Below are 57,671 nucleotides of genomic sequence, written 5' to 3'. Positions count from 1 at the left end.
CTGGCCGTGCAGCCGATTGGCCATATCGACGAACACCGCCGCACCCACGGCCACCAGCGTGTTGGTGCGCAGGCCCGCGGTGCGCTGTCGTATCTGCCGCTCGAGGCCGATCAGCGAGCCGAGGACGAACGCGGCCGCGACGCTGATGAAAGTGTCGAGCAGCGAGAGCAGGTTGATGTTCTGGATGGCTTGCATCGAAAGGTTCTTTCTTGTCGGTAGGCCCCGCATCGGGAGCCAGGGCATATTTGACGTCGCCAGGATGAAACCTTGTTGGCGAGTTGCTCGGGGCACTAGTTGATCGGCGAGCATTCATCTCACTGCCACCCATACCGCCGCGCATACCACCCCTTCACCGCCTGCGTCAGCACTGCATAGCCGACCAGCATGGCGACAAGCCAGGGGAAGTACATCAACGGCAGCGCCTGCAGCTTGAAGTAGTGCGCCAGCGGCCCCATCGGCAGCCAGATGCCCACCGCCGCAATCGCCGCACCCATGATCAGCAGCGGCCATGCCGCGCGGCTTTGCAGGAAAGGAATCTTGCGCGTGCGGATCAGATGCACGATCAGCGTCTGCGACAGCAGGCCCTCGACGAACCATCCCGACTGGAACAGCGTCTGGTGGCCCACCGTGTTGGCCGCGAAGACGAACCACATCACTGCGAACGTGAGGATGTCGAACACCGAGCTCAGCGGGCCGAAGAACACCATGAAGCGCCCCAGGTCCGCCGGGTTCCAGCGCTGCGGGCTCTTGAGGAACTCTTCGTCCACGTTGTCGAACGGAATCGCGATCTGCGACACGTCGTACAGCAGGTTCTGCACCAGCAGGTGCAGCGGCAGCATCGGCAGGAACGGAAGGAACGCGCTCGCCACCAGCACCGAGAACACATTGCCGAAGTTCGAACTGGCAGTGAGCTTGATGTACTTGAGCATGTTCGCAAAAGTGCGGCGCCCCTGGATCACGCCTTGCTCCAGCACCATCAGGCTCTTCTCCAGCAGGATGATGTCGGCCGACTCCTTGGCCACGTCCACCGCGCCGTCCACCGAGATGCCGATGTCCGCGGCGCGCAGCGCGGGCGCGTCGTTGATGCCGTCGCCCATGAAGCCCACCACATGGCCATTGGCATGCAGCGCGTGCACGATGCGCTCCTTGTGGGCAGGCGTGAGCTTGGCGAACACCTGGTGCGCTTCGACCACCAGGCGCAGGTCCGCATCGGCCATGTCCTCGATCTCTCGGCCGAGCACGATGCGGCCGACTTCCAGTCCCACGTCGGCGCAGACCTTGCGCGTGACCAGTTCGTTGTCGCCCGTCAGCACCTTCACGGCCACGCCGTGCTCGGCCAGCGCGCGCAATGCGGGCGCGGTCGATTCCTTCGGCGGATCGAGGAAGGCGACGTAGCCCAAGAGCGTGAGCCCCGATTCGTCGGCCACGCCATAGGCCGCCTTCTGCGCCTCGGCCTTCAGCGAACGGCTGGCCACGGCCACCACACGCAGGCCCTGGGCATTGAGCTCCGACGCCACGCGATGGATGCGCGCCAGCACCTCCGCATCGAGCGCCAGCACTTCAGCGCCACGCTCGACCGAGGTGCATACCGACAGAATCTCTTCCAGCGCACCCTTGCAGATCAGCAGGTGCTCGCTGCCGCCATTGGCCACTACCACCGACATGCGCCGGCGCGAGAAATCGAAGGGCACTTCGTCGATCTTGCGATAGGCCGTCTGCAGACGCGTTTCGAGTTGCAGCTCGGCATGGCTCAGCACGGCTTTGTCGAGCAGGTTCTTCAGACCCGTCTGGTGAAAGCTGTTGAGGTAGGCCAGCTGCAACACGTGGTCCGAGCCTTCGCCCCAGGCGTTGGTGTGGCGCTCGAGCACGATGCGATCCTGCGTCAGGGTGCCGGTCTTGTCGGTGCACAGCACGTCCATGGCGCCGAAGTTGTGAATGGCCTCGAGCCGCTTCACGATCACCTTCTGGCGCGACATCACGACCGCGCCTTTCGCCAGCGTGGCCGTCACGATCATCGGCAGCATCTCGGGCGTGAGGCCGACCGCGATAGACAGCGCGAACAGCGCCGCCTCCCACCAGTCGCCCTTGGCAACGCCATTGATCACCAGCACCAGCGGCGCCATCACCAGCATGAAGCGGATCAGCACCCAGCTCACGCGGTTGATGCCTGCCTGGAACGCGCTGGTGCCGCGATCGGCGGCTGTCACGCGTTGCGCCAGCGCACCGAAGAATGTGCGATCGCCCGTGTGCACGATGAGCGCGGTAGCGGTGCCGCTGATCACGTTGGTGCCCATGAAGAGCAGGTTCTCGCGTTCGAGCACGCCCGCCGCGTGGTCACCGCGATCGACGACGAATTTTTCCACCGGCATGGCCTCGCCCGTCAGCGCGGACTGGCTGATGAACAGGTCCTTGGCGGTGAGCAGTCGGCAATCGGCCGGGATCATGTCGCCGGCCGACAGCGCGATCACCTCGCCCGGCACCAGGTCGCGCATCGGCACTTCGACGCGCACCGTACCGGCGTGCGTGGTGTCGAAGCCCTCGTCGCCAGCGGCACCCGCCTTGTAGCCCGGCGCGGGCCGCAGCACGGTGGAGGTGTTGCTCACCATGGCCTTGAGCCGGTCGGCCGCCTTGTTGGAGCGCGACTCCTGCAGGAAGCGCAGCACCGTCGACAGCACCACCATGCTGCCGATCACGAGCGTGGCCTTCATGTCCTCGGTGACATAGGAGACCAGCGCCAGCACCGTCAGCAGCAGGTTGAACGGATTGCGGTAGCACTGCCACAGGTGCTGCCACCAGGGCAGCGGCTGCTCGTGGCGAACCTCGTTGCTGCCGAGGCGCTTGCGCAGCACTTGCGCATGGCCTTCGCTGAGGCCGCGCGGCGAACTGTTGAGCTTGAGCAGCATCTCGCCGGCATCGGTGCGCGAGGCGGCGCCCAGTGCCTTCGCGATGTCGGGCGGCATGCTGACGGAGGAGCCGGTGCCGACGGGCTTCGAGCCCAGCAGCGTCTGCCAGCGCTCGAAGTGATGCAGCATGTGGCGGCTGCGCAGGAAGCTTTCGAAGAAAGACTTCAGGACGTTTTTCATGGGGTTCTCCTTCGGGGCAGCCGCCGCCCGCCCAGGGAGAACCTCCGGGCATCAATCAGCCAGGAGCAACCCTTTGCGAAGCGCGGCGGCGGGCCGCGTTGTTGTTGGTGCAATCGATCGAAGCGAAGGGGGCGCGCTACGGCGCAAATGAGAGGCTGGGTCCATCGTGTGCTCCCGGGTTGCTTGCAGGTTGAAAGAAGGGTTCGGAGCGCGGCTCAGCGGCGAGGCGCGCAGGCCGGCTGGAGCACCAGGAAGCTGCGGATGCGGCGCGTTGTCCAGAGCGCCGCGGCCTGGTCGAGCGAGGCATCGATGACGGGCGCGGCGTCAACTGCCGCAGGGTCACGGACAGGCGCGTGCGCCGACGGGCGAACGCGCTGCTGCTGTTCGTGCGGCTGACGACGAAGATGAAAGTGACGCATGACAAGGCTCCTTCGCAGTGAAGGGCCTCGTGCACGGACGCACGCAAGCTGACTGAAAAAGTCAGCGACGAAACGACGGGAATCGGGAGGAGGGGAACCGCTTGCCGATGAGGCAAGAGGGCCACGCTGTGTGCACACCGGCACGCAGCGCGGGAGAAGCCTGCGCTAGAGAGCCGGGTGTGTCACGCCTGCCGAGGCACGCGTCTTGTCACTGATCCAACTGGCACTGTCCACGCACGGGGCTCCGAAATGAAGATGCAGGATTGTTGCACTGCGGCACGAACAGCGTCAACCCTTTTGGCCATGTCCCTCGATGCAAGCATGGTAGTTATCGCCTCACTGTTGCGGTTACGTCCCGCTTGTGCGGGCACCTGAGACGGTCGTGCAAACTGCGCGCCCTCACTTCACAGAACACCCGCGCTGACTTCATGCTGAATTCACTTCGCCTGAGCACACTGGCTTCGACAGCAGACGGCGCTGGTAGAGGCGAGGGAGGAATAAAACCGCTCAGGGAAGTGCCTCGATGCCGACTGCTGTCACCTTTCACGGTCTGCAGGACCATCAGACCAGATCGCTCGGGCGTGAAAAAGCCCGCTCGAAGCGGGCTTTGGGAATGTGGTCGTGAACTCTTACGCGGTCCACGCTACGGCAAATTCTTTTGCATGAAGTCATTATTGTTTTTCTCGTCGTAGTGACTTCGACGCGCTGGTGTGAGATTCAGCTTGCCTGGCCAGGCAGTGCTCAGGATCATTGAGCGAGGTCGCATTGTAGCCTCTCTGCCGCATCCATCAGCTCGCGAAATCATCCAGCCGTTGTCGCATATGAAGAAACTGGCAATTCTGTTTATTTGCACCGGCAACATCTGCCGCTCCCCCACAGCCCACGTCCTGTTGGTGCACAAGGCCCGCGCAGTGGGTTTCCACGTCGAAGTCGACAGTGCAGCCGTCTCCGACGAAGAGCGCGGCAATCCGCCCGATCCACGCTCCGCGGCCGAGGCCAAACGCCGCGGCATCGAGATGCACGCCCATTCCGCGCGGCAGGTCCGCGGGGCCGACTTCGAACGTTTCGACCTGATCATCGGCATGACTGCCCAGCATTGCGCCGCGCTGCGCAGGCTTGCCCCCGCAGGCACGGCCCACAAGGTGCACCTGTTCACCGAATTCGCCGAGGGCGTCGAAGGCGATGTGCCCGACCCCTGGTATGGCGGGCAACAGGCTTTTGTCGAAGTCTTCGACCTGATCGATCTTGGCGTCGATGGCCTGCTGACGAGGCTGGCCGCGCTTGCTACCAGCGCACCCGCACACCCAGCGACGCGTTGATCGAGCTCTTCAAGCGCGCCGCGCCGCCCGAGGCCCACAGCTTGCCCAGCTCCCCGTAGAGCGAGGCGCGCTCGCCGAGAGCGAGCGTCACGCCACCGGCCACTTCGGTGCTGGTCGAGCCCGTTTCGCTGCGGATGGCCGTGCCGCCGCCGAAGTTCAGGAACTGCGTCACGTCGGCACCGCCGGAGGCGTGGAACACGTTGATGCGCCCATAGGGCTGCAGCGTTCCGGCGCCGGTGGCGATCTCGCCCTTGATGCGCACGCCTGCGCGCACGATGAGGCCGTCATGCGGGTCCTGTGTCACCGCGGCGCCGGAGATGCCCGTGTCGTCCATGCGCAGGCGCTGGTGAATGAGCTGCAACTGCGGTTCCACGATCCAGCCGCTGCCGATGCCGAAGGCCTTGCCCACCTCGATGGAGGCCAGCAGGCTCTTGCCCTTGCCCGAGCTGCCGAAGGTCGCGAACGGCTGCACGTTGTAGCGGTGCTGGCCGGCCTGCAGCACGGCATCGGCGTACCAGCCCTCGTCGCCGTGCCAGGTGGCGTAGGCGCCGAGGTAGCGGCTGCGCAGGTCGTTGGAACCCACGTCCAGCCCCTGGATGCCGCGCGCGAAGCCGTTCACGCGGATGTTGCCTTCGAGCTGGCCGACGTAGACGCCCACGTTCCAGCGGGTGTCGGCCCACAGGTCGGTACCGGCCTGGAAGCCGTGGAGGCGACCCTTGCTCTGCGCGTTCGCGGTGCCGTGCTGGCTCGCGTCGATGTCGGTGCTGATCAGGCGGCCCCAGGCGCGGCGACCGCGAGCGCTGGCGCCGTCGGTGGCGAGCCGCGTGTCGTCGCCGCCGCGCAGGTGCAGGTTGCCCAGCATCTCGAGGTTGCCTTGGCGCAGTTGTTGCGCCAGCGCGGCATACAGCGGCACTTCGATGCGGTAGGTAGGCAACCCGCCGATCCCGCCCGGCCCGCCCGGTGTTCCAGGAAGGCCGCCGGTGGTGGAGCGCAGGTACCAGTTCTCGCCGCTGCCGCTGGCATCCGCCGGGTACAGCCGGTACTCGTAGGCGCCAGCGTCCACGTGGCCGCCGGCCAGCGAGAAGGCGTCCCTGGTGGTCTGTGCGGTGGAGGTCGCGCCGTTCAGGGCGCTGATCACCTCGATGCCGTTGCCGGTCGTCAGCGCGCCCAGTCCGCCGAGGTTGATGATCTGCACCGTGGTGCGCCCGCTCGCGGTCGCGCCGGCGTGATCGGCACGCCGGTGCAACTCACCGTGTCGTTGTCGATGGGGGCTGCGGGTGTGCATGCCGCCGCCGCTTCGCCGCTGTGAAACTGCAGCGCCGCCAGCACCGCGAGGGCAGGGAGCACGCTGTGGCATACAGCACCGGTGCTGCCTCTTGTCCTTCCTGAACCACTGCGCTTCGTCAGTTCCGATGCGACCCGGAACTCCCCCGACCGATGATCAAAGATGACACGGTAGACATGGTTCACGGCTCGCCTCCAGCCTTGTAATGGCTGCGATTATTTGTATCGAGGCGTGTGAAATGAAAGGGTACTGAAAGGCTTCACGGAGCGCGAAGCCGCGACGAATGAGGTCCAAGGAATTAACCGGCGTCGCTTGCCGGCGCTATGCGCAGAGTGCGCGAATGTCCGGCGGAATCGGCACCGCGCGGATGCCGCCGCCCTCGCGTTTCGCGCCGAAGATCCGCACCTCTTCGCATTCAAGGATCAGGTCTTCGCCGCGCGTCACGCGGTAGGTCTGCACGAAACTCTTGTCGCGCCACTCGGTGATGCGCACCGCAATCTGCAGCGTGTCCCCATAGCTCGCGGCCTTCACGAAGCGCGTGTGCGTGTCGACCAGCGGCGTGCCGATCACGCCCATCGTCTGGGCCGTTTCCTCCCAGCGCGGCACGCCGCACTCGGCAAAGAAGTGCCGCGATGCCGCATCGATCCAGCGGAAGAAATTGGGAAACCAGACGATGCCGGCGGGGTCGCAATCGCCGAATTCGACGCGTGCGGTGTAGACGATTTCTTTGATACTGTTCATCAGCCCATTCTCGTCGGCAGCCACAGGGCAATGATGGGGAAGGCGATCAGGATCACCAGCCGCACGATGTCGGTCACGATGAACGGCAGCACGCCCTTGAAGATGGTGGTGAAGCTCACGTCCTTCACCACGCTCTTGATGACGAACACGTTCATCCCCACCGGTGGATGGATGAGCCCCAGCTCCACCGTCATCACGATGATCACGCCGAACCAGATGGGGTCGAAGCCCAGGTGCACGATCACCGGGTAGATGATCGGCACGGTCAGGATGATCATCGCCATCGCATCCATCAGGCAGCCCAGCACCAGGTACATGAGCATGATGAGCGCGAGCACGCCATAGCGGCCGATGCCCAGGCCGGTGAGAAATTCGGTGAGCTTCTGCGGGCTTTGCGTGATGGTGAGGAAGTACCCGAACAGCAGCGCGCCGATCAGCACCGTGAACACCGCCGCAGCCGTGCGCGTGGCCGACAGCAGTGCCTCGCGGATCTTCGGGCCGTCGAGCTTGCGCCGCACCAGCCCGAGGATGAACGCGCCGCTCGCGCCCACGCCGCCTGCCTCTGTCGGCGTGAAGAAGCCGCCGTAGAGCCCGCCGATGACGAACACGAACAGCACCAGCGGCGCCCACACGTTCTTCAAATCCTTCAGGCGCTCCGACCACGGCTTGATCTCGCCGCCGGGCAGCCAGTCGGGCCGCAGTTTCACGATGATCGCGATGGTCAGCACGTACATGGCCATCGCGAGGATGCCGGGCACGATGCCTGCCATGAAGAGCTTGCCGATGTCCTGCTGCGTGAGGATGGCGTACACCGCGAGCACGGTCGATGGCGGCAAGATCGCGCCCAGCGTGCCGCCCGCGGCAATCACGCCGGTGGAAAACGACTGCGGATAGTTGAAGCGCCGCATCTCCGGATACGCCACCGCTGAGAACGTGGCGGCCGTGGCTACCGACGAGCCGCAGATTGCCGCGAAGCCGCCGCACGCCACCACGGTGGCCACGCCGAGCCCGCCGCGCAGGTGGCCGATCATCGAGTTCGCAGCCTTGAAGAGTTCACGGCTCACACCCGACACCGATACCAGCGCACCCATCAGCATGAACATGGGGATCACGCCGAAGGTGTAGTCGGTCACGGTGCGCATGGAGGTCTGGCCCACCAGCTTCAGCGCGGGACCGGGCCCGACGAGGTAGCTGTAGCCCACCACGCCGACCAGCCCCATCGCCATGCCGACCGGCACGCGCAACAACATCAAAACGAAGAGGGCGACGAAGCCCAGGATGGCAACTGCATCGGGGCTCATTCATCAGCCTTCTGTTCGGGGTGGATTTCTTCGAGCTGCTCGGGGTGGAAGATCAGCCTGTAGGTGCGGATGGCGATCAGCAGCACCGCGCACACGTCGCCGGCCCAGGCTACCGCGTAGAAGGGCCAGGTCGGAATGTTGAGGTCGTAGGTCTGCACGTTGTCGACGTAGGTGCCGCGCACCTTGTCGAACAGCATGGCGGTCTGCACCGCCACCACGAACAGCAGCACCAGCGTGGCGAACACGTCGATCACGCGCTTCATGCGCGGGCCCGCCGCCGTCCACACGAGGTCGACCGTGATGTGGCCGCCGCGGTAGCTGGTGGCCGCAATGCCCCAGAAGATCAGGATGCCCAGCAGCATGCGGCCGAAATCGTATGCGTCGGGGATCGAGGTGTCGAAGAACTTGCGCAGCACCACGGCCACGAAGATGTTGAGCGCGACGATCCCCACGAAGATGGCGGCAAGCCATTCGATCGTGTTGATCGCGCGGTCCATATAGCTGGCGGACCGTGTAGCCATCGCTCAGAGCGCCGATTTGTATTTGACGAGGCTGGCCTTCAGTGCATCCATGATGGCCTTCGGGTCTTCACCCACCTTCTTCACGCTCTCGGCCCATTGCGCCTCCGAAGGCGCTGCCGCCTTGCGCCATGCATCGAGCTGCTCGGGCGTGAGCTTGTAGATCTCATGCCCCGACAGCGCCGCCATCTTGGCGTGCCCCGCAAACTCGAAGTCGGCCCACGGGCCGGCCACCTTCTGCGCCCATTCGCTGGTGCAGTGGTCGTCGATCACCTTCTTCTGCGCGGTGGACATGGCGTCGTACTTGCCCTTGTTCATCACCCACACGAAGGGCGTGACGTAGAGCGGCGCGTCCATGTGGTACTTCACCACCTTGTCGATGCCGAACAGGCCGATCGATCCCCACGGGAAGGTGATGGCGTCGGCCACGCCGCGCTCCAGCATGTCGCGCGACTCGGGCGCCGAGGCCTGCACGTTGGTGCCGCCCAGCGACGTGATGAGCTGGCCCACGGTGCTGGTGGCCGGGCGCACCTTCATGCCCTTGACGTCGGTGGGCACGGTGATCTTCTTGCGCGAGTGGAAGGTGCCCGGGTCATGCACGAACGCGAAGCAGTACTTCACGTCCTTCATTTCCTTGGCCGCGTAGTTGCGATACCAGGCGTCGATGGCAGCCGAGCCCTCCTTGCCGTTGGCGAACAGGAAGGGCAGCGACGCGCCCGCCATCACCGGGAAGCGCCCCGGTTGGTAGCCGGGGTTCACGTACGAGAAGTCGGCGATGCCGTCGCGCGCCATGTCGTAGTGGTCGAAGGCCTTGCCGAGCTGTTCCGACGGAAACAGGATGGCGGTGATGGTGCCGCCCGATTCCTTCTTGATGTCGTCGGCCCAGGCCTGCAGCGCGGGGTTGAGCGGGTGCTGCGCGGGCACCCAGCTCGACAGCTTGAGCTGCACGGGCTTGTCCTGCGCCTGCACGGCGGGCGTGCCCGCGACGAGCGCGGCGCAGGCTGCGAGCAGGGCAAGGGGCTGGATGCGGCGAGCGACGCGTTGCGGGCGTGGTTTGCCGAGGCGGCGGGGGCGGTGCGTGGTTTGCATGGTCTCCTTCGTTATGGGTAGCGTGTGAAATCGTCGAGTCCGGTGAGCCTAGGCAGGCGCGCGTGCGGGGTAAATGGAGGGTTTCCCGCGCGTGCTTTCCGGAGTTCGTTGTGTGGAGCCGTTCTGTTCGTCGAGCGAACGCGGCGTGGGCCGGTCGACATGGCGCGGCCCGAGCTCGCGTGCATGCGCGGCGCCGAGCAGCGTCATCGTGCGTTCGGTCTCCTGCGCGAGCAGTTGCAGCACCGACAGCGCGCCTCGCTCGCCGTCGCAGGCCAGTCCGTAGATGGGCGGGCGGCCGACGAGGACCGCACGCGCGCCCAGTGCGAGCGCCTTCACGACATCGCTTCCACGCCGGATGCCTCCATCCATGAGCACGGGGATGCGCCCGCCGACCGCATCGGCGATGGCGGGCAGCGCCGCGATGCTGGCCGGTGCCGCATCGAGCTGGCGTCCGCCGTGGTTCGAGACCACGATGCCGTCCGCGCCATGCCGCACCGCGCGCCGCGCGTCTTCCGCGCCGAGCAGGCCCTTGACGAGCAGCGGGCCGTCCCAGAGCTTGCGCAGCCACGCGAGGCTTTCCCATGTCAGCGTGCGGTCCATGGTGCGCGAGAGCAGCGCGGCCTGCGTCTGCGCTGAGACCGGTGCGTCGTCGTCATCTGGCAGCAGATTCGCGAACTGCGGCATGCCACCGCGCGCCAGGCGCAGCAGCCATGCGGGGTGCCGCGCCATGTCGAACACCGTGCCGGGCGTGAGGCGCATCGGCACGCGGAAGCCATGCCGCAGGTCGCGTTCGCGCAAGCCGCCGACGGGCACGTCCACCGTGAGTACCAGCGCCTCGAAGTTGGCTGCGCGCGCGCGGCGCACGATGCGCTCGGCGATGGCGCGCTCGCCCATCACATAGAGCTGCATCCACAGCGTGGCGTCGGGGGCGGCGGTGCGCACGTCCTCGATGCGGGTGTTCGATGCGGTCGAGAGGATGAAGGGCACGCGCGCGGCCTGTGCGGCGCTGGCCAGCAGGGCATCGGCGCGCGGGCGCACAAGGCCGGCCAGCCCGATGGGCGCGACCGCGAAAGGCGCACGCCAGCGTCGGTCGAAGAGTTCGATGCCGATGTCCATCGCGTGCGTGTCGCGCAGGCACTCCGGAATCAGCGGCAATGCTTCGAGCGCATCGCGGTTGCGCCGCAGGCAGCGTTCGTCCTCCGCGCCGCCGTCGACATAGTCGAACACCAGTCGCGGCAGCACGCGCCGTGCGCGGCGGCGGTAGTCCTCGACGTTGAGCAGCTGCGTCATCGTGGGCGCCTTCCGTCTCAGGCGCCGCCGGTCGGCTTGCGCTTCATCCAGCGGATGGGCTGGGCCTTGATGGGGCGTGCGGGCGCGCCATGTTCGACCAGCGCGGCATCGAGCGCCTTGCCCGCGTCGTCAGCCAGTGCGGCCGTGCGCGCGGCGGCCACGGCCAGCGCGCGATCGGCCGGCGCCACGCCGGGCTGTGCGGCGAGGTGGTCGGTCACGTGCAGCAGGTTGTCCTTGCCGCGTTCGTTGGTGCTGCCGTAGCCCTTGATGAGCCGCCCGCACAGCGCGAGTTCGTGGCCCAGCGTCCAGGCTTCGCGCGTGCCGGCTTCCACGGCGGCGAGCCAGCGTTCGATGAGCGCCTGTTCCTCGGCAAAGCGGCTGCCGCGGCGGCGCAGCCAGCGCAGCGAGGCCAGCAGCCGCAGCGAGGCCATGCCGAACACCGAATGACTGCCCACCTTCAGCGGCAGCGCCCACGGCGCGAGGCCGCGCGCCTGCCGGCCCCGGTCCCATGCCGTCACGCGGCGCGAGAGCGAAGGAGGCAGCAGCGCCGCGAACTCGGCGGCACCTGGCTTGAAGTGGTCGTAGACCTTCACGATGTCTTCATCGCCGGCCCGCACCTCCTGCCGCACCCGCTGTGCGCGGCTCGCGCGGCCCTTGAGCGCGGCCACGCGCACGATGTCGTCGAAGGCCATCCACAGCGCGAGCCAGCGCGCGGCCTCGCGGGTGATGGCAAAGCCACGTGCACCGGCCGAATCGGCGGCGCGCTCTGCGTCCAGCACGCGGCCCAGGCGTTCGGCATAGAGCGCGGCGTAGGCGGCGTCCTGATAGTCGAACACGCGGGCGTGGCCGAGCGTGAGCATGTCGTGCACGGCCGGCGGAAAGCGCCGAGCGAGGTCGGCGGGCAGGGCGCTGGCTGGCGGTGGTGCGTCGTTCGTGTCGCCGGCCAGCACGCTGCTGACGAAGGCGGCCTGTGCGCGCGGGGCGCTCACCGCGTCGAAGGCTGCCGCGAAGCCCCGCAGGCTGGCGGCGGCCATCTTGCCGAGCTTGTCCGGCGCGCTCGTGTCGCCGCCGCGCACAACGTGCTCGTAGGCCTCGCGTGGGAACGGAAACAGCCCGCTGCCCGCGATGGCGCCGAGCATCACCGCGCTGACCACCGTGCCGCTGTCGCGCGCGATGGCGTTCATGTCGAACACATGATGCTCGCGGCTGAAGGCCTTCACCACGTCGAGAAGTCGTTGCGCGTCGGCGCGGCCGTCGCCGGGCTCCATGCGCTCGGCCGTCGTGAAGATGCGCGCCGACGAACTGATGACCAGCGTGCGCAGCGGCGCGCTCATGCCGTTGCCGATCTGCCGCGCGGTTTCGAGCAGCTCCGACGAGACGATCGCGTCAAGCGCGCCCGGCACCGGGCTCAGGCTGAACACGGGGCGCTTGCCGCCGAGCTGCGCGAGCGGCACGGGGAACACTTCGAGGTAGTAGGTGGTGGCGCCCGTGCGCTGCGCCACGCCGGGAATCGACGTGCTCTGCGCCGCGTAGCCGGCGTGGCGTGCGATGTCGACCAGCCATTCGGTCAGCACGCCGCCGCCTTCGCCGCCGAGGGCGCAGACGAGCAGGGTGAGGGGGCGGTTCTGTTCCATGCCTTCGCTCCTCACGCCGGTTGCAGCGCGCGAACGACCGCACCGCGCAGCCCATGCAGCAGTCGCTCATGCCACTTCGGGTTCTGCACCACCTCGGCCCGGTAGAAGCTCGGGCACAGCGTAGCCGCATGAGCATTCGCGCCGCACAGCCCGCAGCCCACGCAGCCGTCGATCACGGTGGCAACGGGGTCCACCTTCAGCGGATCGGGGTTGTCCTTGAGCGTGAGCGTCGGGCAGCCCGACAGGCGGATGCAGGCGTGGTCGCCGTTGCACACGTCCTCGTCGACGCCGTACTTCACGCGCACCACGCGCTCGCCTTTCTTCAGCAACCCGGCAATCCACGGCTTGATGCGGCGCTGGCGCTCCAGCTGGCATTCGCCCTCGGCGATCACCACCTTCAGGCCGTTGAAATCGCTGGTGAGCGCCTCGGTCAGCGTCTTGCGCATGCGCTCCACGTCGTAGGTGGTGACGGTGCGCATCCACTTCACGCCCAGGCCCTTGAGCGTGTCTTCTATGGTCTGGTTCTTGTCGACCAGGCTCTGCTGCTTGTCGACGGCGCGCTCCTTGATCTCGTCGTCGGGCGTCGAGATGATGTCCTGCGTGCCGGTGGCCGAGGTGTAGCCGTTCTTGAAGATCAGCAGCACCGCGTCGTCGCCGTTGAACAGCGCGCTCTGCACGCCCGTGAGCAGGCCGTTGTGCCAGAAGCCGCCGTCGCCCATGATCGACAGCGTGCGGCGGTTCATCATCGGCGCCACGCCTGCACGGCTCGCCAGGCTCATGCCGTAGCCCAGGATGGAGTGGCCCATCGAGAACGGCTCGAAGGTGCCGAAGGCATGGCAGCCGATGTCGGCCGCGATGTGCACCGGCCCTGTTTCCTGCTGCGCGAGCTTCAACGCCGAGAACACAGGCCGTTCGGGGCAGCCGATGCAGAAGCTCGGCGGCCGGTTGGGCAGCGGCGCGCTCAGGCTGCGCGCAACGGCTTCGCGGCGCTCGCGGTTGCCGGCCAACCAGGCCTGCGCCGAAGACGAGGCTTCGCTTGCTTCGATGTACTTCGCGGCAAAGGTGCCGATGCCGCCCGACAGCACCTCGACGCCGTACTCGCCCGCCGACGGCAGCATGTCCTTGCCGTGCAGCGGCGTCTGGATGTCGCGCCGGCGCAGCAGCGTGGCAATGTCCTGCTCGATGTACTCGGGCTGGCCTTCTTCCACCACAAGCACCGCGCGCTTGCCTACGCAGAAGTCGGCGACCTGTTCAGGTACCAGCGGGTAGGTGACGTTGAGCACGAGGATCGGGATGTCCGTCTCGCCGAAGGCATCGGCCAGCCCCTGCTGTTGCAGGCTGCGGATCAGCGCGTTGTAGAGCCCGCCCTGCACCACGATGCCAAGGTCGGCGTGGCGCTGGCCCGGTATCAGCTCGTTGAGGCCGTGTTCGACGATGTAGCGCCGCGCCGCCGGAATGCGCTCGTCGCCCTTGAGCTTCTCGTGCCGGAAGGTGACGGGTGGATGTGCGAGCCGCATGTAGTCGAAGCCCGCCGGCTCCGTCATCAGCGCGCGGGTCGAAATGGCGGGCGCCATGTTGTCCTTGCATTCGAAGCTGCCGCGCACGTGGCAGGTGCGGATGCGCAGCTCCATCAGGCAGGGCATGTTCGAGCTTTCGGAGAGGCGGAAGCCTTCCTCGACCATGCGCACCATCACGCCGAGGTCGGGCCGCGGGTCGAGCAGGCACATGCTCGACTTGAGCGCGTAGGCATGCGTGCGCTCCTGGATCACGCTGGCGCCTTCGCCGTAGTCCTCGCCCACCACGATCAGCACGCCGCCGGTCACGCCCGGCGAGGACAGGTTCGACAGCGCATCGGCCGCCACGTTGGTGCCGACGATGGACTTCCACGTGACCGCGCCGCGCAGCGGGTAGTGAATGGACGCGCCGAGCATTGCCGCGGCCGAGGCCTCGTTGGAGCAGGCCTCCACGTGCACGCCCAGCTCGTCCATGTAGGCCTTGCCCTGGACCATCACGTCGAGCAGGTGCGACACCGGCGCGCCCTGGTAGCCGCCGACGTAGGCCACGCCCGATTGCAGCAGGCCCTTGGTGATCGCGAGGATGCCCTCGCCGTGAAAGGTGTCGCCTGCGCCGAGACGCAGCATTTCCACTTCCTTGCTGAATGAGACTTCCAAGAGATTCGGCTCCGATGTTCGTTGGGGGGAGGGTTCGGGGTGCGCAGTGCCGGCACCGTGCATCCGCCGGTGCTGCACGCCGGAAGAGGGCGTTTATTTGGGAGGCGGCTTGGGCGCCGCGCCGGGAAAGCGCGCCACGTAGTAGGCGAGGGTGTCCAGGTCTTCCGGCGGAACGCGGCCCACCGCTTCGCCCATGGCCTGGGTGTAGCCCGGGCGCTTGCCCGTGCGAAAGCCTTGCAGGGACAGTTGCAGATAGTCCTCGTGCTGCTGTGCGATGCGCGGCACCTGCTGGCCGCCGCTCAGGTCGGCGCCGTGGCAGAGCAGGCAGCGATGTTCCTGCGCCAGCGCCTGGCCGCGCGCCATGCGCGCCGCGTCGGCCGGCGCGGCAGGCGGCGGGGGAGGCACCGCGGGCAGGGTGGCGATGAAATCGGAGAAGCCACGCAGGTCCTCGTCCTTCATGGTTTTCGCCACCGCCGTCATCGCGGGGTTGTCGCGCCGGCCTTCACGGAAGAGATACAGCTGCGTGATCGCGTAGAACGAATGCTGCCCCGCGAGCACCGGCGTGCCTGCCATGTCGCTGCGGCCGTTGGCGCCGTGGCATGAAGCGCAGAGCTCGGCGTAGCGCTGGGCGTAGCCGCCCTTTGCCGCCTGCGTGCCCTGTGCACCGGCCGACGATGCTGCGGCCGCCATGATCATTGCCGCCATCGCGTGTCGAAAGAGAAGGCCCGCTGGTGTCATCGGCCGCCGTAGCTGATGCGGTAGATCGCGCCGGCGTGGTCGTCGCTCACGAGCATCGAGCCGTCCTTCAGCACCAGGAAGTCCACCGGCCGGCCGAGGTAGGTGTTGTTCTCGACGAAGCCGGTCATGAAGGGCTCGACCTTCGCGCCGCCTTTGCCGTCGGGCCAGGCGACCGCGATGTCGGCGTACTTGACGGTGCGGTTCCACGGGCCGTGGCGTGCGATGAACATGGCGCCGCGGTACTTGGCCGGGAACATCTTTCCCTTGTAGAAGGTGAGGCCCAGCGCGGCGGCGTGCGGGCCGAGCAGCGCGGCGGGCTTCACGTAGTCGTTGCAGCTCTTGCCCCAGCCGAATTCGGAGTCGGCGATGTTGCCCTGGTGGCAGTACGGGTAGCCGAAGTGCTGGTCGGGCCTGGTCACCACGTTCAGCTCGTCGTTCGGCAGGTCTTCGCTGAGCCAGTCGCGGCCGTTTTCGGTGAACCAGAGGTTGCCGGTCTTGGGGTCGAAGTCGAAGCCCACCGTGTTGCGCACGCCGCGCGCCACGGTCTCGATGCCGCTGCCGTCGGGGTTCATGCGGAAGATGCGCGCGTGCGCGTCGTCGGGCTCGCACAGGTTGCAGGGCGCGCCGACCGCGTAGTAGAGCTTGTCGTCGTGCATGCGCAGGTAGCGCCAGCTGTGGTCCTGCCCGCCGGGCAGCTTGTCGTTGAGCACCACGGGCGTGCCGGGGTTGTCGAGCTTGTCCTCGATGCCGTCGTAGCGAACGATCTGCTTGTGGGTCGCGAGGAAGAGCGCACCCTTGTAGAACTCGATGCCGGTGGCGAACTCGGTCTTGTCGATGATGGTCTTGGGCTTGCGGTCGCCCTTCTCGGCAATTGCATAGACCTTGTTGCCCACGAAGAGCGTGCTCACGAACACCGTGCCCTTGGCGCCCTGGCGCAGCTCGCGCGCGTCGAGCACGCCCGAGGCCCAGGTCTCGACCTTGAAGCCGGGCGGCAGCTTGAACTTGGCCGTGGGCAACTGGTCGGCCGCGGTCGGAATCGGGAAGGAGGGCACCGGCGCCATGCGCGTGGCGGCTTCGTTCTTCGGCCTGCCCTTGGCCCAGCCCGGCTCTTCGGTGGGCGGCTGCTGGGCCCATGCGGTAACGGCTGTGCAGAGAAGGGCGGCGAGCGCCGCATGCGCGCGGAACGCGCCGAATGCACGAATCGGGGCCATGTCTTGTCTCCTTCTTGTCGTGGGGCTGTCCGGTCGCGGGGGGCGATCCGGACAACGCCCGCCAGTGTGCGTGGCGCTGCTGCAGCGTTCAATAAAATAATCGAGCTAAGTAATATGAATAGCATGCATATGGAAACGCTCGACCTCAACCTGCTGCGGCTGTTCGACGCGGTCTACCGCGAGCGCAACGTGAGCCGCGCCGCCGAATCGCTGGGCCTCACGCAGCCGGCAGCCAGCCACGGCCTGGGCCGCCTGCGGCTGCTGCTTGCCGATGCGCTCTTCACCCGCGCCCCCGGCGGCGTGGCGCCAACGCCGCGCGCCGACCGGCTGGCGGTGGCCGTGCAGGCGGCGCTGAGCGTGCTGGAAGAGGCGCTGCACGAGTCCGACCACTTCGAGCCGCTGGTGTCGCGCAAGACCTTCCGCATTCACATGAGCGATATCGGCGAAGGGCGCTTCCTGCCGGCGCTGATGGCGCGGCTGCGCGAGTTGTCGCCGGGGGTGAGGGTCGAGACCATGCCGCTGGCGCCGGGCGACATCGCCACCGGCCTGGATGGCGGCAAGGTCGATTTCGCCTTCGGCTTCCTGCCGCGAGTGAAGGACACCCAGAGTACGCAGCTGCTGAAGGACCGCTACATCGTGCTGCTGCGAAAGGATCATCCCTTCGTGAAGCGGCGGCGCAGCGGGCAAGCGTTGCTCGAGGCCCTGCAGGAACTCGAGTACGTGGCGGTGCGTACGCATGCCGACACCCTGCGCATCCTGCAGCTGCTGAACCTCGAAGACCGGCTGCGGCTGACGACCGAGCACTTCATGGTGCTGCCGGCGATCGTGCGTGCTACCGATCTGGCGGTGGTGATGCCGCGCAACATTGCGCGTGGCTTTGCGCAGGAGGGGGGCTACGCCATCGTCGAGCCGCCGTTTCCGCTGCGGGACTTCACGGTGTCGCTGCACTGGAGCAAGCGCTTCGAGGCCGATCCGGGGAACCGGTGGCTCAGGCAGGTCATCGTCGAGCTGTTCTCGGAGAAGCCGTGAATTCGTGAGTTGGCGCGCGGTTATTCTTGGGTGGCCGCCGCCTCTGCGCTTCCCGTTGCCCTGATTGCTTTCGAATGTTCGTTTTGCTCCCCCTTTCCCCCGCACTCTGAAGACGCAGCCGGTGCAAGAAGTTCTTTCCCAGGCCGGCCCCGTGCTGGTCTTCATGGCCTGCGTGGCGCTCGCCACCTATGCGCAGAACCTGACCGGTTTTGCATTCAGCCTCATCCTGCTCGGGCTGGTGTCGGTGTTCCATATCGCCAGCGTGAGCGACACCGCCAACGCCGCCACGGTGCTGAGCCTGATCAATGCGTGGACGTATTTCCGCGCCCGGCCCGGCGTGGTGCCCTGGCAGCTGATGAAGCCGGCGCTCAATGGCAGCACGGTAGGCGTGATCGTGGGCCTGATGCTGCTCACATGGCTCAGCGGCGGGGCGGTCAACTGGCTGCGCGGGCTGCTGGGCGTGTCGATCCTGGGCTGCTCCGTGCTGCTGGTGCTGCAGGGCAAGCCGCTGCCGGTGGTGTCGGGGCGCACGAGCTTTGCCGTCATCGGCGGGTTGTCCGGTGTGCTGGGCGGGCTGTTCTCGAGCTCGGGGCCGCCCATCGTCTTCCATATGTACCGCCAGCCGCTGGATCGCGAGCTGGTGCGCCGCGCGCTGCTGCTGATGTTCGCGTTCAACTCGCTCGTGCGGCTGGTGATCGTGGTGCCGACAGGGCATTTCTCGTGGCATGCGGCGCTGCTCGCCGGGTGCGCGATGCCGGTGGTCTACGGGGTGACGCGTGTGCACCACCGGTTGCCGAACAAGCTGCGGCCGCGTACGCTGAAGTGGCTGGTCGGCGGCTTGCTCGCAGCGGCGGGCTCGACGCTGATCGCCTCCGCGTGGGTGGCCATCGCGCACGGCTGACCACCGCCTGGGCCACGGCACCGCCCGGTGTGTGGCCCGGTAATTGCAGCGCATGCGCAAGGGTTTCCCCGTACGTGGCATACCGACCCCCACATACGCGTTATGGGCCCCTCCGTATGCACGACGCCGAACAAGCCGCTAACGTCCATGACTGACCCACGACGGGTCCCCCACGAGCCCAAAAGCATGAGCACCGACAGCAGCAGTAGCAGCCAGATTCACCCGATCCGCTTTTTCCATCGCGGAAAGATCGTCGACGTCACCGGCGTCCACCCGACCCGTTCCGTGCTCGACTGGCTGCGCGAGGACGCCCGTTGCACCGGCACCAAGGAAGGCTGCAACGAAGGCGACTGCGGCGCCTGCACCGTCGTCATCGGCGAACTCGCAACCGACCCGAACGCCCCGGGCGCCGTTGGCGGCCTGAACCTGCAGACGGTCAACGCCTGCATCCAGTTTCTTCCCACGCTGCACGGCAAGGCCCTGTTCACGGTCGAAGACCTCAAGGCGCAGACCCAGTGCCAGGCCAAGGCACAGGACAGCAACATCGCCAAGAAGCACCCCGTGCACACGCTGCACCCGGTCCAGCAGGCCATGGTCGACTGCCACGGCTCCCAGTGCGGCTTCTGCACGCCCGGCTTCGTGATGTCGCTGTGGGCCACCTACGAGCACCACCAGGCCGAAGGCACGCAGCCCACCCGCCAGCAGCTGGCCGACGACCTCTCCGGCAACCTGTGCCGCTGCACCGGCTACCGGCCGATCCTCGATGCCGGCCAGCGCATGTTCGACCTGCCTTCGGTTCGCCTCGACACCCAGCCCGTGGTCGCAGCGCTCACCGCCCTGCAGAACGACGGCCTGGACCTGAACTACGCCGCCCCGCTCGGCGCCCGCATCGACCACTTCCACGCCCCCAAGACCCTGGCCCAGCTCGCCGCGCTGCGCGAACAGAAGCCACGCGCCCAGCTGCTGGCCGGTTCGACCGACGTCGGCCTCTGGGTCAACAAGCAGTTCCGCGACCTGGGCGACATCATCTACGTGGGCGACGTGGCCGAAATGAAGACGATCGAAGACCGCCCGAACAATGCAGGTGGCGAGCTCTACATCGGCGCGGGCGCCTCGCTCGAATCCGCCTTCGCCGCACTGGTCGAGCGCGTGCCCAGCCTGGCCGAGGTGTGGCTGCGCTTCGCCTCGCCGCCGATCCGCCACGCAGGCACCATGGGCGGCAACGTGGCCAACGGTTCGCCCATCGGCGATTCGCCGCCGGTGCTGATGGCGCTCGACGCACAGATCGAACTGCGCCGCGGCGATGTGGTGCGCCGCATGCCGCTGCCCGAGTTCTATCTGGACTACATGAAGAACCAGCTGCAGCCCGGCGAATTCGTCCAGGGGCTGGCCGTTCCGCATGCCGCGCTGCGCCGCCAGATTCGCGCCTACAAGATCAGCAAGCGCTTCGACTGCGACATCTCGGCGCTGTGCGCGGGCTTCGCCATCGAGCTCGAAGCCGGCAGCGACACGGTGAAAGCCGTGCGCCTGGCCTTCGGCGGCATGGCCGCTACCGTCAAGCGCGCCGCGAATGCCGAGGCTGCGTTGCTCGGCAAGCCGTGGACGCAGGCCAGCGTGGCCACTGCCAAGCTGGCGCTTGCGCAGGACTTCAAACCGCTGTCGGACATGCGAGCATCGGCCGACTACCGGCTGCAGGTGGCGCAGAACCTCATTCAGCGCCTCTGGCTCGAAACCCGCGCCGAAGACGCCCTGTCGCTGGAAGAAACCAGCGTCTGGAGCGTGATGCCCCACGCGACCCCGGCTGCTGCCGCAGGAGTCTGACCATGAACAAGCCCATCGACGCCCGCCTGCTGCAGCCCTCCGAGGCCTTTGCCGACTACCTGACCAACACCGCCGCCCGCATCGACGTGGGCGCTGAAGCGCTGGCGCACGAGCGCGGCATGCGCGTGGGCATCAGCCGGCCGCACGAATCGGCGCACCTGCACGTGGCCGGTGAAGCGACTTACATCGACGATATTCCCGAGCTCACCGGCACGCTGCATTGCGCGCTGGGCCTGTCGCCGGCCGCGAATGGCCGCGTCACGGCGCTGTCGCTCGACGCCATCCGCGCCATGCCGGGCGTGGTCGCCGTCATCACGGCCGACGACATTCCGGGCACCAACGACTGCGGCTCGATCATTCACGACGACCCGATCCTGCTGCCCGTGAACGACGGCGGCGAGATCCGCTACCTCGGCCAGCCGGTGTTCGCCGTGATCGCCGAAACCCGCGCCGACGCGCGCCGCGCCGCCGCGAAGGCCAAGGACGCGCTGACCATCGAGGCCCAGCCGCCCGTGCTCACGCCGCAGGCCGCGCACGAACGCGGCCAGTACGTGGTGCCGCCGATGCACATCGTGCGCAGCGGCGGTGCCGCCAACGAAGGCGACGAGGCCGCAGTGCGCACCGCCATCGCCAACGCGCCGCATCGCCACAAGGCCACGCTCGACGTGGGCGGGCAGGAACAGTTCTATCTCGAAGGCCAGATCAGCTACGCCATTCCGAAGGAAGGCGGCGCGCTGCACATCCATTGCTCCACGCAGCACCCGAGCGAGATGCAGCACCTGGTGGCGCATGCGATGCACCTGCAGTCGAACGAAGTGCATGTGGAATGCCGGCGCATGGGCGGCGGCTTTGGCGGCAAGGAGTCGCAGTCGGCACTGTTCGCCTGCGTGGCGGCCATTGCGGCGCGTCAGCTGCAGCGCCCCGTGAAGCTGCGGCTCGACCGCGACGACGACTTCATGGTCACGGGCCGGCGTCACTGCTTCTGGTACGAGTACGAAGTCGGCTACGACGACGAAGGCCGCATCCTCGGCGCAGAGATCACGATGGTCTCGCGCGCCGGCCACTCGGCCGACCTGTCGGGCCCGGTGATGACGCGTGCGCTGTGCCACTTCGACAACGCCTACTGGCTGCCCAACGTGACCATGCACGGCTTCTCGGGCAAGACGAACACGCAGAGCAACACGGCCTTCCGCGGCTTCGGCGGTCCGCAGGGCGCGATCGCCATCGAGAACATCATGGACTCGGTGGCCCGCGAGCTGAAGCGCGACCCGCTCGATGTGCGGCGCGTCAACTTCTATGGCAAGGCGGAGAACAACGTCACGCCGTATCGCCAGACCGTCACCGACAACATCGTCCACGAACTCGTGGCCGAGCTGGAAGCCAGCAGCGACTACCGCGCGCGGCGCGAAGACATCGCGGCCTTCAACAAGAAGAGCACGGTGCTCAAGCGCGGCCTGGCACTGGCACCGCTGAAGTTCGGCATCTCGTTCAACGTGAAGCACTTCAACCAGGCCGGCGCGCTGGTGCACGTGTACACCGACGGCTCGATCCTCGTGAACCACGGCGGAACCGAGATGGGGCAGGGCCTCAACACCAAGGTGGCGCAGGTGGTGGCGCACGAGCTGGGCGTGAGCTTCGAGCGCGTGCGCGTCACGGCGACCGACACGACCAAGGTGGCCAACACCTCGGCCACTGCCGCGTCGACCGGTGCCGACCTGAATGGCAAGGCCGCGCAGGACGCAGCCCGCCAGATTCGCGAGCGCCTGGCCGAGAGCGCGTCCGAGCGCCATGGTGGCAAGGCCAGTGAAGTGCGCTTTGCCAACGACAAGGTCGAGGTCAACGGCCGCACGCTGGCTTTCAGCACCGTGGTGGGCGAGGCGTATCTCGACCGCAAGCAGCTGTGGTCCGACGGCTTCTACGCCACGCCCGGCCTGAGCTGGGACAAGGACAAGATGCAGGGCCGCCCGTTCTACTACTACGCCTACGGCGCGGCGGTGAGCGAAGTGATCGTCGACACGCTCACCGGCGAGTGGAAGCTGCTGCGCGCCGACATCCTGCACGACGCGGGCAAGTCGCTGAATCCGGCGGTGGACATCGGACAGGTCGAAGGTGCCTTCATCCAGGGCATGGGCTGGCTCACCACTGAAGAGCTGGTGTGGCACCCGCAAAGCGGCAAGCTCACCACGCACGCGCCCAGCACCTACAAGATTCCGACCGCCAACGACTGCCCGCCCGTGTTCAACGTGCGTTTGTTCGAAGGCCAGAATTTCGAAGACTCCATTCACCGCAGCAAGGCCGTGGGCGAACCGCCGCTGCTGCTGCCGTTCTCGGTGTTCTTCGCGATCCGCGATGCGGTGTCGGCGGCCGGTGGGCACAGGGTCGATCCGCCGCTGAAGGCGCCGGCCACCAGCGAGTCGATCCTCCGAGCCATCACCGCCGTGCAGGCGGTGGAACCCGCATCGGCCGAATGACAGCGGGCCGTGCTCGCACGGTCCGAGCTTCACTTCCACACCCGGTTTCGCCAAATGCTGCGCTGTATAACTGTTCGCACAGACAAGAAAGGTGTGAACAGCCATGAGAGACCAGGCGCTTTTCGACAAGATCGATCTTCATTTGATCCGGGTGCTTCACACCGTGCTGACCGACCGCAGCGTCTCGCGCGCAGCCATCCGCCTGGGCATGTACCAGCCGGCCGTCTCGGCCGCGCTGAAGCGCCTGCGCGAGCTGTCGGGCGATCCGTTGCTGGTGCGCTCGGGCTCGGGCATGGTGCCCACCGACGCGGGGCTGCGCATGATCGAGCCGGCTGCGAGCATTCTTCGCGCGGCCGAGATGCTGTTCTCGGATGCGAGGGGCTTCGAGCCGCAGTCGGCGGCCACCACCTTCCGCATCGCGGCCAGCGACTACATGGACCCGCTGTTCCTGCCCATGCTGGTGGCGCAGGTCAAGCGCGACGCGCCGCTGTGCCAGATCGAGATCCACGCACTCTCGCCCGACTCGGACTACCACGGGCACCTGGCGCTCGGCCAGGTCGATCTGGTGATCGGCAACTGGCTCAAGCCACCAGAAGACCTGCACATGGCGCGGCTCTTCGGCGACGAGGTGGTGTCGCTGGTCAACAAGGACCATCCGGCGGTGCGCCGCGGCTGGGATCTGGAGACATGGCTTGCGGCAGAGCACATCGCGCCCACGCCCATGCACCCGGGCGGGCGCGGCATCATCGACCAGATGCTCGACGAGCTGGGTCGGCAGCGCAACATCACGGCGCGCTGCGCGCACTTCAGCCTCATTCCGGACATGGTGGCTTCGAGCCTGCTGGTGCTGACCACCGGGCGCCAGTACTGCGAGCGTTTTGCGTCGCGGCTGCCGCTGAAGATTCTCGATTGCCCCGTGGCGCTGCCGCGCCTCATGTACTACCAGCTCTGGCACGAACGCACCCATTCGTCGAGCTCTGCGCGCTGGCTGCGCGAATGCATCAAGGACGTGGCGGCTTCGCTGCGGCCTCCGGCTTCCGCCATACCCGGTGTATCTGGCGCCGCGGCGCGCCCGCCCGCCGCCCCTGAAACCCCGGATCCCTGAGAAAACCCCGTTCGCGCCGGCGTCGTGAGCGGGGGAACGATGAAAACCGCCACTACAACAGCTGGAGACAAGCGAAATGAGTACGTTGGAACAGGCGCCGAAAGGCGCCGAGCCCCGCATCCCGGGGCATGTCGAGTCCGCGCGTCCGCGTGCGGCTGTGGGCAGCGCAAGCGGCTCGGGCCTGCTTGAACGCCTGTTCAAGCTCAGTGCGCACAACACCACCGTGCGCACCGAGGTCATCGCGGGGCTCACCACCTTCCTGACGATGGCCTACATCATCTTCGTGAACCCGTCGATCCTCGGGGACGCGGGCATGCCGAAGGGCGCGGTCTTCGTCGCCACCTGCCTGATTGCCGCGCTGGGCACGCTCATCATGGGCCTGTACGCCAACTACCCGATTGCCATGGCGCCGGGCATGGGCCTGAACGCCTACTTCGCCTACGTGGTGGTGCTGGGCATGGGCTACACGTGGCAGGTTGCGCTGGGCGCGGTGTTCATCTCGGGCTGCCTGTTCCTGATCGTCACGGTCACGGGGTTGCGGGAGCTTTTCATACAGGGCATACCGCAGTCGTTGCGAACTGCGATCACCGTGGGCATCGGCATGTTCCTGGCGCTCATCGCGCTGAAGAGCGCCGGCGTGGTGGCAGCATCGCCCGCCACTTTCGTCACGCTGGGCGACCTGCACTCGGCACCGGTGGTGCTGGCGACGCTGGGCTTTCTCATCATCGTGGCTCTCGACAAGCTCAAGGTGCGCGGCGCGATCCTGATCGGCATCGTCACGGTGACGGTGCTGTCGTTCTTCTTCGGCGGCAACAAGTTCCATGGTGTGTTCGATGCGCCGCCGTCCATCGCGCCCACCTTCATGCAGCTCGACATCCTGGGCGCGCTCAAGGGCGGCATCCTGAACGTGGTGCTGGTGTTCTTCCTGGTCGAGATGTTCGACGCCACCGGCACGCTGATGGGCGTGGCCAAGCGCGCCGGCCTGCTGGTGCCGGGCAAGATGGAGCGCATGAACAAGGCGCTGCTGGCCGACAGCGGCGCGATCTTCGCCGGCTCGCTGCTCGGCACCTCGAGCACCACGGCTTATGTGGAAAGCGCTGCGGGCGTGCAGGCGGGCGGCCGCACCGGCCTCACGGCCGTGGTGGTGGCGCTGCTGTTCCTGGCCTGCCTGATGATCTCGCCGCTGGCGGGCTCGGTGCCGGCCTATGCCACCGCGCCGGCGCTGCTCTTCGTGGGCTGCCTGATGCTGCGCGACCTGGTCGAGCTCGACTGGGAAGACACCACCGAGGTGATCCCCGCCGCGGTGACCGCGCTGACGATGCCCTTCACCTACTCGATCGCCAACGGCCTGGCCTTCGGCTTCATCACGTACGCCGTGCTGAAGCTCTGCACCGGCCGGGCACGGGAAGTGCATGCGATGGTCTGGGTCATCGCCGCCGTGTTCCTGTTCAAGTTCGCCTATATCGGCGGACACTGATGCAATGAACTGAGCGAAGCGCCGTCGGGCGCCGATGGTCGCGGGAGCACGCTATTAAACTGATAGCTGTTCCCGCTTTGTTGCAGTTGAACGAGACAAATCCACGAAACCCGGCATGACAACCCCCAGACTCCAGCTCGCGAACATCACCAAGCGGTATCCCGCGGTGGTGGCGAACAGCGACATCTCCCTGGCCGTGCAGCCCGGCGAAATCCACGCCGTGCTCGGCGAGAACGGCGCCGGCAAGTCGACCCTGATGAAGATCATCTACGGGTCGGTCAAGCCCGACGAGGGCACCGTGATGTTCGATGGCCACGTCGTCAACCTGCGCAACCCGCAGCAGGCGAGGGCGCTGGGCATCAGCATGGTGTTTCAGCACTTCAGCCTGTTCGACACGCTCACCGTGGCCGAGAACGTCTGGCTGGGGCTCGACAAGTCGCTGCAACTGGCCGAGGTTGCGCGCAGCATCACCGCCAAGGCGAGCGAGTACGGGCTCGACATCGACCCCTCGCGCCCGGTGCACACGCTGTCGGTGGGCGAGATGCAGCGGGTGGAGATCATTCGCGCGCTGCTCACCAACCCCAAGCTGCTGATCCTCGATGAGCCGACCTCGGTGCTCACGCCGCAGGCGGTCATCAAGCTCTTCCATGTGCTGAACAAGCTGGCCTCCGAGGGCTGCAGCATCCTCTACATCAGCCACAAGCTGCACGAGATCCAGGAGCTGTGCAGCGCCTGCACCGTGCTGCGTGGCGGCAAGGTGACGGGGGTGTGCAATCCGCAGAACGAGAGCACGCAGTCGCTGTCGCGGCTGATGATCGGCAGCGAGCCGCCGCCGTTGCAGCACCGGCCGGTGCATGCGGGCGCAGTGGCGCTGCGCGTCGACGGGCTGTCGCTGGCGCGCGAAGACCAGTTCGGCGTGGACCTCGAGGGCATCTCGTTCGAGGTTCGCGCGGGCGAGGTCGTCGGTATTGCGGGCGTCTCGGGCAACGGCCAGCGCGAACTGCTCTACACGCTCTCGGGCGAGGACGTGCGCGCCGAGGCCTCGATGGTCCGGGTGTTCGACAAGCCGGCCGGCCGGCTGCGCCCGCGCTCGCGTCGTGCGCTCGGCCTGCACTTCGTGCCCGAAGAGCGGCTGGGCCGCGGTGCGGTGCCCACGCTGGGGCTCGCGCACAATCTGCTGCTCACGCGCAGCGACGCAGTGGGCCGGGGCGGGTGGATTCGCACCGGCGCGCTCGAGCGCCAGGCCAAGGCCATCATCGAGCGCTTCAAGGTCAAGGCCGGCGGGCCGCGCGCAGCGGCGCGTTCGCTCTCGGGCGGCAATCTGCAGAAGTTCATCGTCGGCCGCGAGATCGACGCCAACCCGAAGCTCTTCATCGTCTCGCAGCCGACCTGGGGCGTGGACGTGGGCGCGGCTGCGCTCATCCATGCGGAGATCCTTGCGCTGCGTGACGCGGGTTGTGCCGTGCTGGTCATCAGCGAGGAGCTCGACGAGCTGTTCAACATCTGCGACCGGCTGCACGTGATCGCCAAGGGGCGGCTGTCGCCCTCCATCGACCGCGCGGCTGCCACGCTGCCGCAGATCGGCGAATGGATGAGCGGCTTGTGGCAGACCTCTGGCAACAATGTTGGCCAGAAGGCGGAGGCCGCCCATGCTTAAGCTCGAACCCCGCCCGGAGCTGTCGCGCTTCTGGAGCTATGCCTCACCGATCCTGGCGCTGCTGATCACCGTGCTGATCGGCGTGGCGCTGTTCGCCGCACTCGGCAAGGACCCGGTCAAGGGCCTGCTGGTGTTCTTCTACGAACCCATCAAGAGCGGCTACGCCATCGGCGAGCTGATGGTGAAGGCGACACCGCTGCTCATCATCGCGCTGGGGCTGGCCGTGTGCTTCCGCTCGAACGTGTGGAACATCGGCGCCGAAGGGCAGTTCGTGTTCGGTGCCATTGCGGCAGGCGGCGTGGCGCTGCTGGCCGACAAGACCACGGGGCAGTGGATCGTGGTGGCCATTTTGCTGGCCGGCATCCTTGGCGGCATGGTGTGGGCGGGCATCGTCGCGTTCCTGCGCGACAAGTACAACGCCAACGAAATCCTGGTGAGCCTGATGCTGGTCTACGTGGCCACGCTGCTGCTGGGCTACATGGTCTATGGACCATGGAAAGACCCGAACGGCTACAACTTCCCGCAGACCAAGACTTTCGAGGCAGTCACGCAGATTCCGCGCTTGTTCAAGGGCTCGCGCGTGAGCATCGGACTGGTCATCGCGCTGGTGGGAGCGGGGGCGCTGTGGGTGTTCCTGTTTCGCACGCGGGCGGGCTTCGCGCAGCAGGTCGGCGGGCTGGCACCGGCGGCATCGCGTTATGCGGGCTTCTCGGCGCGGCGCGCGGTGTGGATTGCGCTGCTGACTTCGGGCGGCGCGGCCGGCCTGGCAGGTGCGCTCGAAGTGGCAGGGCCGCTCGGCCAGCTCACACCCTATGTGCCGGCGGGCTACGGCTTCGCGGCCATCATCGTGGCCTTCGTCGGGCGGTTGCATCCGGTGGGCATGATCTTCTCGGCCATCCTGATGAGCATGTTCTATATCGGCGGTGAGCTTGCGCAGTCGCGGCTGGGCCTGCCCAAGTCGCTGACCGGTGTGTTCCAGGGGCTGCTGCTGTTCACGCTGCTGGCTTGCGACACGCTCATCGCGTACCGCATCCGGCGCAAGGCGGCCGCGAAGGCCGCCACCATGACCACCGCCTCGCTGCAAGCGAGCACGCCGATCACCGCACCCGTCGCGCGTGCCACCGAAGGGAGCCACTGAACATGGAAAGCTACGCACTCCTGCTCGGCTCCACGCTGAGCGCGGGCACCGTGCTCGCCATCGCGGCGCTGGGCCTGCTCATCAACGAGAAGGCCGGCATCGTCAACCTCGGCGCCGAGGGAATGATGCTGTGCGCAGCGATCGCCGGCTTCGCAACGGTCGTCACCACGCACAACCCCTGGCTCGGCTTCCTGGCCGGCATGGCGGCGGGCGCCTTGCTCGCAGCCTTCTTCGGCGTGCTGGTGATCTGGCTCAACACCAACCAGTACGCAACGGGCCTGGCGCTGAGCCTGTTCGGCGTCGGCTTCTCTGCCTTTGCCGGCATCAACTTCGTGCAGGCCAAGCTGCCGGAAAGCACGTCGTACGCGATCCCCGTGTTGAGCGACATTCCGCTCGTTGGCCCCGCATTGTTCCGCCATCACCCGATGGTGTATTTGGCGGTGGTGCTGACCCTGGCGTTGATCTGGTTCCTGTACCGCACGCGTGCCGGCCTGGTGCTGCGCTCGGTCGGCGAATCGCCCGAGTCGGCGCATGCGCTGGGCTACCCGGTGCGGCGCATCCGCTTCATGGCGGTGATTGCGGGCGGCTCGCTGTGCGGGCTCGCGGGCGCGTATCTGTCGACCGTGTATACGCCGCTGTGGGTCGAGGGCATGGTGGCCGGCCGCGGCTGGATCGCGCTCGCGCTCACCACCTTCGCCACCTGGCGGCCGGTTCGCGTGCTGCTGGGCGCGTACCTTTTCGGCGGCGTGTCGATGCTGGGCTTTCATTTGCAGAGCAGCGGCGTCGACGTGCCCTCGCAGTTCCTCAGCATGCTGCAGTACATCGCGCCCATCGTGGTGCTGGCGCTGATCTCGCGCAACCCGGCCTTCATCCGCGCCAACATGCCGGCTTCCATCGGGAAACCGTTCTACCCCGGCTCATAATCGCGTTTCGTTTTCCGCCAACCTGTCCTTTTGAGGATTTCCGACAATGAATGATCTGAACAAGCGCTCCCTGCTCAAGCTGGCCGCTCTCACTGCGGTCGCTTCGGCGGCCCTGATCGGCTGCGGCAAGAAAGAAGAAGCGGCAGCACCGGCCGCGGCGCCCGCGCCGGCCCCGGCACCTGCTGCGGCCGCTCCGGCTCCGGCAGCGCCGCTGAACATCGCATTCGCCTACGTCGGACCGGTGGGCGACGGCGGCTGGACCTTCGCGCACGACAACGCCCGCAAGGCGCTCGAGAAGGAATTCGGCGACAAGATCAAGACCACCTTCGTCGAAAGCGTGCCCGAGGGCGCCGACGCAGAGCGCGTGTTCCGCGACATGGTCGGCCAGGGCAACAAGCTGATCTTCGGCACCACCTTCGGCTACATGGAGCCCATGCTCAAGGTCGCGGCCGACAGCAAGGAAGTGAAGTTCGAGCACGCCACCGGCTACAAGACCTCGGACAACATGCGCACCTACGACAGCCGCACGTACGAGGGCGCGTACATGGCAGGCGTCATTGCCGGCGCCATGACCAAGAGCAACACGCTGGGCGTGGTCGGCTCGGTGCCGATTCCCGAAGTGCTGCGCAACATCAACAGCTTCACGCTGGGCGCGCAGTCGGTCAACCCGAAGATCACGACCAAGGTCGTGTGGGTGAACGAGTGGTTCAGCCCGCCCAAGGAAACCGAAGCCGCCACCGCCCTCATCAACGGCGGCGCCGACGTGCTGTTCCAGAACACCGACTCGCCGGCCGTGCTCAAGACCGCACAGGAAAAGGGCAAGCGCGCCTTCGGCTGGGATTCGGACATGACCGCCTACGGTCCCAAGGCCCACCTGGCCTCGGCCACCATCAACTGGGCTCCGTACTACATCAAGGCCACCCAGGAAGCGCTGGACGGCAAGTGGGCCACCGGCCAGAGCTGGTGGGGCGTGAAGGAAGGCGCCATCGACCTCGTGTCGATCGCCGAAGACGTGCCGGCCGAAACCAAGGCCAAGGTCGAGGCCGTGAAGAAGGGCCTGAAGGACGGCAGCTTCGTGATCTGGAAGGGCCCGATCCTCGGCCAGGACGGCAAGGAAGTGGTTGCCAAGGACGCAGTGGCCGACGACAAGTTCCTGTCGGGCGTGAACTTCTACGTCAAGGGCGTCGAAGGCAAGGTGCCGGGCGGCGACAAGAAATAAGCTCGCCCCCAGGCTTCGCGCACTTCGTGTCGCTACGCCAACCCCCTACCGGGGGCGACACCTGAGGCCCGGCGGAGCCGGTTCCTCGGTGTCCGCGAATCGGCCACGTTCGCGAGCGAGGGCGCTTATACATTCAAAAGTTCTAACCTCCCGCGCGTTGCGCGGGTTTTCTTTTTTGGGGCGACCCAGTTGAAAAGTCCTCGCGTCCGCTACAGTAACAATTAGTGTCTAATTCGCGTTCCTGCCGCAGTGCAGATCGCGGCCGCAGCACGCTCCGGAGGACTCTCAACGATCCATCACGACGAGACTGAAATGCAGGATGCCGTCACCAACCCCACGCACGCAGTGTCGCAATCATCATTGCCGAATCCGTTGGAGATTCCGGGCTACGAGTTGCTGGAGGAGCTAGGCGCCGGCGGCTATGGCACCGTGTATCGCGCGCTGCAGAAGAACACGGGCACCGTGGTCGCAATCAAGGTCGTGAAGCTGCAGGTCGGCAGCCAGCGCGTTGCACGTTTTCACCGTGAGACGAAGCTCTGCGCCTCGCTGCACCACCCGCACATCGTCCAGTTGCTCGACAAGGGCGAGCAGGGCCCATGCGTCTATGGCGTCTTCGAGTACGTGCCGGGTGAAACGCTCACCAGCCTGATCCGGCGCAAGGGCGCGCTGACGGCCACCGAGACCGCCCACCTCATGGCGGAAGTGCTGGACGCGCTGGACTGTGCGCACAGCGCAGGCATCGTGCACCGCGACCTGAAGCCCGACAACGTGATGGTCACCTTCACCGGCGCCGTCCCGCATGCGAAGGTGCTCGACTTCGGCATCAGCACCGTCATTCCCTCGAACAGGGGTGCCGAGTTCCCTACGCTCACGATGACCGACGAGTCTCTGGGCACGCCGGCCTACAGCGCGCCCGAGCAGCTGCGCGGCGAGCCGCCCGGCGTCAAGTCCGATATCTATGCCTGGGGGCTGATGTTCATCGAGTGCCTCACGGGCGTGCCCGCCATTCGCGGCGCATCGGCGGCAGAAATTCTTCACCAGCAACTGAGCCCGCAAGAGGTGCCTCTGCCGGCGGAAATCGCCAGCCATCCGGTGGCCTCCGTGTTGCGCCAGGCATTGAGGAAAAAGGCGGCCGACCGCAGCGATTCGGCGGCCACGCTGCTGGCCGAACTCGGGCGCCTGCGGCTTGACGACCTGGTGGGTGTGCTGCGATCGGCGAAGCAGGCGCAAGACGAAGCTCTCAGCCACACCGTGGCCACCACGCGCGGCTTTTCCGAAAAGCGGCAGCTCACCGTGCTGTGCTGCAGCGTCTCCGTCTGGCCGGACGCCGGCGCGGACGAAGAGGGCATCGACGACGCCTTGCCCTCCGACATTGAAAACCTGGAGCTGCTGCAGCGCAACGAGCTCACCCTGTTCGCGGAAACCGCCACGCGGCGCGGCGGATTGCTGGCGGGCACGCTGGGCGACCGGATGATCGTGCTGTTCGGCTATCCGCACGCCAGCGACACCGATGCGCGGCAGGCCGGCATGACGGCGCTGGAGCTGATCGACCTGAGCCGCGAGCGCTCGGCCGCCATCGAGCAGGCGCACGGCGTGCACCTGGGCATTCGCATGGGCATGCACACCGGCATGGCGGTGGTGGCCGCCGGAGAAATCCCGTCGGGCCATGCCGTCAACGTCGCGGTGCGGCTCGAGGGCGTGGCCGATACCGGCACGCTGCTGGCAAGCGAAAGCAGCTACCGGCTGCTGGGCCGCCATGCGCGTTTCGACAAGGCCGGCAACGTGACCCTGCCGGGGCAGTCCGGCGGCATCCAGACCTACCGCCTGGGCGGTGAACAGCAGGCGCCCGCGCCGCATGGATCCGTGGAGCAGGCACTGCACACCGCGTGCATCGGACGCGAGCCCGAACTGCAACAGCTGCGCGCCGCATGGGCGCAGGCCCGGCAAGGCCACGGCGGCGCGGTGTGGGTCCGCGGCGAGCCCGGCATCGGCAAGTCGTGCCTTGCCGACGTGCTGCGCGAGCAGGTGGCGCGGGAAGGCTGGCAGACCGTCAGCGCGCAGTGCCAGCCCGAGAACCAGAACAACGCGCTGACGCCGTTCCTGACGCTGCTGCGCCAGCGCCTCGAAGCCGCGCCGGATGCAACCACGCCCGACGCCCGCCGCGAGCGGCTGCGCGAGGCCCTGCAGGCCGCCGGCTGCGACGCCGAAGCGGTACTGCCGATCTTCTGCGCGTGGCTGTCTCTCCCACTGGGCGATCGCGCACCCAGCCAGGTGTCTCCCGCGATGCAGAAGGGATTGCTGCTGCAGTCGACCGCACAGTGGCTGCTGCACATGGCCGAGGCGGCGCCGCTGCTGCTCCTGCTCGAAGACGTGCACTGGGCCGACCCCACGAGCATCGAGTTCGTCGAGCAGCTGGTTGCCCAATTGCCGCAGCAGCGCGTGCTGCTGGTGCTGACCGCGCGGCCCGAATGGGTGAAGCCGCCGGCGCTGCAGGCCGAGTGCATCGAGGTGCGTCGGCTCGAAGACGCGCAGGCCGCCGCACTGGCCCGGCAGGCGCTGGCGCCAAGAGTCGCCGCGCAGCAGGTGATCGACAACGTGGTCGCGCGCACCGACGGCGTGCCGCTGTTCATCCAGGAAATGGCGCGCATGCTGCTCGACGCCTACCTGGTGGAACAGGAGGGCGTCTGGGTCTTCAAGGACACGGCGCAGCCGGCTGCCATTCCGGTCACGCTGCGCGACTCTCTGGTCAGCCGCTTCGACCGGCTGGGCTCCGTCAAGGGGCTGCTGCAGCTGGCAGCCACCATCGGGCGGCAGTTCGATGCCGAATTGCTGTGCGCCTGTTCGGGCAAGTCGCCCGAAGCGATGGACAAGGACATGGCCGTGCTGCTCGACGCGGGGCTCGTGGCCCCGGCCGGGCCGCCGGGCGCCTTCATCTTCCGCCACGCGCTGATCCGCGACACCGCCTACGAATGCATGCTCGACGCGCAGCGCCGGCAACAGCACCGCAACGTCGCGCAGACGCTGCTGAGCAGCCAGCCTCAGCGCGTGGCCAGCGAGCCGGGCAGCGTGGCCCAGCACTGGGCCGATGCGGGCGAGCATGCGGAGGCCGTCGCGCTGGCCGTGCGGCAGCTGCTCATTACCCAGCACCGCTCGCTGAACGACGAAACCATTGCCTATGCCCAGCACATCGACGGCTGGATGGCGCACCTGGACAGCGCCGCGCAGCGCGAGGCGCGGCTCGACGTGAACAGCTACGTCACGCAGGCCATGATGAACAAGTACGGCTGGGCGCATGCGCAGGTGGTGGACCGCATCGCCCTGTCGCAAGAGCTGCTCTCCGACGACGTGGCGCGCGAGAAGCAGGTGCAGCACCTGTGGACGCTGATCACCTTCCACCACGTCGCGAGCAATCGCGCCGAGGTGCAGCAGCTGAGCAACCGGCTGCTCGACCACGCCACCCAGCAGCAGGACGAGGGCGTGTTCGTCGCGGCGCAAACGTACCTCGGGCTCGCGCACTATTCCGACGGCTATTTCGAGCGCGCCGAGCAGTCGCTGACGGACGGCATCGAGCGCTACAGCCCCGAGGGGCATGCGCACCATGCCGCCTACTTCGGCTTCGACACCCGCGTGTGGGCGACCACGGGGCGCGCACTCGTGCGCTGGTTCGCGGGCCACGACGCGGCCGCGCGCGCCGACGCCACCAATGCCGTGCGCTGGGCTCGCGAGATGTCGCACATTCCGTCGCTGAGCATGGCCCTGCTGTACCAGAGCCTTGGCCATCAGGGCCGCAACGACAAGGCGCGGGCGCTGGTGAGCACGGGCGAGCTGCTCGGCATCACCGAGCGCTATGGCCTGCCGGCATTCCAAGGCTACGCGGCAATCATCCGCTGCTGGGCCACCGGCGACGTCGACAACATCGCGCAGGCCGACGGCTGGGTGCAGGCGCTGTGGGGCATGGGCTGCCGCTATTGCCAGACCTACTACCGCGCCTTTGCCGCCGACACGCTGGCCGCCAATGGCCGCTGGGGCGAGGCGCTGGAGCGGATCGACGAGTGCCTGCGCCTGGCGGACGAGCTCAAGGAAGGGCTCTACAGGTCCGAGCTCCATCTGCAGAAGGCCCGTTACCTGCAGGCCTCGGGCGGCGAACACGACGCAGTGGCCGAGTGCTTCTCGCAGGCCGCCAACGTCGCGCGCGAGGGCGCGAAGTACAGAACCGAATACGAAGCCCTGGCGGCGTTGCAGGCACTGGCACCCGCCGGGCACAACGTGGCTGGACGCCTCAAGGAGCTGGCCGACCTGCGGCCGGAACTGTCGTCGCGCATGCCCGTGCATGCGCCTGTTTCTCGAACCATGTCTTGAACCAAGGATGAAGTCACCATGACCTTTCAAAGCCAAGCTGCCGACCCATTGCTCGAATTCCGCCTTGCCTACCTGCGCGGCATTGCCAAATCGTGGCAAGACGACGCCTATCGCGCAAAGCTGCTCGGCGCGTCGGACATCCAGCAGATGCTGCACGACGACTTCGGCCTGCCGACGCAGTGGCCGCTGCTCGACATCTCGCTCTTCCAGGACCCCAATCCGGACATGCGCGCCGCATGGAAGCCGATGCTGACGTCCGGCTGGGTCGGCCCTGACGATTCCTTCGTCATCGTGCTGCCGCAGGCACCGTCGTCGCAGGCCACGGAGGCCCTGGCTGCTTACTACCAGCTGTTCCCGGACTTCATGGGCCCTGCTGCCGCCTTCGAAACGCCGACCGGCCTCATTGGTGGCGCGCTGCCCACCGGCCTCGGCATTCCTGGCGGCGGCGACGGTTCGCTGCTGGCGTTCGGCGGCGTGGTGCTGCGTGCGGTCGCCCTCGCATGGCAATCGCCGGAGTTCCTCTTCGACCTGACGCGCGACCCCGACACCGACAAGGCGCCCGTGCTGAGCCAATGGCTGGGCTACAACAACCCGTTCAACTTCAAGATCCTGTTCACGACCAACTCCGCCTTCACGTGGGACGCGGCGAAGGGCGAATGGAACCTGAAGAACGCCAACGACTCGTTGATCAAGAACGGCATCCGTCTCAACTACCCGACTGCTCCGGTGGAAGTGGAGCTGCGGCCGATCGCGCTCACCTCGTACAACAACACGGGCCCGGCCTATCCCTTCACCTGCTGAGTCCGCTGCCGAACAGGGGCAGGCCACGGGCGCGCTGCAAGGCGCCTCGGCCACGCTCCTGCTGACGCTGGCCGCGCGTGCCGACTCCGGCAGCGTGGCCGATGCGTCGGTGTTTTCCGATCCCGAGGCGCGGCGCATCGCGGCGTCGCTGCCTTTCGATCTGTCGGCTTACGCGAAGGACGCGGCATTCGTCAGGAGCGTTGTCCTGCGTGCCGCACTGTTCGACCGCTATGCGGCCGAGTTCCTCGCGGCCCACCCTGCCGGCCTGTGCATCACGCTCGGCGCGGGGCTTTGCACCCGGCGCAGCCGCCTCGGGGCCGCCGTCACGGCGAATTCCCGCTGGCTGAACATCGATCTGCCTGAAGCCATCAGCCTGCGGGCGCAGCACGTCGCGCGTCATGAGGGCGAGAGCGACCTCGCATGCTCGGTGCTCGACGACGCGTGGTTCGACGCCGCCGACCTGCCCGGCGAGCGGCCCGTGCTCGCGATGCTGGAGGGTGTCTGCCCCTATCTTCCGCAGGCGCCGCTGGAGGCGCTTCTGCGCCGGTTGGCCGGCCGCTTCGAACACACCGCCACGCCATGTGTCGTCGTGCTCGACCACGTGCATCCGGTGTTCGCGCGCATGCCCATGGAGGTGGGCGGCATGCGGTTGCCGGTGGTGTCGGGCTTCGAGGATGGCGCCCGCATCGCAGGCCTGCATCCGGCGATGCGAGTGCTGTCCGAAGACCATATCTACGCGCAATTCTCGGAACAGCATCGGCTGTTCGAGGCGGCGTTCCGGGCCACGACGGGGGCCTGGCCCTATGCCGTCGTGCGCCTCGCGCTGGGCCTGAAAGACGATGAGTAGCGCTGCGGCGGCGCCGGATTTCTTCGGCGAGGTTTTCCGTTGGCACGACAAGTACCTGCCGCCGGTGGTGCTGCAGGACCGCCTGCTGCTGCCCAGCGAGAACGACCTGTCGGTGCTCGGCTCGCCGGGAGTCATGGCCGTCGAACGCGTGCTGCGCGAGGGCGTCAGCCTCGCCACCTATTGCCGCACCGAAGGTGCGGCCGCACTGCTTGCACAGATGCTGCATGCGCTCGAGGCGTTGACGCGCCAGGGGCTCGTGCGACCCGTTGCGATGGACGGCAGCGAGCCCTACCTTGTGCCCGATTTTTCGGCGGTGCATGTGCGCACGGCCATCTCCGACCACGTGGATGTCATCGCGCTGTCGAACGCGGTGAGCGGCGACGCGGCAAGCGGCTGGGCGCAGGCGTTCGCCGACACCGGCCTCACCCTCGTTTTTTGCGACGACTACCTCGACCCCCGGCTCGGCACCATCGATGCGCAGCAGCGCGCCTCGGGTCGTCCCTGGCTGCTGGTCAAGCCCACCGGCGAACAGGCCATGGCCGGCCCATTCTTCAGGCCGGGCGCGGCGACGGCCGGCCCCTGCTGGCATTGCCTCGCGCACCGCTGGCTGAGGAACCGGCCGGCGCGTGCATGGTGGCAGGCGCGGCATGGCACCCCGGGCAGCGGCCTGCCGGTGCGGGCAGGTGACCGGCTAGTCGCCGAACGTCTCGGCCAGTTGCTGCCCATCGCGCAGCAGATCGCCACGCATGCGGACGCACAGGTGCGGACGCTGGATTCGCCGCAGCTGCATTCCGTCGCCGCCCGCCCCCAGTGCCCGCATTGCGGAACGCCGGGGCTCGTCGCGCAGCGGCAACGCGAACGCATCGTGCTGGCGCCGGGCCTACCCATTGGCCGGCGCGATGGCGGCTGGCGCACGGTGCCGGCCTCGGTCACGGTGGCGCGGCTGGCGCCGCACGTCAGCCCGCTGTGCGGGGTGATCGCGCAGATCGCGCCGCTGAACGCCGAATCCGAGGGCGCGCTGACGGTCTATCGCAGCGAAATCTTCAGGACGCCGCCGCCCGGCGACGATCTCTTGCCCGGCGCGCTGACCCAGATCTGCCTCGGCAAGGGCATGTCGATGGACCAGTCCCGCGCCAGCGCGCTGTGCGAGGCGGTCGAGCGCTATGCCGCCTTCCACCAGGGCGACGAAGCCTCGGTCGTGGCCTTCGCCGCCGACCTCGATGCGCGCTGCATCCAGCCGCAGGCGCTGGCGCTCTTCAGCGACCGGCAGCGCGAGCGATTCGACACGGCGCAGAAGCCTCCGCATGCCGTGGCGTCGTCCGTGTCGTCCGGGCCCGCATGGTGGACGCCTGCCTGGTCGCTCACGGCCGATGAACGCTGCTACCTGCCGCTGGCCTTCTGCTTCGCCCACGCGCCGGCGCAAAGCCAGTGCCACGTCAGCTGGACATCGAACGGCTGCGCCGCCGGGAACACGCGCGAGGAAGCCATCCTGCAGGGCTTTCTCGAACTGGTGGAGCGCGATGCCGCCGCCATCTGGTGGTACGGTGAAGTTCCCAGGCCGGCCATCGACCTCGGCGGCCTGTCCGACGAAATCCGCCAGCGCGTCGAACGCACCTGCGGCCCGCAATGGGAGAGCTGGGTGCTCGACATCACCCACGATTTCGGCATTCCGGTGGCGGTTGCCATCGGCCGGCATCTGCAGACGGGCGCGTGGGCCATCGGCTTCGGCTGCAGCCCCGACCGTGCGCTGGCCTGCGAGCGTGCGCTCACCGAAATGAGCCAGTTGATCGCGGCCGGCAAGGCCTTCGCGATGCAGCGTGCCGCCGGGGAAGAAGGCCCGCCGCGCTTTCTCATGCCGTCGGGCGCGGGCAACGTAGTGCCGGCGCCAGCCGCGCGCACGGACATCGCAGAGGAGATCCGGCGCTGCGTTGCCATTGCCGCTGCGCTCGGCCTGGAAACCATCGTCCTGGACCACACGCGCCCCGACATTCCCCTGCACACTGTGAAGGTGGTCGTGCCGGGGCTGTGCCACATCTGGCCGGAGCTGGGCAATCCGCGCCTGTACCGCGTTCCAGTCGCCATGGGATGGCGCGACACTCCGGTGTGCGAAAGCGACCTGAATCCGCAGGCGCTGTACGTCTGATACGGTCCGATTTCAAGAGAAGGAGAAAAGGGAAAGCCGATGGCCATTTTCAGGAACAAGCTCGACGAGCGCGCCATCATGCTGCGACCCGTGCACGCCTTCGGCCGCCGCGCCTCGGCGTGCCAGACGGTGCTGAAGGCAGCGGACGTGTCGCAGGTCCATGCGATGGTGCGATGGAACAGGCACACATGGGAAATCGTCGACCAGAGCCGCAACGGCACCACCGTGAACGGCGAGCGGCTGCCCAGCGGCCGATGGACTGCCTTGCCCGTGGGCGCCGAAGTCCGCATGGGCGTGGGCGATGAAACGGCCTGGACCGTGGTCGACCTGGCACCGCCGGTCACCTGCCTTTTCCCTGTCGATGGAGGCGTTGCCCCGCTGGCGCTGGGCCTGCGCGAGAACCTGCTGCCGGACGAGCACCAGCCCGAAGTGAACGTGTATTTCCAGGACGGCAGATGGATGCTCGAGCACATCGACGGCATCGAGCCCCTGAGCGACGGTGCCATGGTCCGCACCGCGGTTCGCAAGTGGGAGTTCGTGCTGTGCGACGACCTCGCGTTCACTTCCGAGAACCCGATCACGCCGTCGGCGCCGGACTCGGCATCTGCGGATGTCGCGCTGCACTTCAACGTCAGCCAGAACGAGGAGCACACGAGCCTGAGCCTGGTGGCGGAAGGCAAGTCGGTATCGCTCGGCGAACGCATCCATCACTACACCCTCGTCACGCTCGCGCGCGTGCGCCAGAAAGACGCGCAAAGAGGAATCGCGCCGCAGAGCCAGGGCTGGATCGGGCTGGACGAACTGTCGCGCATGCTGGGCGTGGAGCCCTCCTACGTGAACATCCAGATCTTTCGCGCCAAGCACCAGATCCTCAATGCATTGCCGCCCCATCTGGCCGAGCCGCCGCTGGTCGAGCGGCGTCGCGGGACCGTGCGGCTGGGCAACTATCCCTTCGAGATCCAGGGCGGTGCACAGCCTGTGTAATCGTCTGTAATTCCATTCGACCCCTGCGCTCCCTAGAGTGACGTCAAGTTCGGTGCCGCCGTCGCGGCATGAACTGGCTGATCAACCACTTCCGGGAAGTTGTCATGGGAATGATCTATTCCGTCACGGTCAACAACCATGCGAGCCATTCGGCTTATTTCATGGTGTTCCAGAACGACCCGACGCAATGGGCGCCGAATGCCCTGTCGCTGGCCTGGTTCGCCAGGTTCTCGAACCCGAGCCCGACTTCGCGCGTCAAGTTCCAGTGGAGCATCGACACCGGCTTCTCCTGGGCCGAGACGGGCGAGCTGCAGCCCGGCATCCAGTTCATCGCCACTGAAACCTACGACCCCAGCGGCCTGAACAACAAGATCACGCTGGACTACAACGGCGCCTACCGGTTCGTGAACCCCACCCAGGGGCCCGACCAATCCCGCTTCTATCTCGCCGAATCGCCCAGCATCCCGATGAGGTCCGCGGCCGCTGTGGGCGTGACCATGGGGGGCAGCACGGTGTATGCGGCGCAGGCGCGCCCCAACCAGAACCTGGCCTTCTCGCCGCGGCCCAAGTACTTCATCGCCTACGGTGACTACGAGGAAGGCGGCGTGATCGACGTCAGCACGGTCAACAACCCGCTGGAGCTGCCATTCCCGGCAGGCGTCTACGCGTTGACCACCACGCTGAACGCAGACGGTACCTGGGACCAGCCGGAGAGCCTGGCCCATTCCAACGCGAGCCGCCTGCGACTGCTCGCGGCCTGAAATTCCAAGCCTGTCACACAACGTGCGCCTCCGCCGAGGATGACGACCATGAGAAAGCCACGCCATGTTGCAATACCCCATGCCGCTGAGGCAGCCATCACCGCTGAAGTTCCGGAGTCCGGCGATGCACTCGCAAACCGCCGTTGAAAGAGTCGCCATGCGGCGCGTGTTCCTGGTGCCCCCAGGTGCCCGCCCGGAGGATCCCGGCGTCGACTGCCTGCCCATGGACGAAGAGGTCTGGGAGCGCGGCTACACGCTCGTGATCGACGAAGTCAAGCGCGGCCTGCTGCAGGACTTCTGGAAGAACTACTACGGCGCCTCCGCCGAAATGGCGATGTCCGGCGACCGGCTGATGGAGTTCCGCAAGGACATCATGGCGATCACGCCGGACTGCCTGTGCGAGCCGACCGTGTTCCGCTTTCTCGTGCAGCTGACCCGCATGTGCGTGCGGGCGTACAGCGTGCAGGGCAGCCTGCAGGTGGTCGCCGACTGACTAGGATTGCGCCGCCTGGAGCTGCGCCGCCATCTTCTGGTGAATGAGGTTCACCGCCTTCAGGGGGCGCAGCATCACCTTGAACTCGGTGATCCTGCCTGCGTCGTTCCACTTCATCATGTCGACGCCGTTGATCTGGATGCCGTCCAGCTCCAGCGCGAATTCGAGCACGGCGTCGTTCGCGGACCGGAGCTCGCGCACATAGCGGAAGCTCTCGTTGAAGAAGACCTGGAACGCCGCGGCCAGGTACTTCTGCGTGATGGCTTTCCCGACCTGGGGCTTGTGCACCACCGGCGAGTGGAAGACGGCCTCGTCGTCCAGCAGGGCGTCGAGCCCCGCCACGTCGCGTTCCTTGACGAGCCGGTGCCAGGTGGCGAGGGTGTCGATGGCCATGGTTCTCCTGAGGCTGTGAGTGAAGATGCCCGGCATTTGACGCACCCGCGTGCGACATGGCAAGGCTTCCCCCGCGCCTTGGCGACTCGGCTCCCTCAGACGGCAGACGCCGCGGCAGCCCTCGTACCGCGACGGTCGAAGACCGGCGGCGTCTTGACGATCGAAGTCAGCGCGGGTTCGGCCATGCGCAACGAGGCCAGGTCGGGCCGCGGGCGGCGCAGCGGCGCGTGGGCCGAGAAGGCTTCTTCCATCGCCCGCGCTGCGCCCAGCACCTGGTGGTCGGCGCGAAAGCCGCCCACCACCTGCAGCCCGAAGGGCATGCCCGCATGGTCGAGACCGCAGGGCAGCGAAATGGCCGGGTGCGTGGTCAGCGTGACCACGTAGGTCAGCGCCAGCCAGCGGTAGTAGTTGGCCTGCTGCTCTCCGTTGATGTGGCCGGCATACAGCTGCGTCCACGGAAAGGGCGACACCGGCGTGGTGGGCGACAGCACCAGGTCGTAGTCGGCGAAGGTCGTCTGAAAGCGCTTGATGAGCCGCGTCTGCTCGGCCTGCGCCCAGGCGCTGTCGAGCAGGCTCATGCGAGCGCCCATCTCGTAGTTCGCGCGCGGGTTGGGTCCCAGGCTGGCGGGGTCGCGCTCGTAGGCCGCCTGCATGCCTGCCACGAAGGCTTCGGCACGCAGCACGTCGAAGCAGCGGTGCGCCTCGCCCATGTCGAACTCGACCTTGTCGCAGCGGCGGAACAGGTGCCGCATGGCTTCGATCTTCTGCCGGAAGGTGGCGCGGATGCCGTCGTCCACTGCGCAGGTGCCGAAGTCTTCGGTCCACGCCACGCGCAGGCCGGCCAGGTCGACCTGCGCGGGCGCCAGAAAAGACATCGGGTCGAGCGGATAGCTCAGCGGGTCGCCCGCGTGCATGCCGGCGGATGCCGCCATCTGCAGGCAGGCGTCTTCCACCGTCCGGCCCATGGGGCCGACGACCGAAATGGGCGTCCAGCCCAATGGCTTGCGCACGCTGGGCACGATGCCCGGCGACGGCCGGAAGCCCACCACGCCGCACTTGGCCGCCGGAATGCGGAGCGACCCGCCGGTGTCGGAGCCGGTGCACACGGGCAGCATGTCGCAGGCCAGCGCAGCCGCCGAGCCGCCCGAGGAGCCGCCGGCATTCAGGTTCGGATTGAAGGGGTTGCCCGTGGCGCCCCACACGTCGTTGCGCGAGTTGGCGCCCGCGCCCATCTCGGGCACGTTGGTCTTGCCCGCCACGATGGCGCCCGCGCGGCGCAGGCGGGCCACCAGCTCGATGTCTTCCGTGGGCACGTGGTCGCGGTAGATCGCCGAGCCCCAGGTCGTGAGCAGGCCTTCGGTGGGCTCCAGGTCTTTCACGCCCAGCGGAAGGCCGTGCAGCAGGCCGAGCGCATCGCCGCGCATCACGGCGCTTTCGGCCACCATGGCTTCGTTGCGCGCGCGCTCGAAACAGGTTGCGGTCACCGCGTTGACGAAGGGATTCACGCGCTCGATGCGCGAGATGCATGCTTCAAGGAGCTCGACGGGCGAGATGGCCTTGCTGCCGATGAGGCGGCGCAGTTCGACGGCGGATTTTTCGACGAGCTCGGTGCTGGTGTCGCGGGATGTGTTGTTCGTCGGGTTCATCAGTCGGCTGTGATGTTTGCGCGAGCCGCAACGGCACGCATCAAGGGCAGTTCGCGGTTGATCAGCTCACTCGACGCGGTACTGCTGCTGAACGCCGGCTCCAGCCCCTGGCCCAGCAGCTTGGTACGCGTTTCGGGGTCGGCGATGGTCGCGGCCAGCGCCTTCTCAAGCTTGGCCTTCACGTCGACGGGCACGCCCTTCGGGACGGCGATCATCAGCCACGAGTCCATGTCGACGCTGGCATAACCGCTCTCGGCGAAGGTGGGCACGTCGGGCAGCAGGGCGGAGCGCTTCGCAGTCGTCAGCGCAATGGCCTTGATCTTTCCGCTCTTGAGCTGCGGGATCGCCGCGCTCACCGTGTCGATGCTGAACGGAATCTGGCCTCCCATCAGGTCGGTCATTGCGGGCGCGCTGCCCTTGTAGGGGATGTGCGTCATCTTCAGGCCAGTGGCATGCAGCATGGTTTCACCGGCGAACTGCGCGGTGGTGCCGGTGCCGAAGGAGCCGTACGAATACTTGCCCGGCGAGGCCTTCACGTAATCGACGAACTGCTTCACCGTCTGCACAGGCACCTCGCTGTTCGCCAGCAGGATCAGCGCGACGCGACCCGCGATGCCGATGGGGTCGAAGCTCTTCACCGGGTCGTAGGGCAGGGTGGCGCGGATCGCGGGGTTGACGGTGAACGTCGAGCCCGAGCTGATCAGCAGCGTGTAGCCGTCGGGCGCGGCCTTCGACACATAGCTTGCGCCGACCACCGTGCCGGCGCCCGCGCGGTTCTCGATGATGACGGGCTGGCCGAGCTCCTTGCCCAGACGTTGCGCGATCACGCGCCCGTTGACGTCCGTCGCCCCGCCCGGCGGGAACGGAATGACCAGCGTGATCGGGCGCGAGGGAAAGTCCGCCGCGGCGGCGGGCGCGGTCAGCGGCAGGGCGCCAAGTGCGAGGCCACATACCAGTGCCATGCGCGCCATGAGCGGGAGACGGTTCATCGGGAACTCCTGGATTTCGACGGGGGATTTCGATGGGGATCGGGAGAGGGCGGGTTCATCCTAGGAGCGTCATGCCGGTGTCACAAGCGCAATGTTTAGAATTCTGCGTTGCCGAATCGGCAATCCACGCAATCCGTTTCGGGCCATGCCACAGGAGAAATTCATGCAGCTTCGTGCCTTGCAGGAGACCGCGGTGCGCTACTTTCTCGAGGTCGTGAAAACCGGCTCCGTGAAGGAGGCAGCGCTCAAGCTCAACGTGGCGCCCTCGGCGGTGAGCCGGCAGGTGGCGCGGCTGGAGCGCGAACTCGACACCCTGCTGTTCGAGCGCCATGCGCGCGGCATGGTGCCCAATGCCGCGGGCGAGCTGCTGGCGGCACACGCCAAGCGGGCGCAACAAGACATCGAGCGGGTCACGAACGACATCGCCGGCCTGCGCGGCCTGCGCAGCGGCCATGTGCGCGTGGCGAGCACCGAGGGCTTTGCCTTCGACTTCATTCCCAGGCTGATCGCGGCCTTCCGCCGCAAGCACGAGGGCATCCGCTTTCACCTGGAGGTCTGCTCGCCCACCGATATTTCGAGCCAGGTGCGCGACGGCGAGGCCGACGTAGGCATCACCCTGAGCGCTGCGCCCGAGCCCGGCATCGAGATCCAGCTGCGGTACCCCAGCCCCATCCTCGCCGTGATGGCCAGGGACCACCCATTGGCGCAGCAACGGCAGCTGTCGCTGCGCCAGGTGGTCGCGTATCCGCTGGGGCTGCCGCAGGAAGACAGCTCCATACGCCGCCTGCTCGACGCAAGCTGCGCCCGGCAGGGGCTGCGCTATTCACAGGCCATGTCCAGCAACCACGCGAATGCGCTACTGAGCTTTGCAGCGGCCGGCGGCGGCAGCATCGCCTTCTACGGCCCGCTGTCGATACGCACGCTGCTGCAGAGCAAGGCGCTGGTCGCCCTCCCCGTGAAAGACCGCGAAATGAACGAACGGCACCTGGAGATAGAGACCATGGCGGGCCGCTCGCTGCCCGATGCCGCGAAAGCCTTCGTGCGGCATCTGGTGGAGGCCGTCAAGGCCAGCGGATAGGCCCTGGGGTTGCGCCGCCTTCAGCGGGCGTCAGGCTGGTTTCAGCTATCCGCGCCGTTCGAGCGCAGCCTTGATGAGCGAAGGGTAAGGCGGCCGCGATTGCGGCGTGGCTGCAAAGCGCTGGCCGGCGATGTCGATTTCGTACTCGCCGTGCATTGCCTCTTCCCTCGTCAGTGGTTCGGCGCTGCGTGCGTAGCCCATCACCACCATCCGCTCCAGTACCGCGCTGTAAGCCGTGGAGGTCAGCTCGCCGACGGCCTTGCCGTTGCGCAGGATCGGTTCGCCACCCCATGCGAAGGCCTGCGGGTCGTCCAGCGTGAACATCATCAGCCGCTTGGAGAGCCGTTCGGGTGTGATCTTCGCGAGCGCGGCCTGTCCGATGAAGGCAACCGGCTTGTCCAGCTGGACCGCGAATTCCAGGCCCGCCTCGAACGGGTTTTCGTCCGGACCAAGTTCGAGACCGAAGGCCCGGCGCCCGGCCTCGATGCGCAAGGCGTCGATCGTGTAGTAGCCGCCGTCGCGAAGGCCCAGGTCGGTGCCCGCGTCGAACAGCGTGTCGTACACATGCACCGCCATCTCAGTCGGGATGTACAGCTCCCATCCCGGACCGCCGACGTACGAGACCTTGGCCGCGAGTGCGCGCGCGTAGCCGACGTCGATCTCGATCACTGCCGATTGTGGAAACGCCTCCTTGCCCAGGTCCTGTGGCGTGACCCGGGACAGCAGCTGCTGCGCCTTCGGGCCGGTCACCGTGAGGGTGCAGTAGCTGGAGGTCACGTCCGTCACCGTCACATGCTCGTGCGCATGCATGTGGCGCCTGATGTGGCCGATGTCGCGGCAGGGCTGAGCGGAGCCGGTGATGATCAGGAAGCAGTCTGCCGCCAGCCGCATCACCGTGAGGTCGCTCTCGAAGCCGCCGCGTTCGTTGAGCAGCGCGGTGTAGACCATGCTTGCAGGCCGGATCGCCACATCGTTGGCGCACAGGCGCTGCAGCAGCAGCTCGGCGTCGCGGCCCTGCACCATGAGCTTGCCGAACGAGGTCTGGTCGAAGACAACCACGTCTCGCCGCACCGCCATCTGCTCTTCGATGCAGGCATCCAGCCAGTCGGGGCGGCCGAAGCCGTAGCGGGCGTGCGCCTCGTGCCCCGGCAATGCGAACCAGCTCGCGCGCTCCCATCCCAGCTTGCTGCCGAAGGCGGCGCCCTTGGCCTTGAGCCGGTCGTACAGCGGCGAGCGGCACAGCGGTCGTCCGGACTCCAGCTCGTGGCGCGGCCAGCGCATTGCGTAGTGCAGCCCGAGCGCTTCCACCGTGCGGTCCTTCAGCCAGCGCCTGTTGCTGTTGAAGGGCGCGAAGCGGCGGATGTCCACGTCGAGCAGATCGGCCGGCGCGGCACCGCCGACGATCCATTCGGCGATCAGCTTGCCCGCGCCGCCCGCGTTGGCGATGCCGGCCGAGTTGAAGCCGGCGGCCACGAAATAGCCGCGCACTTCGGGCGCTTCGCCGAGGATGAAGTTGCCGTCCGGCGTGAAGCTCTCGGGGCCGTTCAGGAACAGCTTGATCTCGGTGGTCTCCAGCGCCGGCGTGCGGTGCACCGCTTCGTCGAGCAGGATCTGGAACTGGTCCATGTCGTCCGGCAGCAGCTGGAACTCGAACTTCGGCGGGATGCCGTCCATGCCCCAGGGCTTGGCCACCGGCTCGAAGCCGCCCATCACCAGGCCGCCGACTTCTTCCTTGTAGTAGATGTAGCCGTCGGGGTCGCGCAGCACCGGCAGGTCCCGGTGGACGCCTTCGATCTCCTTGGTGACCAGGTAGAAGTGCTCGGCCGAATGCAGCGGAATGTTGACGCCCGACATCTTGCCCAGCTCGCGCGCCCATTGGCCGGCGCAGTTGAGAAAGCTCTCGCAGCGCACCGTGCCCTGGCTGGTCTCGACGCCGACGATGCGGCCGTTCTCGATGATCGTGCCGGTGATCTGCACGCCCTCGAAAATTTTCGCTCCGCGGTTGCGCGCGCCCTTGGCCAGCGATTGCGTGAGGTCGGTCGGGTTCGCCTTGCCGTCGCCGGGCAGCCAGACTGCGCCCACGAGATCGTCGATGCGCATCAGCGGCCACAACTCCAGCGCTTCGGCCGGCGTGATGAACTCGGCCTCGATGCCGAAGCTGCGGGCCGTGGCGATGGTCCGTCGCAGAAGCGTCATGCGCTCGGGCGTTCGGGCGACCGTGATGCTGCCGCACTGTTTCCAGCCGGTGGCCAGGCCCGTCTCGGCTTCGAGCGAGGCATACAGGTCGATGCCGTAGCGGCTCATCTTCGTCATGCTGCGGTTCGCGCGCAGCTGGCCGACCAGCCCGGCGGCATGCCAGGTCGTGCCGCAGGTGAGCTGGCCTTGTTCGAGCACGATCACGTCGGTGCAGCCGAGCTGGGTGAGGTGGTAGGCCGCGCTGCAGCCGGCAATGCCGCCGCCCGCAATGACGACCTGCGCATGGGAGGGAAGTGGCGTCGCCATGATGTGTCGGAGGACTCGTTGATTGAGGGAGGGTTACTTGAAGACCACCGTCTTGTTGCGATGGACCAGGATCCGGTCTTCCAGGTGGAGGCGCACGCTGCGCGACAGCACGCTCTTTTCGATGTCCTTGCCGAGCCGCACCATCTCCTCGATCGAGTTGCCGTGGTCGATGTCGATCACGCCCTGGTCGATGATCGGGCCGGCGTCGAGCTCGGCCGTCACGTAGTGGCTGGTTGCGCCGGTCATCTTCACGCCGCGCTCGAAGGCCTGGTGGTAGGGCTTGCCGCCGACGAAGGCCGGCAGGAAGCTGTGGTGGATATTGATGATGCGGTTGCGCAGGCGCTGGGTCATGTCGTCCGACAGCACCTGCATGTAGCGTGCGAGCACCATGAAGTCGCCGCTGAACTCGCGGAACAGCCGCTCCACTTCGGCGTAGGCCTGCGTCTTGGTGTCGGGCGTCACCGGCACGTGGAAGAACGGGATGCCGTGCCACTCGACGAAGGATCGCAGGTCGTTGTGATTGGAGATCACGCACGGAATTTCGCAGTGCAAGTCCTTGTTGCGCCAGCGGTGCAGCAGGTCGTTCAGGCAGTGGTCGAGCTTGCTCACCAGCACCAGCATGCGTTTCTTCACCGAGCTGTCGGAAACGCTCCACTCCATGTCGAACTGCTTGGCGACCGGCGTGAAGCGTTCGCGCAGTTCGTCCAGGTAGAAGGGCAGCGTGTCGGCCTGGATCTCCACCCGCATGTAGAAGCGGTTGTGCAGCGCGTCACCGTGCTGTGCGGCCTGGGTGATCAGGCCGCCGTGGCTTGCGATGAAGCTGCCCACGCCCGCCACGATGCCCGTGCGGTCCGGGCAGGTGAGGGTGAGGATGTAGCGGCGTGGCGTTTCGTCGCCCATTGCCATGCCTTCAGGCGGCAACGGGTGCGGTGACGCGGCTGATGCCCATGGCCTTGAGCGTCTCGCCGATGGCGGCCACGGCGCCCGGAATGCCCGCCTCGCCGAAGTGGCCCATGCAGCCGACGCGGAAGGTCTCCACCTGCGTGAGCTTGCCGGGGTAGAGGATGTAGCCGCGCTTCTTCACCTCCTGGTAGAAGGTCTTGAAGTCGTAGTTGGCATCGTCGGGCGCGTGGAAGGTGACGATGATCGGCGCCTGGATGGCGGACTCCAGGAAGCTGCGGATGCCCAGCGAAGCCAGGCCTTCGATCAGCGCCTTGCAGTTGCGCGCATAGCGCCCGCCGCGCGCCGCAAGGCCGCCTTCCTCGATGTACTGCGCGATGGCGGTGTCGAGCGCGGCGACCACGTGCGTAGGCGGCGTGAAGCGCCACTGCGTGGTCTTCTCCATGTACACCCACTGGTCGTACAGGTCCATGCTCAGCGAGTGGCAGTTGCCTTCGCACTTCTCGAGCGTGCTGCGCTTGATGACGACGAAACCCATGCCCGGCACGCCTTCGAGGCATTTGCCCGAAGCGGCGACGACCGCATCGAAGGGCGTCTTGCGCGCATCGATCTCCAGCGCGCCGAAGGAGCTCATGGCGTCGATGATCAGCCCGCGGCCGTGCCTGGCGACGACCACCGCGATCTCGTGCAGGGGGTTGAGCACGCCGGCGCCGGTTTCGCAGTGCACCACCGCGACGTGGGTGATGCCTGGGTCGGCCGCGAGCGCCCGGTCAACGTCGGCCGGCGAGACCTGCTTTTCTTCCGTGTAGTCGATGGTGGTCAGCTTGCGGCCGAGCACCTTGCAGATCTTGGCGAGCCGCTGGCAGTACGCGCCATTGCTCGGCACCAGCACGTGGCCGTCGCGCGGCACGACGGTGCCGATGGCAGCTTCCACCGAGAAGGTTCCGCTGCCCTGCAGCGGCACGCATTCGTGCGTGCCGGTGCCGTGCACGATCTCCAGCACATGCTTGCGGATGCGCGCGGTGATCTGGTTGAAGTCGGCGTCCCACGATCCCCAGTCGCGCAGCATCGCCTGCCGCGTGCGGTCCGAAGTGGTCAGAGGGCCGGGCGTGAGAAGAATGGGGTAGGGGGCTTGACTCATGATGTCTCCAGGCAGGGAAAGGAATGAGAGGAAGGGGAAGACAGAGGGGCCGCCGTTCAACCGCGGCTCAGGTTGCGCCAGGCCTGCGTGCGCGACAGCAGCACGCGCGTCAGCAGCGAGTAGGCGATGCACACGATGGTCGAGGTGACGACGATCAGGCTGGCCAGCGCCGCGGCCGGGCCGATGTCGCCGGCGTCGTCAAGATGCATGATCGCGACCGAGGCCAGGATGGTCTCCGGCGTGTAGAGAAAGATGGCGCACGACAGGCTGGCCATCGACACCACGAAGAAGTAGCGCCCGATGTCCAGGATCGCCGGCAGGCACACCGGCACCGTCACGCGCAGGAAGGTCTTGAAGAACGGCACCTTGAGCGAGGCCGACACGGCTTCGAACTCGTTGTCGATCTGCTTGAGCGCCGTCACGGCCGTGAGATGGCTCGAGGTGTAGTAGTGCACCACCATCGAGATGATCAGGATCGCCATCGTCTGGTAGAGAAAGTTCAGCGGGTTGGCCGGATGGTTGAAGAACATCACGTAGCCCAGCCCGAGCACAAGGCCCGGCACCGCCATCGACAGCACCGCCATCAGATGCATGCCCTTGCGCATCAGGCCGAGGTTGCGCGTCTTCTCGATCAGGTAGGCGCCCACGAAGACGATCAGCGAGCCGGCCACGGCGGTGGCCATGGCAACGATCAGGCTGTTGCCGTAGGCCGCGGCCATGTCGCTTTCGACCAGCACGAAGTGGTAGTGCTTGAGCGTGAGCGAAAGGTCGTAGGGCCACAGCGAGATCAGCGAGGTGTAGATCGCCATGCCGATGGTGGCCAGCAGCAGCCCGCACACGGCCGCGCAGAACAGCATCAGCAGCGGATCGGCGAGCTTGCGGCGCTTGGGGCTGTAGGGCACCGAGCGGGCCGTGAGCTGCGCCTTCAGCTTGCGCCGCACCACGTAGTCGATCACGAAGGAAATGATCGAGGGAAGCAACAGCAGCATGCCCACCACCGCGCCGATGGAGAAGTTGTGCTGCCCGACCACCTGCTTGAACACATCGACCGACAGCACGTTGAAGTTGCCGCCGATCACCTTGGGCGCGCCGAAGTCGCTCACCACGTAGGTGAAGACCACGGTCGCCGCGCTGATGAGGCCGTACTTGCACGAGGGTAGCGTGATGGTCATGAACTGGCGCGACGGCCGCGTGCGCAGCGCGGTGGCCGCCTCGTACAGCCGGCCGTCGGCGAGCGACAGTGCGGTGACCAGGATCATCAGCGCATGCGGAAAGGTGTTGTAGACCTCGGCCAGGATGATGCCGGGCGCGCCGTAGATCGACGCGCCGCCCAGCAGGAACTTGAGAGCCCCCTGGTTGCCGAACCACTGCACGAAGGAAATGGCCGAGAGCAGCGAGGGCGCCAGCAGCGGAATCAACGCGATGAGGCGGAACACCGCCTTCAGCGGCGCCGGCATGCAGCTGCGCGTGAGCGCGTAGGCAAAGACGAAGGCGGTGGGCACCGAGATCATCACCACCGCCGCCGAGACCCACACCGAATTCCACGCCGCGCGCAGCAGGCTCGGCGTCTGGAAGTAGGTGATGAAGTGGGCGAGGCCGACGAAGCGGCCGTCCTTGTCCTGCACCGCATGGGCCAGGATGGTCGCCAGCGGTGCGATCAGGAACACGAAGAGCATCGCCATCACCACGAACAGGATGACCCGGGCAATGGTCTCGTCGCGGCTCCAGCGCATGGCCGGTCGCGCGGCGAACGAAGGGCGAGGGTGTGCCAGCGTGTTCATGGCTTCAGGCTGCGTGCAGAGAAGGCGCGGATGCGGTTGGCGCGCAGCGCGATGTCGATGGTGTTGCCTTCGCGGATGTCGAGGTCGTGCAGCTGGTTGAGCGAGAAGTGCAGGCCGAGCGTTTGTCCGTGCAGCGCATCGGCCGTCACTTCGGCGATGCACAGGCCGCCGAGGAATTCGACCTTGGTGACCAGCGCCTGCAGGCGGTTGGCCGTGTCGTCGCCCAGGTGCTCGACCGCACGGTCTTCGGGGCGCAGGTAGAGGTTGACGGCTTCGCCGGGCTCGAAGGCACCGTCGCAGGCATCGCACTGCAGTTCCATGTCGCCCACCTTGAAGCGATGGTTGCCCAGCGCCACCGCGCGCAGCACGTTGACCTTGCCGACGAAATCTGCAACGAAGGGCGTGGCCGGCTGTTCGTAGACTTCCATCGGCGTGCCGACCTGCTCGATCACGCCGTGGTTCATGACCACGATGCGGTCGGCCATCGACAGCGCCTCTTCCTGGTCATGCGTGACCATGATGGTCGTGATGCCGACCTGCTTCTGCAGCCGGCGGATTTCGCCGCGCAGGCGAATGCGCTCCAGCGCATCGAGCGCCGACAGCGGCTCATCGAGCAGCAGCAGGCCGGGGCGCGTGGCGAGCGCGCGGGCCAGTGCCACGCGTTGCTGCTGGCCGCCCGAAAGCTGGCTCGGGTATTTGCTGCCCGAGGTCGGCAGGCCGACGAGCTTCAGCAGCTCTTCGACTCGCACCTTGATCTCACCCCGTTTGGCGCGACTGTTGACCAGCCCGTAGCCGATGTTCTCGGCAATCGACAGGTTGGGAAAGAGCGCATACGACTGGAACACGATGCCGTAGTCGCGCCGGTCCGGCGGCAGCCACGAGACGTCCTTGCCGTTCTGCAGGATCTGCCCGGCGGTCTGCGTTTCCAGCCCCGCGATGATGCGCAGCAGCGTGGTCTTGCCGCAGCCCGAGGGGCCCAGAAAGCACAGCATCTCGCCCGGGTTCACGCGCAGGTGCACGTCGCGCAGCGCACTGAAGGATTCGAAGTCCTTGCGAACGCCGACGATCTCGAGCGCTGCAGGAGCGCTAGCAGGCACCGGGCTGGCAATGAACTTGGTGTCGGTCATATCCATTTTTCGCACTCGTCGTTGGCGGGCGTCACCACTGCGGCAGCGCCCGCGGATTGAAAGTCGTCGGGAATGCCGTCGGGCCTACTTGGGTTCAGCCTTGCCTTCGTAGCGCTTGCTCCATTCCGCCAGGATGCGCTCGCGGTTCTTCGCTGCCCAGTTGATGTCGTTCTTGGCGAGCAGCTTTTCGTAGTTGTCCGGAATGCCTTCGAGCTTCGAGGCCACGCCGGGGTAGGCCACCACCGCCCACCATGTGGAGGTGATCTGGTTGGCCTCCTTGCTGGCCATCCAGTCGGCGAAGCGCTTGGCCTGTTCCGTCTTCTTGCTCGTCTTCATGATGCTGGTGGCCTCGATGTCCCAGCCCAGGCCTTCCTTCGGAAAGATCAGGTCGACCGGCGCGCCCGACTTCTTGACCTGGTGCGCGCGGAACTCGAACGAGATGCCGATGGGGAACTCACCCGCTCCAGCCTGCTTGCAGGGCTTGGAGCCCGAGTGCACGTACTGGGCGATGTTCTGGTGCAGCGCGTCCATGTACTTCCAGCCTTCGGCGTCGCCCATGTTCTGCAGCCATGACGACACGTCGAGATAACCGGTGCCGCTGGAGGCCGGGTGCGGCATCGAGATGGTGCCCTTGTAGACAGGCTTGGCCAGGTCCTTCCAGCTCTCGGGCTTGGGCAGGCCGAGCTTCTGGGCCTCGACGCGGTTGAAGCAGATGGTTGCGGCCCAGACGTCCATGCCGACCCAGGCCGGCGGGCGGGCGCTGTCGGAATAGGCGGGGTTCAGGTCCTTGAAGCCCTTGGGCTCGTAGGGCAGGAGCATGCCTTCCTGCTGCAGCAGCGCGAGGCTGCTGGCGGCCAGGCCGGCCACCACGTCGGCCTGCGGGTTGGCTTTTTCGGCCAGCAGCTTGGCGGTGACGATGCCGGTGGAGTCGCGCACCCACTTCACTTCGATGTCGGGGTTGGCTTTTTCGAAGGCGTCCTTGTAGAGCTTCATGGCGTCGGTCTCGAGCGCCGTGTAGACCAGGAGCGGAGTCTTCTGCGCCCAGGCGGCGCCGCCGGCCATGAGGCCTAGCGCCGCAACGCACAGGGCCGCGGTGAGACGGCGCGTGCTTTGTTTCATCGTCATCTGTTTCTCCTGAAGTGGCTTGCTGTCACAGGGGGTGAGTGAGTGGCGGGCTCCGGCGCGTGGCGTTCCAAGGTCCGGTGAACGCAATGTAGATTGCTGATTGAAGACTGTCAATAAAAAATTGTTGACAGTTTTCAATCCTCGGGGAAAATACGCCCCATGGTCACCACCAATCACTCCGCCGCCCTCGCGTTTCTCCAGTCCAGCTCGCTGCCGATGCTGATGCAGGAAGAAATCGAGCGTTTGATCATGACGGGCGAGCTCCCCGTGGGCAGCCGCATCAACGAGAGCGAACTCTCGCAGCGCTTCAACACCAGCCGCGGCCCTATCCGCGAGGCGTTGCGTGCGCTGGAAGAGGCCGGCCTCGTGCGCAACGAAAAGAACCGTGGCGTCTTCGTGCGCGAGATTGCGTTCGAGGAAGCCGACGAAATCTACGAACTGCGCGAGGCGCTGGAAGAAATCATCGGCCGGCGCGTGGCGCTCGCCATCAAGCCCGACGCGGTCGAGCGCCTGCGCGCCATGCTCGATGCAATGCGCTCGGCAGCCCAGGCGCAGGACGTGGAGCAATACGCGCAGCTCAACCTGCAGTTCCACGAGATCCTGCTCGACACGGCCGGCAGCAAGAAGCTCACCGAAACCTACAAGCGCCTGGTCAAGGAGCTGCACCTTTTCAGAATGCGTGCGCTCGACAGCGGCGGCGGCCTGCGCGTGTCGGCCGACGAGCACCGCGACATCGTCGACGCCATTGCCAGCGGCGACCCCGACACGGCAGGGCGCGCGCTGCGCCAGCACGTCGCGGGCAGCCGCGCGCGCATGCACAAGGCCTTCGGCCGCGCCGATTCCGACGCGGCGACCGCATCGAACAACCCACCCCAAAAGGAAGTCTGAAATGACACCGGAGACACTCGAAGTCAATGCCCGCAGCTACCGCTGGATGAGCCGCCCCGTCGTGGTGGTGTGCGTCGATGGCTGCGAGCCTGCGTACCTGGACGCGGCCATCGCAGCCGGCGTAGCCCCCTGCATCGAGCGCATGCGCAAGACCGGAGCCGACCTGCTGGCCGACTGCGTGGTGCCCTCCTTCACCAACCCGAACAACCTGTCCATCGTCACCGGCGCCCCGCCGGCCGTGCACGGCATCTGCGGCAACTACTTCTTCGACCGCGAACTCGGCCAGGAAGTCATGATGAACGACCCCAAGTACCTGCGCGCGGGCACCGTGCTCGCAGCCTTCGCCGATGCAGGCGCCTCGCTCGCGGTGGTCACCGCCAAGGACAAGCTGCGCAAGCTGCTGGGCCACCGCATGAAGGGCATCTGCTTCTCGTCCGAGAAGGCCGACCAGGCCACCATCGAGGAGAACGGCATCGACGGCGTGGTCGAGATGGTCGGCATGCCCGTGCCCTCGGTGTACAGCGCGGAGCTCTCGGAGTTCGTCTTCGCCGCCGGCGTGAAGCTGATGGAATCGCGCCGCCCCGACCTGATGTACCTGTCGACCACCGACTACGTGCAGCACAAGGCCGCCCCCGGCAGCCCCGCGGCCAACGCCTTCTACGCCATGATGGACGGCTACCTCGCGCAGCTCGATGCGCTGGGCGCCACCATCGTGCTCACGGCCGACCACGGCATGAACGACAAGCACGACGCCGACGGCGCCCCCAAGGTCATCTACCTGCAGGACGTGCTCGACGACTGGTATGGCAAGGACCAGGCCCGCGTGATCCTGCCGATCACCGACCCGTACGTGGTGCACCACGGTGCGCTGGGCTCGTTTGCCACCGTGTACGCCCCCGACGAGGCCCGCGTGCCGGGCTGGATCGAGCGCATCCAGCGCCTGCCGGGCATGGAGCTGGTGCTCTCGCGCAAGGACGCGGCCGCGCGCTTCGAGCTGCCGCCCGACCGCATCGGCGACATCGTGGTGGTCAGCGAGCAGAGCACGGTCATCGGCACCTCGGCCAGCCGGCATGACCTGTCGGCACTGGAAGTGCCGCTGCGCTCGCACGGCGGGGTGTCGGAGCAGCGCGTGCCGCTGATCTGCAACCGGCCGGTCACCGGCATTGCCGCCAGCCGCCGGCTGCGCAACTTCGATGCGCTGGACCTCGCGCTGAACCACGCCCAGTAACGACAACGACTTCCGGAGCACTCCCCCATGAGCCAAGCCACCCTGAAGCCAGGCACCATTCACCGCGAAGCCCTGCGCATTGCCGGCGAGCGGATTCACCGCGACCGCACGATCGACGTCACCTACCCCTACACCGGCGAAGTGATCGCCACCGTGCCCAAGGCCACGCTCGAAGACGTGCGGGTGGCCTACAAGATCGCACGCGACTACAAGCCCACCCTCACGCGCTACGAGCGCTACAAGATCCTGATGCGCGCGGGCGAGATCATCGCCTCGCGCCTGGACGAGATCTCGCGCGTGATCACGATGGAGTCGGGCCTGTGCCGCAAGGACTCGCTGTACGAGGTGGGCCGCGCCTCCGACGTGCTGCTGTTCGCGGCCAACCAGGCGCTGGTGGACGACGGCCAGGTGTTCTCCTGCGACCTCACGCACCACGGCAAGAGCCGCAAGGTCTACACGCTGCGCGAGCCGCTGCAGGGTGCGATCACGGCCATCACGCCGTTCAACCATCCGCTGAACCAGGTGATCCACAAGGTGGCGCCCTCCATTGCCACCAACAACCGCATGGTGCTCAAGCCCAGCGAGAAGACGCCGCTGACGGCCTTCATCCTGGCCGACATCCTGTACGAGGCGGGCCTGCCGCCGCCGATGCTGTCGGTGATCACGGGCGATCCGCGCGAGATTGCCGACGAGATGCTCACCAGCGCCGACGTGGACCTGGTCACCTTCACGGGGGGCGTGGCCATCGGCAAGTACATCGCGGGCAAGGCGGTGTACAAGCGCCAGATCCTGGAGCTGGGGGGCAATGATCCGATCATCGTGATGGAGGATGCGGACATCGAGGAGGCCGCCACACTGGCGGCCAGCGGCTCGTACAAGAACTCGGGCCAGCGCTGCACGGCGATCAAGCGCATGCTGGTGCACGAGGCGGTGGCGGACCGGTTCGTGGAGTTGCTGCTGGCCAAGACGCGGGCGCTGAAGTACGGCGACCCGATGGACCCGGCCACGGACATGGGCACGGTGATCGACGAGGCGGCTGCGATCCAGTTCGAGGCGGTGGTCAATGAGGCGATCAAGGCGGGTGCGAAGCTGCTGTACGGCAATGAGCGCAGCGGTGCGCTGTATTCGCCGACGGTGCTCGATCACGTCGATCCCGGGATGACGGTGGCCAGGCACGAGACCTTCGGGCCGGTCTCGCCGGTGATCCGCTTCAGGACGATCGAGGAGGCGATCCGCATCTCCAACGGCACGGCCTACGGGCTGTCGTCGGCGGTGTGCACGAACCGCATGGACTACATCACGCGCTTCATCCGCGAGCTGAACGTGGGCAGCGTCAATGTGCGCGAGGTACCGGGCTACCGCCTGGAGCTCACGCCCTTCGGCGGCATCAAGGACTCGGGCCTCGGATACAAGGAAGGCGTGCTCGAGGCCATGAAGAGCTTTACCAACACCAAGACTTATTCGTTGCCGTGGTAGTCGCCGCATCGCTCGCTGTACCGCTGGACGTGGAAGGCATCGTCGCCCTGTTCGAGGCCAAGGGCCACGCGCAGTACGACGGTGAACCCGTCACGCAGCTCCAGCACGCGCTGCAGTCCGCGCACCTGGCCGAGCAGGCCGGTGCATCCAGCGAACTCATCACCGCAAGCCTGCTGCACGACCTGGGGCACCTGCTGCACGACATGGACGGCACGCCGACGCAGCAGGGCCTGGACGACCTGCACCAGTACCGCAGCCGCGCCTTCCTGAAGCACCTGTTCGGCCCGGCCACGCTCGACCCGATCCGGCTGCACGTGGACGCCAAGCGCTTCCTGTGCGCGCGCGAGCCGGGGTATCTCGAAGCGCTGTCGGCCGATTCGCAGCGCAGCCTGGTGCTGCAGGGCGGCGTGTTCGACGAAGCACAGGCGAGGCAGTTCGAAGCGCTGCCGCATGCGCTCGACGCGGTGCG

45 protein-coding genes and 1 pseudogene (2 of these 46 cut by a window edge) are annotated in these 57,671 nt (G+C 67.0%); 23 read left to right on the top strand and 23 right to left on the bottom strand.

What is annotated here, in order from left to right; all coding sequences use genetic code 11:
- From AC07O3_RS30310 to AC07O3_RS30300, 3 genes are all read right to left on the bottom strand, one after another.
- Window positions 1-195 carry the 5' end (the start) of an MgtC/SapB family protein gene (locus tag AC07O3_RS30310; RefSeq protein WP_093081370.1) on the bottom strand. Its footprint begins 522 nt before the window's first position, so only the first 195 of its 717 coding nucleotides appear in the window; its start codon is at window positions 193-195; its stop codon lies off the left edge, out of view.
- 119 nt (window positions 196-314) lie between these two features.
- Window positions 315-3,083, bottom strand: a complete 2,769-nt coding sequence (mgtA, locus tag AC07O3_RS30305) for a magnesium-translocating P-type ATPase (protein WP_495341083.1) — start codon at window positions 3,081-3,083, stop codon at window positions 315-317.
- 215 nt (window positions 3,084-3,298) lie between these two features.
- Window positions 3,299-3,502 carry a hypothetical protein gene (locus tag AC07O3_RS30300; RefSeq protein WP_495341082.1) on the bottom strand — a complete coding sequence of 68 codons (204 nt, stop codon included), beginning with the start codon at window positions 3,500-3,502 and terminating at the stop codon, window positions 3,299-3,301.
- Between the two features lie 821 nt (window positions 3,503-4,323).
- Here AC07O3_RS30300 and AC07O3_RS30295 point away from each other — a divergent pair.
- Window positions 4,324-4,821 (top strand): low molecular weight protein-tyrosine-phosphatase, encoded by a 498-nt coding sequence (locus AC07O3_RS30295; protein WP_495341081.1) that lies wholly within the window; start codon window positions 4,324-4,326, stop codon window positions 4,819-4,821.
- Here AC07O3_RS30295 and AC07O3_RS30290 read toward each other — a convergent pair.
- The 11 genes and pseudogenes from AC07O3_RS30290 to AC07O3_RS30240 all read right to left on the bottom strand — a co-directional run bounded on the left by AC07O3_RS30290 (window position 4,787) and on the right by AC07O3_RS30240 (window position 16,799).
- Entirely contained in the window at window positions 4,787-6,106 is a 1,320-nt protein-coding gene (locus AC07O3_RS30290; protein WP_495341080.1) for an autotransporter family protein, read from the bottom strand. The two genes, AC07O3_RS30295 and AC07O3_RS30290, sit on opposite strands and share 35 nt — an antisense overlap.
- A gap of 50 nt (window positions 6,107-6,156) precedes the next feature.
- Window positions 6,157-6,291, bottom strand: a pseudogene (locus AC07O3_RS30285) (ESPR-type extended signal peptide-containing protein); the annotation flags it as partial.
- Window positions 6,292-6,427: 136 nt separating this feature from the next.
- Window positions 6,428-6,847: an acyl-CoA thioesterase gene (locus AC07O3_RS30280; protein WP_495341079.1), complete on the bottom strand. Its 420-nt coding sequence runs from the start codon at window positions 6,845-6,847 to the stop codon at window positions 6,428-6,430.
- Window positions 6,847-8,148 carry a TRAP transporter large permease gene (locus AC07O3_RS30275; protein WP_093058852.1) on the bottom strand — a complete coding sequence of 434 codons (1,302 nt, stop codon included), beginning with the start codon at window positions 8,146-8,148 and terminating at the stop codon, window positions 6,847-6,849. The genes AC07O3_RS30280 and AC07O3_RS30275 overlap by 1 nt, the downstream gene beginning before the upstream one ends.
- Window positions 8,145-8,669 carry a TRAP transporter small permease gene (locus tag AC07O3_RS30270; RefSeq protein ID WP_256216979.1) on the bottom strand — a complete coding sequence of 175 codons (525 nt, stop codon included), beginning with the start codon at window positions 8,667-8,669 and terminating at the stop codon, window positions 8,145-8,147. The genes AC07O3_RS30275 and AC07O3_RS30270 overlap by 4 nt, the downstream gene beginning before the upstream one ends.
- Before the next feature lie 3 nt (window positions 8,670-8,672).
- A complete protein-coding gene (locus AC07O3_RS30265; protein WP_256216980.1) occupies window positions 8,673-9,755 on the bottom strand; it encodes a TRAP transporter substrate-binding protein in 1,083 nt (360 codons plus the stop codon).
- A gap of 48 nt (window positions 9,756-9,803) precedes the next feature.
- On the bottom strand, window positions 9,804-11,045 hold the full coding sequence (locus AC07O3_RS30260) for an alpha-hydroxy acid oxidase (RefSeq protein WP_093058850.1): 1,242 nt from the start codon (window positions 11,043-11,045) through the stop codon (window positions 9,804-9,806).
- Between the two features lie 17 nt (window positions 11,046-11,062).
- On the bottom strand, window positions 11,063-12,679 hold the full coding sequence (locus AC07O3_RS30255) for an indolepyruvate oxidoreductase subunit beta family protein (protein WP_495341078.1): 1,617 nt from the start codon (window positions 12,677-12,679) through the stop codon (window positions 11,063-11,065).
- A gap of 11 nt (window positions 12,680-12,690) precedes the next feature.
- On the bottom strand, window positions 12,691-14,850 hold the full coding sequence (locus AC07O3_RS30250) for a thiamine pyrophosphate-dependent enzyme (RefSeq protein WP_354339300.1): 2,160 nt from the start codon (window positions 14,848-14,850) through the stop codon (window positions 12,691-12,693).
- A gap of 93 nt (window positions 14,851-14,943) precedes the next feature.
- A complete protein-coding gene (locus tag AC07O3_RS30245; protein ID WP_177192877.1) occupies window positions 14,944-15,555 on the bottom strand; it encodes a c-type cytochrome in 612 nt (203 codons plus the stop codon).
- Window positions 15,556-15,584: 29 nt separating this feature from the next.
- Window positions 15,585-16,799, bottom strand: a complete 1,215-nt coding sequence (locus AC07O3_RS30240) for a PQQ-dependent sugar dehydrogenase (protein ID WP_495341077.1) — start codon at window positions 16,797-16,799, stop codon at window positions 15,585-15,587.
- 123 nt (window positions 16,800-16,922) lie between these two features.
- Here AC07O3_RS30240 and AC07O3_RS30235 point away from each other — a divergent pair, with 123 nt between their 5' ends.
- The 17 genes from AC07O3_RS30235 (at window position 16,923) to AC07O3_RS30155 (ending at window position 40,928) form a co-directional block, all read left to right on the top strand.
- Window positions 16,923-17,828, top strand: a complete 906-nt coding sequence (locus AC07O3_RS30235) for a LysR family transcriptional regulator (RefSeq protein ID WP_371127583.1) — start codon at window positions 16,923-16,925, stop codon at window positions 17,826-17,828.
- A 121-nt stretch (window positions 17,829-17,949) separates the two neighbouring features.
- Window positions 17,950-18,729 (top strand): sulfite exporter TauE/SafE family protein, encoded by a 780-nt coding sequence (locus AC07O3_RS30230; RefSeq protein ID WP_097198502.1) that lies wholly within the window; start codon window positions 17,950-17,952, stop codon window positions 18,727-18,729.
- Window positions 18,730-18,915: 186 nt separating this feature from the next.
- Entirely contained in the window at window positions 18,916-20,550 is a 1,635-nt protein-coding gene (gene xdhA / locus AC07O3_RS30225; protein WP_495341076.1) for a xanthine dehydrogenase small subunit, read from the top strand.
- Between the two features lie 2 nt (window positions 20,551-20,552).
- Window positions 20,553-23,021: a xanthine dehydrogenase molybdopterin binding subunit gene (gene xdhB / locus AC07O3_RS30220; RefSeq protein WP_426389713.1), complete on the top strand. Its 2,469-nt coding sequence runs from the start codon at window positions 20,553-20,555 to the stop codon at window positions 23,019-23,021.
- A gap of 103 nt (window positions 23,022-23,124) precedes the next feature.
- Complete coding sequence (locus tag AC07O3_RS30215) at window positions 23,125-24,126, top strand: LysR family transcriptional regulator (RefSeq protein WP_093058842.1); 1,002 nt, start codon at window positions 23,125-23,127, stop codon at window positions 24,124-24,126.
- A gap of 76 nt (window positions 24,127-24,202) precedes the next feature.
- On the top strand, window positions 24,203-25,603 hold the full coding sequence (locus AC07O3_RS30210; protein ID WP_426389710.1) for an NCS2 family permease: 1,401 nt from the start codon (window positions 24,203-24,205) through the stop codon (window positions 25,601-25,603).
- A gap of 115 nt (window positions 25,604-25,718) precedes the next feature.
- Window positions 25,719-27,260 (top strand): ABC transporter ATP-binding protein, encoded by a 1,542-nt coding sequence (locus AC07O3_RS30205; protein WP_495341075.1) that lies wholly within the window; start codon window positions 25,719-25,721, stop codon window positions 27,258-27,260.
- Complete coding sequence (locus AC07O3_RS30200) at window positions 27,253-28,398, top strand: ABC transporter permease (protein WP_093058839.1); 1,146 nt, start codon at window positions 27,253-27,255, stop codon at window positions 28,396-28,398. The genes AC07O3_RS30205 and AC07O3_RS30200 overlap by 8 nt, the downstream gene beginning before the upstream one ends.
- Window positions 28,399-28,400: 2 nt before the next feature.
- On the top strand, window positions 28,401-29,321 hold the full coding sequence (locus AC07O3_RS30195; RefSeq protein ID WP_093179721.1) for an ABC transporter permease: 921 nt from the start codon (window positions 28,401-28,403) through the stop codon (window positions 29,319-29,321).
- A gap of 46 nt (window positions 29,322-29,367) precedes the next feature.
- Complete coding sequence (locus AC07O3_RS30190; RefSeq protein WP_093058837.1) at window positions 29,368-30,540, top strand: BMP family ABC transporter substrate-binding protein; 1,173 nt, start codon at window positions 29,368-29,370, stop codon at window positions 30,538-30,540.
- Window positions 30,541-30,852: 312 nt separating this feature from the next.
- Window positions 30,853-34,899, top strand: a complete 4,047-nt coding sequence (locus AC07O3_RS30185; RefSeq protein WP_495341074.1) for a TOMM system kinase/cyclase fusion protein — start codon at window positions 30,853-30,855, stop codon at window positions 34,897-34,899.
- 18 nt (window positions 34,900-34,917) lie between these two features.
- Window positions 34,918-35,700 (top strand): BMA_0021/BMA_0022 family TOMM bacteriocin, encoded by a 783-nt coding sequence (locus AC07O3_RS30180; protein ID WP_495341073.1) that lies wholly within the window; start codon window positions 34,918-34,920, stop codon window positions 35,698-35,700.
- A gap of 94 nt (window positions 35,701-35,794) precedes the next feature.
- Window positions 35,795-36,547, top strand: a complete 753-nt coding sequence (locus AC07O3_RS30175) for a class I SAM-dependent methyltransferase (protein WP_093179725.1) — start codon at window positions 35,795-35,797, stop codon at window positions 36,545-36,547.
- Window positions 36,540-38,690, top strand: coding sequence for a TOMM precursor leader peptide-binding protein (locus AC07O3_RS30170; RefSeq protein WP_495341072.1), 2,151 nt, complete (start codon window positions 36,540-36,542; stop codon window positions 38,688-38,690). Before AC07O3_RS30175 ends, AC07O3_RS30170 begins: the two co-directional genes overlap by 8 nt.
- A 39-nt stretch (window positions 38,691-38,729) precedes the next feature.
- Entirely contained in the window at window positions 38,730-39,674 is a 945-nt protein-coding gene (locus tag AC07O3_RS30165; protein WP_495341071.1) for an FHA domain-containing protein, read from the top strand.
- 104 nt (window positions 39,675-39,778) lie between these two features.
- Window positions 39,779-40,435 (top strand): RhiA family protein, encoded by a 657-nt coding sequence (locus tag AC07O3_RS30160; RefSeq protein ID WP_093058886.1) that lies wholly within the window; start codon window positions 39,779-39,781, stop codon window positions 40,433-40,435.
- Between the two features lie 124 nt (window positions 40,436-40,559).
- Window positions 40,560-40,928 carry a hypothetical protein gene (locus tag AC07O3_RS30155; RefSeq protein ID WP_256216981.1) on the top strand — a complete coding sequence of 123 codons (369 nt, stop codon included), beginning with the start codon at window positions 40,560-40,562 and terminating at the stop codon, window positions 40,926-40,928.
- On the opposite strand, the gene AC07O3_RS30150 is transcribed toward AC07O3_RS30155, so the two are convergent.
- From AC07O3_RS30150 to AC07O3_RS30140, 3 genes are all read right to left on the bottom strand, one after another.
- Window positions 40,929-41,321: a nuclear transport factor 2 family protein gene (locus AC07O3_RS30150; protein WP_093058832.1), complete on the bottom strand. Its 393-nt coding sequence runs from the start codon at window positions 41,319-41,321 to the stop codon at window positions 40,929-40,931.
- Between the two features lie 95 nt (window positions 41,322-41,416).
- Window positions 41,417-42,967: an amidase gene (locus AC07O3_RS30145; RefSeq protein WP_495341070.1), complete on the bottom strand. Its 1,551-nt coding sequence runs from the start codon at window positions 42,965-42,967 to the stop codon at window positions 41,417-41,419.
- The gene (locus AC07O3_RS30140; RefSeq protein WP_495341069.1) at window positions 42,967-43,956 is read right to left on the bottom strand and encodes a Bug family tripartite tricarboxylate transporter substrate binding protein; all 990 of its coding nucleotides are present in this window, start codon (window positions 43,954-43,956) and stop codon (window positions 42,967-42,969) included. The genes AC07O3_RS30145 and AC07O3_RS30140 overlap by 1 nt, the downstream gene beginning before the upstream one ends.
- Window positions 43,957-44,119: 163 nt before the next feature.
- Between AC07O3_RS30140 and AC07O3_RS30135 the strand changes: the two genes are divergently transcribed.
- Entirely contained in the window at window positions 44,120-45,034 is a 915-nt protein-coding gene (locus AC07O3_RS30135) for a LysR family transcriptional regulator (protein WP_495341068.1), read from the top strand.
- Between the two features lie 45 nt (window positions 45,035-45,079).
- Here the strand turns inward: AC07O3_RS30135 and AC07O3_RS30130 are convergent, their stop codons facing one another.
- From AC07O3_RS30130 to AC07O3_RS30105, 6 genes are all read right to left on the bottom strand, one after another.
- On the bottom strand, window positions 45,080-47,536 hold the full coding sequence (locus tag AC07O3_RS30130; RefSeq protein ID WP_495341067.1) for a GcvT family protein: 2,457 nt from the start codon (window positions 47,534-47,536) through the stop codon (window positions 45,080-45,082).
- A 33-nt stretch (window positions 47,537-47,569) separates the two neighbouring features.
- On the bottom strand, window positions 47,570-48,436 hold the full coding sequence (purU, locus tag AC07O3_RS30125; RefSeq protein WP_495341066.1) for a formyltetrahydrofolate deformylase: 867 nt from the start codon (window positions 48,434-48,436) through the stop codon (window positions 47,570-47,572).
- Window positions 48,437-48,446: 10 nt separating this feature from the next.
- A complete protein-coding gene (locus tag AC07O3_RS30120) occupies window positions 48,447-49,577 on the bottom strand; it encodes a 2-aminoethylphosphonate--pyruvate transaminase (protein WP_495341065.1) in 1,131 nt (376 codons plus the stop codon).
- A gap of 56 nt (window positions 49,578-49,633) precedes the next feature.
- Complete coding sequence (locus tag AC07O3_RS30115; RefSeq protein WP_495341064.1) at window positions 49,634-51,358, bottom strand: putative 2-aminoethylphosphonate ABC transporter permease subunit; 1,725 nt, start codon at window positions 51,356-51,358, stop codon at window positions 49,634-49,636.
- Window positions 51,355-52,491 carry a putative 2-aminoethylphosphonate ABC transporter ATP-binding protein gene (locus AC07O3_RS30110; protein ID WP_495341063.1) on the bottom strand — a complete coding sequence of 379 codons (1,137 nt, stop codon included), beginning with the start codon at window positions 52,489-52,491 and terminating at the stop codon, window positions 51,355-51,357. Before AC07O3_RS30110 ends, AC07O3_RS30115 begins: the two co-directional genes overlap by 4 nt.
- Window positions 52,492-52,569: 78 nt before the next feature.
- Window positions 52,570-53,610: a putative 2-aminoethylphosphonate ABC transporter substrate-binding protein gene (locus AC07O3_RS30105; protein ID WP_093058824.1), complete on the bottom strand. Its 1,041-nt coding sequence runs from the start codon at window positions 53,608-53,610 to the stop codon at window positions 52,570-52,572.
- A 159-nt stretch (window positions 53,611-53,769) separates the two neighbouring features.
- Here AC07O3_RS30105 and AC07O3_RS30100 point away from each other — a divergent pair, with 159 nt between their 5' ends.
- The 4 genes in view from AC07O3_RS30100 to AC07O3_RS30085 are tightly spaced (at most 27 nt apart) and all read left to right on the top strand, a layout consistent with a single transcriptional unit that may run on beyond the window.
- A complete protein-coding gene (locus tag AC07O3_RS30100) occupies window positions 53,770-54,498 on the top strand; it encodes a phosphonate utilization associated transcriptional regulator (protein WP_093058823.1) in 729 nt (242 codons plus the stop codon).
- Between the two features lies 1 nt (window position 54,499).
- Complete coding sequence (phnA, locus tag AC07O3_RS30095; RefSeq protein ID WP_426389697.1) at window positions 54,500-55,726, top strand: phosphonoacetate hydrolase; 1,227 nt, start codon at window positions 54,500-54,502, stop codon at window positions 55,724-55,726.
- A gap of 27 nt (window positions 55,727-55,753) precedes the next feature.
- Window positions 55,754-57,202 (top strand): phosphonoacetaldehyde dehydrogenase, encoded by a 1,449-nt coding sequence (gene phnY / locus AC07O3_RS30090; protein WP_097199663.1) that lies wholly within the window; start codon window positions 55,754-55,756, stop codon window positions 57,200-57,202.
- Window positions 57,196-57,671 carry the 5' portion of a phosphonate degradation HD-domain oxygenase gene (locus tag AC07O3_RS30085; protein ID WP_371127409.1) on the top strand. 115 nt of this gene lie beyond the right edge of the window, so only the first 476 of its 591 coding nucleotides appear in the window; it begins with the start codon at window positions 57,196-57,198; its stop codon lies beyond the right edge, outside the window. The genes phnY and AC07O3_RS30085 overlap by 7 nt, the downstream gene beginning before the upstream one ends.

The organism is Variovorax sp. GW821-FHT09D05, from assembly GCF_059416325.1.
Note: the sequence above shows the minus strand (reverse complement) of the source record. Positions and strands in the feature narration are given on the sequence as shown.

Excerpts from the sequence above, each read along its gene's own strand:
- AC07O3_RS30195 (WP_093179721.1), top strand. The coding sequence starts at position 28,401 with ATGGAAAGCTACGCACTCCTGCTCGGCTCCACGCTGAGCGCGGGCACC.
- AC07O3_RS30255 (WP_495341078.1), bottom strand. The coding sequence starts at position 12,679 with ATGGAACAGAACCGCCCCCTCACCCTGCTCGTCTGCGCCCTCGGCGGC.
- AC07O3_RS30215 (WP_093058842.1), top strand. The coding sequence starts at position 23,125 with ATGAGAGACCAGGCGCTTTTCGACAAGATCGATCTTCATTTGATCCGG.
- AC07O3_RS30145 (WP_495341070.1), bottom strand. The coding sequence starts at position 42,967 with ATGAACCCGACGAACAACACATCCCGCGACACCAGCACCGAGCTCGTC.
- AC07O3_RS30105 (WP_093058824.1), bottom strand. The coding sequence starts at position 53,610 with ATGACGATGAAACAAAGCACGCGCCGTCTCACCGCGGCCCTGTGCGTT.
- xdhA (WP_495341076.1), top strand. The coding sequence starts at position 18,916 with ATGAGCACCGACAGCAGCAGTAGCAGCCAGATTCACCCGATCCGCTTT.
- AC07O3_RS30270 (WP_256216979.1), bottom strand. The coding sequence starts at position 8,669 with ATGGCTACACGGTCCGCCAGCTATATGGACCGCGCGATCAACACGATC.
- AC07O3_RS30140 (WP_495341069.1), bottom strand. The coding sequence starts at position 43,956 with ATGAACCGTCTCCCGCTCATGGCGCGCATGGCACTGGTATGTGGCCTC.
- AC07O3_RS30130 (WP_495341067.1), bottom strand. The coding sequence starts at position 47,536 with ATGGCGACGCCACTTCCCTCCCATGCGCAGGTCGTCATTGCGGGCGGC.
- xdhB (WP_426389713.1), top strand. The coding sequence starts at position 20,553 with ATGAACAAGCCCATCGACGCCCGCCTGCTGCAGCCCTCCGAGGCCTTT.
- AC07O3_RS30260 (WP_093058850.1), bottom strand. The coding sequence starts at position 11,045 with ATGACGCAGCTGCTCAACGTCGAGGACTACCGCCGCCGCGCACGGCGC.
- AC07O3_RS30115 (WP_495341064.1), bottom strand. The coding sequence starts at position 51,358 with ATGAACACGCTGGCACACCCTCGCCCTTCGTTCGCCGCGCGACCGGCC.
- AC07O3_RS30280 (WP_495341079.1), bottom strand. The coding sequence starts at position 6,847 with ATGAACAGTATCAAAGAAATCGTCTACACCGCACGCGTCGAATTCGGC.
- AC07O3_RS30155 (WP_256216981.1), top strand. The coding sequence starts at position 40,560 with ATGCACTCGCAAACCGCCGTTGAAAGAGTCGCCATGCGGCGCGTGTTC.
- AC07O3_RS30275 (WP_093058852.1), bottom strand. The coding sequence starts at position 8,148 with ATGAGCCCCGATGCAGTTGCCATCCTGGGCTTCGTCGCCCTCTTCGTT.
- AC07O3_RS30235 (WP_371127583.1), top strand. The coding sequence starts at position 16,923 with ATGCATATGGAAACGCTCGACCTCAACCTGCTGCGGCTGTTCGACGCG.
- AC07O3_RS30245 (WP_177192877.1), bottom strand. The coding sequence starts at position 15,555 with ATGGCGGCAATGATCATGGCGGCCGCAGCATCGTCGGCCGGTGCACAG.
- AC07O3_RS30205 (WP_495341075.1), top strand. The coding sequence starts at position 25,719 with ATGACAACCCCCAGACTCCAGCTCGCGAACATCACCAAGCGGTATCCC.
- AC07O3_RS30200 (WP_093058839.1), top strand. The coding sequence starts at position 27,253 with ATGCTTAAGCTCGAACCCCGCCCGGAGCTGTCGCGCTTCTGGAGCTAT.
- AC07O3_RS30160 (WP_093058886.1), top strand. The coding sequence starts at position 39,779 with ATGGGAATGATCTATTCCGTCACGGTCAACAACCATGCGAGCCATTCG.
- AC07O3_RS30150 (WP_093058832.1), bottom strand. The coding sequence starts at position 41,321 with ATGGCCATCGACACCCTCGCCACCTGGCACCGGCTCGTCAAGGAACGC.
- AC07O3_RS30135 (WP_495341068.1), top strand. The coding sequence starts at position 44,120 with ATGCAGCTTCGTGCCTTGCAGGAGACCGCGGTGCGCTACTTTCTCGAG.
- AC07O3_RS30210 (WP_426389710.1), top strand. The coding sequence starts at position 24,203 with ATGAGTACGTTGGAACAGGCGCCGAAAGGCGCCGAGCCCCGCATCCCG.
- AC07O3_RS30290 (WP_495341080.1), bottom strand. The coding sequence starts at position 6,106 with ATGCACACCCGCAGCCCCCATCGACAACGACACGGTGAGTTGCACCGG.
- AC07O3_RS30165 (WP_495341071.1), top strand. The coding sequence starts at position 38,730 with ATGGCCATTTTCAGGAACAAGCTCGACGAGCGCGCCATCATGCTGCGA.
- AC07O3_RS30120 (WP_495341065.1), bottom strand. The coding sequence starts at position 49,577 with ATGAGTCAAGCCCCCTACCCCATTCTTCTCACGCCCGGCCCTCTGACC.
- purU (WP_495341066.1), bottom strand. The coding sequence starts at position 48,436 with ATGGGCGACGAAACGCCACGCCGCTACATCCTCACCCTCACCTGCCCG.
- mgtA (WP_495341083.1), bottom strand. The coding sequence starts at position 3,083 with ATGAAAAACGTCCTGAAGTCTTTCTTCGAAAGCTTCCTGCGCAGCCGC.
- AC07O3_RS30295 (WP_495341081.1), top strand. The coding sequence starts at position 4,324 with ATGAAGAAACTGGCAATTCTGTTTATTTGCACCGGCAACATCTGCCGC.
- AC07O3_RS30185 (WP_495341074.1), top strand. The coding sequence starts at position 30,853 with ATGCAGGATGCCGTCACCAACCCCACGCACGCAGTGTCGCAATCATCA.
- AC07O3_RS30265 (WP_256216980.1), bottom strand. The coding sequence starts at position 9,755 with ATGCAAACCACGCACCGCCCCCGCCGCCTCGGCAAACCACGCCCGCAA.
- phnY (WP_097199663.1), top strand. The coding sequence starts at position 55,754 with ATGAGCCAAGCCACCCTGAAGCCAGGCACCATTCACCGCGAAGCCCTG.
- phnA (WP_426389697.1), top strand. The coding sequence starts at position 54,500 with ATGACACCGGAGACACTCGAAGTCAATGCCCGCAGCTACCGCTGGATG.
- AC07O3_RS30110 (WP_495341063.1), bottom strand. The coding sequence starts at position 52,491 with ATGGATATGACCGACACCAAGTTCATTGCCAGCCCGGTGCCTGCTAGC.
- AC07O3_RS30300 (WP_495341082.1), bottom strand. The coding sequence starts at position 3,502 with ATGCGTCACTTTCATCTTCGTCGTCAGCCGCACGAACAGCAGCAGCGC.
- AC07O3_RS30170 (WP_495341072.1), top strand. The coding sequence starts at position 36,540 with ATGAGTAGCGCTGCGGCGGCGCCGGATTTCTTCGGCGAGGTTTTCCGT.
- AC07O3_RS30180 (WP_495341073.1), top strand. The coding sequence starts at position 34,918 with ATGACCTTTCAAAGCCAAGCTGCCGACCCATTGCTCGAATTCCGCCTT.
- AC07O3_RS30100 (WP_093058823.1), top strand. The coding sequence starts at position 53,770 with ATGGTCACCACCAATCACTCCGCCGCCCTCGCGTTTCTCCAGTCCAGC.
- AC07O3_RS30240 (WP_495341077.1), bottom strand. The coding sequence starts at position 16,799 with ATGGCCCCGATTCGTGCATTCGGCGCGTTCCGCGCGCATGCGGCGCTC.
- AC07O3_RS30190 (WP_093058837.1), top strand. The coding sequence starts at position 29,368 with ATGAATGATCTGAACAAGCGCTCCCTGCTCAAGCTGGCCGCTCTCACT.